The sequence below is a fragment of the Pseudonocardia sp. HH130630-07 genome, assembly GCF_001698125.1.
Taxonomy (GTDB): domain Bacteria; phylum Actinomycetota; class Actinomycetes; order Mycobacteriales; family Pseudonocardiaceae; genus Pseudonocardia.
This window is the reverse complement of the sequence record NZ_CP013855.1, coordinates 288357-345542: the sequence shown is the minus strand read 5'-3', so window position 1 is coordinate 345542 and position 57186 is coordinate 288357. Positions and strand designations below refer to the sequence as shown.

At 72.0% G+C, this 57186-nt stretch carries 54 protein-coding genes and 9 pseudogenes (2 of these 63 running past the window's edge); 42 read left to right on the top strand and 21 right to left on the bottom strand.

Annotated elements, in window-relative coordinates; translation table 11 throughout:
- Positions 1-313, bottom strand: partial view of an IS1380 family transposase gene (locus AFB00_RS30455; RefSeq protein ID WP_068795538.1) — the 5' portion only. The gene continues 1040 nt to the left of window position 1, outside the view; the window shows 313 of its 1353 coding nt (coding positions 1-313); its start codon is at positions 311-313; its stop codon lies off the left edge, out of view.
- 126 nt (positions 314-439) lie between these two features.
- Between AFB00_RS30455 and AFB00_RS30450 the strand changes: the two genes are divergently transcribed.
- The 10 genes and pseudogenes from AFB00_RS30450 (at position 440) to AFB00_RS36525 (ending at position 4493) form a co-directional block, all read left to right on the top strand.
- Entirely contained in the window at positions 440-724 is a 285-nt protein-coding gene (locus AFB00_RS30450) for an AbrB/MazE/SpoVT family DNA-binding domain-containing protein (RefSeq protein ID WP_068800949.1), read from the top strand.
- A 50-nt stretch (positions 725-774) separates the two neighbouring features.
- Positions 775-1173, top strand: coding sequence for a type II toxin-antitoxin system VapC family toxin (locus AFB00_RS30445; protein WP_068800982.1), 399 nt, complete (start codon positions 775-777; stop codon positions 1171-1173).
- 53 nt (positions 1174-1226) lie between these two features.
- Entirely contained in the window at positions 1227-1709 is a 483-nt protein-coding gene (locus AFB00_RS30440) for a hypothetical protein (RefSeq protein WP_068800948.1), read from the top strand.
- A gap of 372 nt (positions 1710-2081) precedes the next feature.
- Positions 2082-2309, top strand: coding sequence for a hypothetical protein (locus tag AFB00_RS30435; protein WP_060715123.1), 228 nt, complete (start codon positions 2082-2084; stop codon positions 2307-2309).
- Positions 2306-2683, top strand: a complete 378-nt coding sequence (locus AFB00_RS30430; RefSeq protein ID WP_060715124.1) for a type II toxin-antitoxin system death-on-curing family toxin — start codon at positions 2306-2308, stop codon at positions 2681-2683. Before AFB00_RS30435 ends, AFB00_RS30430 begins: the two co-directional genes overlap by 4 nt.
- Before the next feature lie 241 nt (positions 2684-2924).
- Positions 2925-3155, top strand: a complete 231-nt coding sequence (locus tag AFB00_RS34390; protein ID WP_068800947.1) for a hypothetical protein — start codon at positions 2925-2927, stop codon at positions 3153-3155.
- A pseudogene (locus tag AFB00_RS32720) lies at positions 3113-3277 on the top strand (transposase); the annotation flags it as partial. The gene AFB00_RS34390 and the pseudogene AFB00_RS32720, both read left to right, overlap by 43 nt.
- A gap of 153 nt (positions 3278-3430) precedes the next feature.
- A pseudogene (locus AFB00_RS36530) lies at positions 3431-3622 on the top strand (transposase); the annotation flags it as partial.
- 86 nt (positions 3623-3708) lie between these two features.
- The gene (locus AFB00_RS30420; protein ID WP_442965890.1) at positions 3709-4269 is read left to right on the top strand and encodes a transposase; all 561 of its coding nucleotides are present in this window, start codon (positions 3709-3711) and stop codon (positions 4267-4269) included.
- Entirely contained in the window at positions 4179-4493 is a 315-nt protein-coding gene (locus AFB00_RS36525) for a thioredoxin family protein (RefSeq protein ID WP_442965897.1), read from the top strand. Before AFB00_RS30420 ends, AFB00_RS36525 begins: the two co-directional genes overlap by 91 nt.
- Positions 4494-4546: 53 nt before the next feature.
- On the opposite strand, the pseudogene AFB00_RS30410 reads toward AFB00_RS36525, so the two are convergent.
- A pseudogene (locus AFB00_RS30410) lies at positions 4547-5407 on the bottom strand (IS1634 family transposase); the annotation flags it as partial.
- Positions 5408-5682: 275 nt separating this feature from the next.
- Here AFB00_RS30410 and AFB00_RS36520 point away from each other — a divergent pair.
- Positions 5683-6198, top strand: a pseudogene (locus tag AFB00_RS36520) (transposase family protein); the annotation flags it as partial.
- A gap of 339 nt (positions 6199-6537) precedes the next feature.
- On the opposite strand, the gene phnE reads toward AFB00_RS36520, so the two are convergent.
- The 3 genes from phnE to AFB00_RS30390 form a co-directional block, all read right to left on the bottom strand.
- Positions 6538-8175, bottom strand: coding sequence for a phosphonate ABC transporter, permease protein PhnE (gene phnE / locus AFB00_RS30400; RefSeq protein WP_442965896.1), 1638 nt, complete (start codon positions 8173-8175; stop codon positions 6538-6540).
- 77 nt (positions 8176-8252) lie between these two features.
- Entirely contained in the window at positions 8253-9077 is an 825-nt protein-coding gene (gene phnC, locus AFB00_RS30395) for a phosphonate ABC transporter ATP-binding protein (protein WP_442965892.1), read from the bottom strand.
- 6 nt (positions 9078-9083) lie between these two features.
- Complete coding sequence (locus AFB00_RS30390; protein WP_068800980.1) at positions 9084-10022, bottom strand: phosphate/phosphite/phosphonate ABC transporter substrate-binding protein; 939 nt, start codon at positions 10020-10022, stop codon at positions 9084-9086.
- Between the two features lie 500 nt (positions 10023-10522).
- Between AFB00_RS30390 and AFB00_RS32705 the strand changes: the two are divergent.
- The 5 genes and pseudogenes from AFB00_RS32705 to AFB00_RS30370 form a co-directional block, all read left to right on the top strand.
- Positions 10523-10978: pseudogene (locus AFB00_RS32705) on the top strand (transposase); the annotation flags it as partial.
- A gap of 31 nt (positions 10979-11009) precedes the next feature.
- Positions 11010-11417, top strand: a complete 408-nt coding sequence (locus AFB00_RS35550; RefSeq protein WP_068800942.1) for a transposase — start codon at positions 11010-11012, stop codon at positions 11415-11417.
- 36 nt (positions 11418-11453) lie between these two features.
- Positions 11454-11633 (top strand): hypothetical protein, encoded by a 180-nt coding sequence (locus tag AFB00_RS30380; RefSeq protein ID WP_083275492.1) that lies wholly within the window; start codon positions 11454-11456, stop codon positions 11631-11633.
- A 343-nt stretch (positions 11634-11976) separates the two neighbouring features.
- On the top strand, positions 11977-13236 hold the full coding sequence (locus AFB00_RS30375; protein WP_231974363.1) for a S1C family serine protease: 1260 nt from the start codon (positions 11977-11979) through the stop codon (positions 13234-13236).
- 71 nt (positions 13237-13307) lie between these two features.
- Complete coding sequence (locus tag AFB00_RS30370; RefSeq protein WP_068797470.1) at positions 13308-14459, top strand: DUF418 domain-containing protein; 1152 nt, start codon at positions 13308-13310, stop codon at positions 14457-14459.
- A 210-nt stretch (positions 14460-14669) separates the two neighbouring features.
- Here the strand turns inward: AFB00_RS30370 and AFB00_RS33725 are convergent, their stop codons facing one another.
- The 6 genes from AFB00_RS33725 to AFB00_RS30335 form a co-directional block, all read right to left on the bottom strand.
- Positions 14670-14822 (bottom strand): hypothetical protein, encoded by a 153-nt coding sequence (locus AFB00_RS33725; RefSeq protein ID WP_442965891.1) that lies wholly within the window; start codon positions 14820-14822, stop codon positions 14670-14672.
- A 204-nt stretch (positions 14823-15026) separates the two neighbouring features.
- The gene (locus AFB00_RS30360) at positions 15027-15914 is read right to left on the bottom strand and encodes an ISAs1 family transposase (RefSeq protein ID WP_068800940.1); all 888 of its coding nucleotides are present in this window, start codon (positions 15912-15914) and stop codon (positions 15027-15029) included.
- A 25-nt stretch (positions 15915-15939) separates the two neighbouring features.
- A protein-coding gene (locus AFB00_RS32695; RefSeq protein WP_156819510.1) for an IS5 family transposase occupies positions 15940-16837 on the bottom strand; the annotation gives its coding sequence in 2 pieces (ribosomal slippage) (positions 15940-16485 and positions 16487-16837; 897 coding nt in all).
- On the bottom strand, positions 16816-17703 hold the full coding sequence (locus AFB00_RS30345) for an oxidoreductase (RefSeq protein WP_068800939.1): 888 nt from the start codon (positions 17701-17703) through the stop codon (positions 16816-16818). Before AFB00_RS30345 ends, AFB00_RS32695 begins: the two co-directional genes overlap by 22 nt.
- On the bottom strand, positions 17700-18959 hold the full coding sequence (locus AFB00_RS30340; protein WP_068800938.1) for an acyltransferase domain-containing protein: 1260 nt from the start codon (positions 18957-18959) through the stop codon (positions 17700-17702). The genes AFB00_RS30345 and AFB00_RS30340 overlap by 4 nt, the downstream gene beginning before the upstream one ends.
- A gap of 14 nt (positions 18960-18973) precedes the next feature.
- On the bottom strand, positions 18974-20155 hold the full coding sequence (locus AFB00_RS30335) for an MFS transporter (protein WP_060715157.1): 1182 nt from the start codon (positions 20153-20155) through the stop codon (positions 18974-18976).
- 411 nt (positions 20156-20566) lie between these two features.
- Here AFB00_RS30335 and AFB00_RS30330 point away from each other — a divergent pair, with 411 nt between their 5' ends.
- From AFB00_RS30330 to AFB00_RS30295, 8 genes are read left to right on the top strand one after another with little or no spacing between them, the layout of a single operon-like run.
- Positions 20567-22210 (top strand): class I adenylate-forming enzyme family protein, encoded by a 1644-nt coding sequence (locus AFB00_RS30330; protein ID WP_068800937.1) that lies wholly within the window; start codon positions 20567-20569, stop codon positions 22208-22210.
- Between the two features lie 44 nt (positions 22211-22254).
- Positions 22255-22824 (top strand): cupin domain-containing protein, encoded by a 570-nt coding sequence (locus tag AFB00_RS30325; protein WP_060715155.1) that lies wholly within the window; start codon positions 22255-22257, stop codon positions 22822-22824.
- On the top strand, positions 22821-28070 hold the full coding sequence (locus AFB00_RS30320) for a type I polyketide synthase (RefSeq protein ID WP_231974557.1): 5250 nt from the start codon (positions 22821-22823) through the stop codon (positions 28068-28070). The genes AFB00_RS30325 and AFB00_RS30320 overlap by 4 nt, the downstream gene beginning before the upstream one ends.
- Positions 28067-29512: a hypothetical protein gene (locus tag AFB00_RS30315; RefSeq protein WP_060715154.1), complete on the top strand. Its 1446-nt coding sequence runs from the start codon at positions 28067-28069 to the stop codon at positions 29510-29512. The genes AFB00_RS30320 and AFB00_RS30315 overlap by 4 nt, the downstream gene beginning before the upstream one ends.
- Complete coding sequence (locus tag AFB00_RS30310; RefSeq protein ID WP_064485719.1) at positions 29509-30996, top strand: acyl-CoA reductase; 1488 nt, start codon at positions 29509-29511, stop codon at positions 30994-30996. Before AFB00_RS30315 ends, AFB00_RS30310 begins: the two co-directional genes overlap by 4 nt.
- Positions 30993-31997, top strand: a complete 1005-nt coding sequence (locus AFB00_RS30305) for a hypothetical protein (RefSeq protein WP_068800936.1) — start codon at positions 30993-30995, stop codon at positions 31995-31997. The genes AFB00_RS30310 and AFB00_RS30305 overlap by 4 nt, the downstream gene beginning before the upstream one ends.
- Positions 31994-33211, top strand: a complete 1218-nt coding sequence (locus tag AFB00_RS30300) for a cytochrome P450 (protein ID WP_060715152.1) — start codon at positions 31994-31996, stop codon at positions 33209-33211. Before AFB00_RS30305 ends, AFB00_RS30300 begins: the two co-directional genes overlap by 4 nt.
- The gene (locus AFB00_RS30295) at positions 33208-34488 is read left to right on the top strand and encodes an MFS transporter (protein ID WP_068800935.1); all 1281 of its coding nucleotides are present in this window, start codon (positions 33208-33210) and stop codon (positions 34486-34488) included. The genes AFB00_RS30300 and AFB00_RS30295 overlap by 4 nt, the downstream gene beginning before the upstream one ends.
- Positions 34489-34625: 137 nt before the next feature.
- On the opposite strand, the gene AFB00_RS30290 is transcribed toward AFB00_RS30295, so the two are convergent.
- The 8 genes from AFB00_RS30290 to AFB00_RS30255 all read right to left on the bottom strand — a co-directional run bounded on the left by AFB00_RS30290 (position 34626) and on the right by AFB00_RS30255 (position 39846).
- Positions 34626-34913, bottom strand: coding sequence for a muconolactone Delta-isomerase family protein (locus tag AFB00_RS30290; protein WP_231974555.1), 288 nt, complete (start codon positions 34911-34913; stop codon positions 34626-34628).
- The gene (locus tag AFB00_RS30285; RefSeq protein ID WP_068800934.1) at positions 34913-35680 is read right to left on the bottom strand and encodes a dioxygenase family protein; all 768 of its coding nucleotides are present in this window, start codon (positions 35678-35680) and stop codon (positions 34913-34915) included. Before AFB00_RS30285 ends, AFB00_RS30290 begins: the two co-directional genes overlap by 1 nt.
- Positions 35681-35712: 32 nt before the next feature.
- Positions 35713-36816 carry a mandelate racemase/muconate lactonizing enzyme family protein gene (locus AFB00_RS30280; protein ID WP_068800933.1) on the bottom strand — a complete coding sequence of 368 codons (1104 nt, stop codon included), beginning with the start codon at positions 36814-36816 and terminating at the stop codon, positions 35713-35715.
- Positions 36813-37748, bottom strand: coding sequence for a LysR substrate-binding domain-containing protein (locus AFB00_RS30275; protein ID WP_068800932.1), 936 nt, complete (start codon positions 37746-37748; stop codon positions 36813-36815). Before AFB00_RS30275 ends, AFB00_RS30280 begins: the two co-directional genes overlap by 4 nt.
- Positions 37749-37853: 105 nt before the next feature.
- Positions 37854-38276 (bottom strand): FAD-dependent oxidoreductase, encoded by a 423-nt coding sequence (locus AFB00_RS30270; RefSeq protein WP_068800931.1) that lies wholly within the window; start codon positions 38274-38276, stop codon positions 37854-37856.
- A 113-nt stretch (positions 38277-38389) separates the two neighbouring features.
- Positions 38390-38713 carry a hypothetical protein gene (locus AFB00_RS30265; protein ID WP_060715095.1) on the bottom strand — a complete coding sequence of 108 codons (324 nt, stop codon included), beginning with the start codon at positions 38711-38713 and terminating at the stop codon, positions 38390-38392.
- Entirely contained in the window at positions 38683-39057 is a 375-nt protein-coding gene (locus AFB00_RS30260; protein WP_068800930.1) for an FAD-dependent oxidoreductase, read from the bottom strand. The genes AFB00_RS30265 and AFB00_RS30260 overlap by 31 nt, the downstream gene beginning before the upstream one ends.
- 426 nt (positions 39058-39483) lie before the next feature.
- A complete protein-coding gene (locus tag AFB00_RS30255; protein ID WP_145981687.1) occupies positions 39484-39846 on the bottom strand; it encodes a hypothetical protein in 363 nt (120 codons plus the stop codon).
- A gap of 154 nt (positions 39847-40000) precedes the next feature.
- Between AFB00_RS30255 and AFB00_RS32690 the strand changes: the two are divergent.
- The 10 genes and pseudogenes from AFB00_RS32690 to AFB00_RS35335 form a co-directional block, all read left to right on the top strand.
- Positions 40001-40780 (top strand): annotated as a pseudogene (locus AFB00_RS32690) (transposase family protein); the annotation flags it as partial.
- Between the two features lie 61 nt (positions 40781-40841).
- Complete coding sequence (locus AFB00_RS34380; RefSeq protein ID WP_168169617.1) at positions 40842-41210, top strand: hypothetical protein; 369 nt, start codon at positions 40842-40844, stop codon at positions 41208-41210.
- A 37-nt stretch (positions 41211-41247) separates the two neighbouring features.
- The gene (locus AFB00_RS30240) at positions 41248-43590 is read left to right on the top strand and encodes a TOTE conflict system archaeo-eukaryotic primase domain-containing protein (RefSeq protein WP_335726593.1); all 2343 of its coding nucleotides are present in this window, start codon (positions 41248-41250) and stop codon (positions 43588-43590) included.
- A 76-nt stretch (positions 43591-43666) separates the two neighbouring features.
- A pseudogene (locus AFB00_RS36515) lies at positions 43667-43858 on the top strand (transposase); the annotation flags it as partial.
- Between the two features lie 86 nt (positions 43859-43944).
- Complete coding sequence (locus tag AFB00_RS30235; protein WP_442965890.1) at positions 43945-44505, top strand: transposase; 561 nt, start codon at positions 43945-43947, stop codon at positions 44503-44505.
- Positions 44506-44583: 78 nt separating this feature from the next.
- On the top strand, positions 44584-45354 hold the full coding sequence (locus tag AFB00_RS30230) for an IclR family transcriptional regulator (protein WP_060715132.1): 771 nt from the start codon (positions 44584-44586) through the stop codon (positions 45352-45354).
- A gap of 189 nt (positions 45355-45543) precedes the next feature.
- The gene (locus tag AFB00_RS30225) at positions 45544-47556 is read left to right on the top strand and encodes an MFS transporter (RefSeq protein ID WP_068800928.1); all 2013 of its coding nucleotides are present in this window, start codon (positions 45544-45546) and stop codon (positions 47554-47556) included.
- A gap of 14 nt (positions 47557-47570) precedes the next feature.
- Positions 47571-48542, top strand: coding sequence for an NADPH:quinone reductase (locus AFB00_RS30220; RefSeq protein ID WP_060715198.1), 972 nt, complete (start codon positions 47571-47573; stop codon positions 48540-48542).
- Positions 48543-48631: 89 nt separating this feature from the next.
- Positions 48632-50527 (top strand): FAD-dependent monooxygenase, encoded by a 1896-nt coding sequence (locus AFB00_RS30215; RefSeq protein WP_060715130.1) that lies wholly within the window; start codon positions 48632-48634, stop codon positions 50525-50527.
- A gap of 47 nt (positions 50528-50574) precedes the next feature.
- Positions 50575-51144, top strand: a pseudogene (locus AFB00_RS35335) (IS3 family transposase); the annotation flags it as partial.
- A 47-nt stretch (positions 51145-51191) separates the two neighbouring features.
- On the opposite strand, the pseudogene AFB00_RS35690 reads toward AFB00_RS35335, so the two are convergent.
- Positions 51192-51821 (bottom strand): annotated as a pseudogene (locus tag AFB00_RS35690) (helix-turn-helix domain-containing protein); the annotation flags it as partial.
- A 115-nt stretch (positions 51822-51936) separates the two neighbouring features.
- Between AFB00_RS35690 and AFB00_RS32685 the strand changes: the two are divergent.
- Positions 51937-52834, top strand: a protein-coding gene (locus AFB00_RS32685) for an IS5 family transposase (protein ID WP_442965889.1) whose coding sequence is annotated in 2 segments (ribosomal slippage) — positions 51937-52332 and positions 52334-52834 — 897 coding nt in all. Because the reading frame shifts where the segments join, the coding sequence is not laid out codon by codon here.
- 141 nt (positions 52835-52975) lie between these two features.
- Here AFB00_RS32685 and AFB00_RS30185 read toward each other — a convergent pair.
- Positions 52976-53602 (bottom strand): hypothetical protein, encoded by a 627-nt coding sequence (locus tag AFB00_RS30185; protein ID WP_068800925.1) that lies wholly within the window; start codon positions 53600-53602, stop codon positions 52976-52978.
- A 125-nt stretch (positions 53603-53727) separates the two neighbouring features.
- On the opposite strand from AFB00_RS30185, the gene AFB00_RS33720 reads away from it, so the two are divergent.
- The 7 genes from AFB00_RS33720 to AFB00_RS30155 form a co-directional block, all read left to right on the top strand.
- Positions 53728-53865: a hypothetical protein gene (locus tag AFB00_RS33720; RefSeq protein WP_156819915.1), complete on the top strand. Its 138-nt coding sequence runs from the start codon at positions 53728-53730 to the stop codon at positions 53863-53865.
- A 351-nt stretch (positions 53866-54216) separates the two neighbouring features.
- On the top strand, positions 54217-54765 hold the full coding sequence (locus AFB00_RS30175; RefSeq protein WP_068800923.1) for a hypothetical protein: 549 nt from the start codon (positions 54217-54219) through the stop codon (positions 54763-54765).
- A gap of 121 nt (positions 54766-54886) precedes the next feature.
- A complete protein-coding gene (locus AFB00_RS30170; protein WP_231974552.1) occupies positions 54887-55423 on the top strand; it encodes an alpha/beta fold hydrolase in 537 nt (178 codons plus the stop codon).
- A gap of 90 nt (positions 55424-55513) precedes the next feature.
- Positions 55514-55678 (top strand): hypothetical protein, encoded by a 165-nt coding sequence (locus AFB00_RS35325; protein ID WP_231974550.1) that lies wholly within the window; start codon positions 55514-55516, stop codon positions 55676-55678.
- Entirely contained in the window at positions 55669-56445 is a 777-nt protein-coding gene (locus AFB00_RS30165; RefSeq protein WP_156819914.1) for an MAB_1171c family putative transporter, read from the top strand. Before AFB00_RS35325 ends, AFB00_RS30165 begins: the two co-directional genes overlap by 10 nt.
- On the top strand, positions 56409-56786 hold the full coding sequence (locus AFB00_RS30160) for a DUF6545 domain-containing protein (RefSeq protein ID WP_068800920.1): 378 nt from the start codon (positions 56409-56411) through the stop codon (positions 56784-56786). The genes AFB00_RS30165 and AFB00_RS30160 overlap by 37 nt, the downstream gene beginning before the upstream one ends.
- 252 nt (positions 56787-57038) lie before the next feature.
- Positions 57039-57186 carry the 5' portion of a hypothetical protein gene (locus AFB00_RS30155; protein ID WP_068800919.1) on the top strand. 80 nt of this gene lie beyond the right edge of the window, so only the first 148 of its 228 coding nucleotides appear in the window; the start codon lies at positions 57039-57041; its stop codon lies off the right edge, out of view.

Below are 57186 nucleotides of genomic sequence, written 5' to 3'. Positions count from 1 at the left end.
GGCGATCTACCGTGCGGGAGACCGTCGGGTCTGAGGCCACCGGACCGAACAGAGCGGGCTCCGCACGCAACAGCGCGATGTCGGACAGGCAGTCCCCGCCGGCGGCCAGCGTCAACGCGAGATCGAGCAGGACCTTCGCCGGGTCGTGCACCGCCAACCGCGGCCGCCACGGTTCCAACGCCTGCGACAGAGCGTGGTCGAGCCCGACCTTGCCGATGGTCTCGGTCAGCAGCCTCGTCCCGGCATGCGACACCACCGCTGTCGCGGCCGTGTCGATGTCCGGGCACGAGTAGAACCCGATAGCCTTCTTCACCTGGAGGGTGCTCCTGATTCGCGCGGATACGGGACCTCAGCAATCCCCATCCTTGCTGGTCAGTGGCACCCTCCAGCCTTCTGACACGCCCCGCTCGGCGAACCGCGATGAAAGCCCCGGGCTAGTATGACAGAGCAGATCGGCGAGCCTGACCGGGTCGAGGTGGTTGTCAACCGGGACGGCCGGATCCTGATCCCGGCCCAGGTCCGTCGTGATCTGGGCCTGGCCGCCGGGTCGACGTTGCTGCTGTCGGTCGAGGACGGGCGGGTGGTGATGGAGTCCCGCGCCCAGCTGGTCGCGCGGATGCGCCGGGAGATCGCCGAGGCCTGGCAGGGCGACCCGGCGGTCTCGGTCACCGACGAGCTGCTCGCCGAGCGCCGCGCCGACGCGGCCGCCGAGGACGCCCGGTGAGCGCAGGCGACGAAGCGGGCTCCGCTGCCCCCGACCCGGCCCCCGGCTCGATCCCTGGCTCGGTCTCTGGCCCTGCGGTCCTGGATGCCTCCGCGGTGCTGGCCTGGCTGCGCGCCGAGCCCGGCGCCGAGGTCGTCGAGACCTACCTCGACGCGGCGGTGCTCTCGGCGGTGAACCTCTCGGAGGTCTACCAGAAGCTGGCCCAGCGCGGCGTCGACGCCGACCGCACCCTGCGCCAGCTGCGGACCCTGGGGATCCGCGCCGAACCGGTCACCGCCGCCGACGCCGTCACCGCGGCGACCCTGTGGCCGGCCACCCGCGCGGCCGGGCTGTCCCTGGGCGACCGATGCTGCCTGGCCCTGGCCACCCGCCTCGACGGCCCGGCGATCACCGCCGACACCGCCTGGACCGCCCTCGACGTCGGCGTGACTGTCGTACCCATCCGGTAGACCCCGGGCACCGGCACCGCACCCGTTCGCTCAACGAGGCAGGGAGCACGGACATGTCCACACCGCACGGATCGACCGTCTACCCCGCGCGCCCGGCGTCGCTTCCCGCCGACCTGAGCGAGCTGTGGGTGCACCGCCACCTGTTGCCCGCCGACGTCCTGCGGACCCTCGCTGATGTCTGGATCTGCGCCAGCGCGGTCCGGATGCCGGCCGTCGCCCCCGACCGGTTCTGGGACGACGACCCCGGCTTCTTCGCCCGCCACGACACCGCCACCTGCTCGCTGCGCACTACCCTGCCGGACCGGTCCGGTACCGCCGGGACCCCGCGGTCGCTCCGGCCCGATCCGCACACCGCGGTGGACGAGGTCTTCGCCCGCCGGCACCGGCTCACCGCGGGTGAGCTGTTCGCGGTCCAGCGCTGCTGGTGCTGTGCCTCGGCCGCGCAGTGGGGTGCCCCGCACGAGCGGTTCTGGACGCTCGACCTCGACGGCGCCGACCTGCTCTCCACCCACGACATCGCCGACTGCGAGTCCTGACCGTGGCCAGCGCACCGCGCCACGACCGGCCGGAGACCGTCCGGATCGGGATCCACCGGGCCCTGGACATCGTCACCCTCCTGCGCGAGCTGAAGGGCTGGATCTACTACACAGTCCTGGCCTGGGGCGCTGCTGGGGATACGCCTGTTCGGCGGCTACGACCGCTTCGACCACGCCTGGACGGCGGCGGCCGTCAACGGCGGCACCACTCTCGCGCTGATCATCGTGGTGGTGGGCGCGCTGCGGCTCCTGCTGCTCCGCCGGATCGTCGTCCGGGATCTGAACGACTGAGGTCTCGGCGGCCGCCGCCACGGCGCCTGAGCAGCAACGGCACGGCCCTCACCCAACAAACCGGGCTGGGGGGGTGTCGTCGTGCAGCTGTACTCTTTCCGCATGGCCCGGACCGACCGCACCCCCCGCGACGAGACAGCTGCGGCCAGCGAGCGCCAGGGATTCTTCCCTCAGCCCCGGCAGGACAGCGAGGACATCGCCGCCGACCAGGACGGCGGGCCCATCGGCGTGTCCGAGGATGACCAGGCCATCGCCGCGGACATGCTCCGCGAGTACGGCCCGGCGTTCCGGCGCCTCGCTGACCTGTGACCCGCTACCTGACGACGGAGCAGCTCCTCTACTACGGCCGCCTCGCCGTCGAGCACGGGCAGCTCCACGTCCGGGACTGGGGCCTCGTCGAGTCCGCCCTGTACCGGCCGCAGGCGTCCGCGTTCGGGCAGGACGCCTACCCCGACGTCTGGACGAAGGCCGCCGCACTACTCCAGTCCCTCGCCACCAACCACGCGTTCGTGGACGGCAACAAGCGGACCGCGCTCGCGGCGACCTACGCTTTCCTGCGGCTCAACAACGAGCGGCTCACGATCTACAACGACGACGCTGTGGGCTTGGTGCTCGCCGTGGCCACCGGGCAGCTCGCCGACATCGAGAAGATCGCGGAGGCGCTGCGCGCCGGAGCCGAGTAGACCCCGGCGGGGCGGACTCCCCGGCGCCGGCCCCGCAGCGCTGGATGCCTCCGCGGTGCTGGCCTGGCTGCGCGCCGAGCCCGGCGCCGACGTCGTCGAGACCTACCTCGACCGGCCCGGGTCATCGACCAGCGCAGTTCGAGCCCTTACTGAGGCGCCCGCCTCCGTGACGACGCCGGTACGGCGTCGCCACGGCGCGGGTCCCAGGTGGAGCCGGACCGGCCCGCTACCGTCACTGACCGTGTCCGATTGCCAGCCCCGCGAACTCACCGCCGCGGTCGCGGCGGGCGGGCTGGTACCCGTCACCGACCTCGACGGCGGGCCGCTCTCGGCCGAGGAGACCGCCTACGGCCAGGCCTCGAAGGCCCCGGCGACGACTGGCTGGCCGCGGTCGAGACCACCGACCTGCCCGAGCTACACCGGTTCACCACCGGGCTGCGCCGTGACTACGACGCCGTCCGCGCCGGTCTGACCCTCGAGCACAGCTCCGGCCGGGTCGAGGGCACCGTCAACAAGATCAAAATGCTGAAGCGGCAGATGTTCGGACGCGCCAACTTCGACCTCCTCCGCACCCGTGTCCTCCACGCGAACTGACCAGGACACCGCCGATCACGCAAAGTGCGCCAGAATCCATTTCGCAGAGCGCCAGCAACATCTGGCGCTTCGCAGTCCTCGCTGAGAGTGTGTTTGAGAAGGGTTGGCGTGTCTGCGTGACCACAGGCCCGTGGTGATCCACTGTGGGTGGTGATGACTCGACGTCGTAGGCGGTACCCGTCGGACACCAGTGACGAGCAGTGGGCGGTGGTCGAGCTTTTGTTGCCCGCGCCGGAGACCGGAGGGCGCCCGGAGAAGCATCCGCGTCGTGACGTGGTGGATGCGATCCTCTACGTGGTCCGGGCCGGATGCGCGTGGCGGGCGCTACCGGCGGACTTCCCGCCCTGGCAGAGGGTGTACTGGTACTTCAACCGGTGGGAGCGGCAGCGGGTCACCGAGAAGATCCTGCCCATCGTGCGCGGGCAGGTCGGGTGGCCGAAGGGCGTGATCCCGAGCCGAGCGCGGGGATCATCGACTCCCAGAGCGTCAAAGGGTCCGACACCGTCGGCACCCAGTCGCGCGGCTACGATGCCGGGAAGAAGGTCAACGGCCGGAAGCGGTTCATCGTCACCGACACACTCGGGTTGCTGCTGACGGTGATGGTCTGCTCGGCCGGGCGCCAGGACCGTGACGGCGCGAAGACCGCGCTGCTCGGCGCCTACCTGGCCACCGCGGTGCGGTTCATCTTCGCCGACGCCGGCTTCGCCGGACGCCTGGTCGACTGGGCACAGACCTTCCTGCGCACAACGATCGAGATCGTGCGTAAACCCGCAGGCCAGCGAGGTTTCGTGGTCATCCCGCGCCGGTGGGCGGTCGAACGCAGCCTGGCGTGGCTGACCGCCCACCGCCGGCTGGCCCGCGACTACGAACGCCACCCGGCCACCTCCGAAGCCATGATCCGCTGGGCCGCGATCAACACCATGACCCGCCGCCTCGCCCGCGGCGGACCCGCCACGCGGCAGCAACGACGCAGGTTCACGCCTACAACCTGATCTTCTCAAACACGCTCTCAGCGAACTGGTGCGGACCATGCCAGGCGTACAACCGGATCCTCGAGGAGGTCGCGGCCGAGAACAGCGAGAAGATCACCGTCGCCAAGCTCGACATCGACCAGAACCCGAACGCGCCCCGCTTCCTCCGGATCCAGTCGCTCCCGACACTGCTCCTGTTCGAGGACGGCGGGCTGAGCAAGCGGATCGTCGGCTTGAAGCCGTAAGCCGATCTGCTCGAAGACCTGCAGGACGTGCTCTGACCTGACTTGCACAGGTGTTAGTGCCCCGGCGCGGTGATCGGGGGTAGTCGGTCGAGAACTGCGCGGGCGTCGCCATTGATCTGTGGGACCGCGGTGATCGGGTGGCCGTTGACCTCGACGCGGACGGTTCGCAGAGGTCGAAGCGTCCGGACCAGCCTCTTGATCGACACACCGGTGGCGTCCTGCAAGTGGCGGCTGACAGCGAGGGCGGCGAACACGACGGTCAGGTGCGCCTCGATCGCCTCGCGCTGGTAGTGAAAGATCGGCCGTGCCCGCAGGTCGGTCTTGGCCATCCGGAAGCTGCTCTCGACCTGCCACAGATCGTGGTAAGCGGCGATCACCTCGGTTCCGTCCATCGTGGAGACGGGCAGGTTGGTGACGTAGCCCTTCAACCCGGCGAGCTGGCGGGCCCGTTCGACCAGGTCCCAGTCCACCCCCGCGTCAGCGCCGTCGAGGCGCACGAACCGGTCCTTCTTCAGTGGCCGCTTCCCGTCGGCGACCTTCTCGGCCCGGTCGACCATGGCGTTGATGGCCCGGTCGTCGCGCTTGTGGCGCTTGAACAGCCACTGGTAGACCACCCGCCGGCTACGGGCCGCTTTCCCTGCGCCCATGACGCGGGCCGATTCGAGGACCTGGCCGTTGGCGAACGCGTTGCCGTGGTGTTCGAAGTGCGCGGCCAGGTCGTAGGGGGCCTTGCTGATCCGCGACCCCACGATGAACGAGCACCCGGCGTCCTCGATCGCGTTCAGGTTCGCTGCCGAGAGCATCCCGGGGTCGGCGACCACGACCACGTCGGTGGCACCGTGACGTTCCTGGAACGCCTCGAGAACCGGGAGCAGGGTCCTGGTCTCGGCGGTGTTGCCTTCGAAGCAATGAGCCTTTTTCAACCTGCCGTTCCGGCAGCTCAGGGGCCTGGTTGTGTGGGTGCAGACGCCGAGCTGGCGAGCCGGTGACCTGTGCAGCTGTGGTCAGAGCAGTTGCGCTGCAACCTTCGCGATCTCCTGACGCAGAAGCTCGCTGGTCAGGTTGAAAAAGGCTCAGTGATCAAGGCTTCGACAACCTCATGATCACCAACAGGGTCGTGCCCGCACCCGCATCTCGGCCCGGCGTGTCGCCCCAGCTCAGTCGCTACCCACTACGACTTTGCCGCGGCCCTGATGCGGACCTGGCCTGCGGCTTCACGATCGGCACCTCGACCGTCTATCGCTACATCCGGGAGGCCCTCGACCTGCTCGCTGCCCAGGCGCCCACGCTCGAGCAGGCGATCGAGGTCGCCAAGCGCAAGGCGTTCGTCATCCTCGACGGCACCCTGCTGCGCATCGACCGAGTCGGCATGGCGTCCGGGTACGACCGCGCGTTCTACTCGGGCAAGCACAAAGCCCATGGGTTGAACGTGCAGGTCATCGCTGACCCCGTCGGCCGGCTGGTGTGGATCTCCCCGCCGTTGCCCGGGGCCCGGCACGACATGGGCGCCGCCCGCGAGCACGGGATCATCGACGCTCTCGCCGAGCACGAGATCCCCGCGGCGGCCGACACCGCCTACCAAGGCGCCGGACCCACGGTGGCGGTCCCGCAGCGGCGGCGTCGCAAGGATCCAGACACCGGCCGGTTCCGGAAGCTGTCGAGTTTCCAGAAGGATGTCAACAAAGCCCATGCCCGCCGCCACGCGGCAGCAACGACGCAGGTTCACGCCTACAACCGGATCTTCTCAAACACGCTCTTAGAGGCGCCGCACCAGCGATCGGCGTTCGAGCTCCTGCAGCGCGGCGCGGGCGGCCGCGCGACCGACGGCGAGTCAGCCGGGCGATGGCGTACTCCCCCAGCACCCGGCTGCCGGGCGGGGCCCCGACGAGCTCGGCCGCCAGCCCGTCTGCGATCTTCAGGTACTTGCCTGCCGTCACAGCTACGACGGTGCCGTCCGGTCTTGTCTGGACAACCGCGCGGCGGACGATACCGGGGAACATGCCGGTGAACGGCCGAGTCGGTTGTCGAGGTTCTGCTGCCGTGGTCAGGCGACTCGGCGGCGCAGCCATAGGGCGAGCAGCTCCACCAGCATGACCACCACGAAGATCATCAGCGTCACGGTGGTCACGACCCCGAACTCAAGGACGCGTGAGGCGTTGAGCAGGTAAAAGCCGATCCCGCCGGCGCCGACGATGCCGAGTAGCGTCGCGGAGCGGATGTTGACGTCGAGCTGGTAGAGCAGGTGCGCCACGAAAGCCGGCGCTGCCTGCGGCAGCGTGACAGCGGTGAACACTTGTACTCGGCTCGCGCCGGCCGCGCGGACTGCCTGCTGTACGTGCACGTCGGTTTCCTCCAGCGAGTCAGCCACGAGTTTGCCGAGCAGTCCGACCGCCCCGATCGAGAGTGCGAATGCGCCCGCGGCCGGCCCGAGTCCGGTGATCACGACGAACACGATCGCAAGCACGAGCTCGGGGAGCCCGCGGACCACGACGACGACGAATCGGAACGTCGCCGACATCCAGGGCGCCGGCGCGACGTTGCGGGCCGCGAGGCACCCGATGGGCAGCGCCAGCACGGCGCCGATCAGTGTGGCGGCGAGCGCGATCTGCACAGTGACCAGCAGTTCGGCGAGCAGGTCGGACAGTATCCCGCCGGCAGTCGGGGGCCAGAACAGGCCAAGCGTGTCGACGGTTCTCGTCAGTCCGGCGAATGCCTCCCACGGGGACAAGTCCGCGCCCCACACCGAGACCGCCACTACCGCAGCGGTCAGCACTGCGTATCCCGCGCCGCGTACCCGAGGAGCCGACCAAGGCGGGACCGTCGCACCTGGTGCGTGGGCTCCTGGCGTGGCCCGGCGCCCGGCGCCCGGCGCGCGATGCAGGTCCGCGCGGATCCGGCCCAGTCGGCGGCCGATCGGCCCGGGGCTGCGGGCTGTGCCGTCGCCGGTGCCGAGCAGTGCTCTACGGACCGCCCCAGACAGCAGTTCCGCGGCGATGCACAGCATCAGGACGATCAGCGCGAGCGCCATTCCGCGCTGGTAGTCAAGCCGGCGCAACGCTCCGGCGATCTCGAAGCCGAGCCCTCCGACCCCGACGAATCCGAGCAGCACCGAGATGCGCAGGTTGATGTCGAAGCGGTGCAGCGCGGTCGCCACCAGGGCCGGGAGGACCTGGGGCAGCACGCCGGATACCAGCTCCTGCAGGCCGCGGGCTCCGGTGGAGCGGACCGCGGTGCGCGGTCCCTCGTCGATCTGCTCGATCGCGTCGGCGTAGAGCTTGCCGACCATGCCGACCGAGTGCAGGCCCATCGCCAGCACGCCGGCCAGTCCGCCGAGGCCGAACACTCGGAAAAACACGATAGCCAGCACAACGTCGGGCACGGCGCGAGCCACGACGATCACCGCGCGGGCGCCGTAGCGGGCACTGCGACCCGGTGTCGTGTTGGCTGCGGCCAGCACCGCCACCGGCACGCTCAGCAACACCGCGAGCAGCGTCGCACTCACCACGACGGCCAAGGTCTCGGCGCTGAGCAGCACCACTTCACCCAGGGGTGGGAAGTCGAGCGGAATAGTGCGAGACAGGAAGTCCGCGGCATTGCCGACGCTGTCGACGAGTGTGGCGAGGTTCAGCCGGAGCTCGGCGGTCGCCCAGATTGCCGCGGCGAAAAGAGACAGCAGCACCAGGGTTACCGCGGTCCCGGAGCTGCCCGGGCGGGGAAGTGTCCTCGTGGAGCCGGCGCCCGGACGACCCTCGGTCACGCTCACCGGGCCGCTGTCGCCGAAGCGGGTGTGCGTTCGGCCGGCCCGCCGTAGACCGCCATCGCCTCGGATCGGTCCATCTCGGCCGCAGGCCGGTCCAGCACGACCCGGCCTGCGTGCAGGCCGACGATGCGGCCGCCGAACGACAGCGCCACCTCGATCTGGTGCAGGCTGCACAGCACGGTTAATCCGTCCTCTCGACTGATGTCGGCGATGAGGTGCATGATCTGCGCTGAGGACTCGGGATCGAGTGAGGCGACCGGCTCGTCGGCGAGCAGGATCCGGGGTCGCTGCAGCAGCGCTCTGGCCACTGCGACTCGCTGTTGCTGACCGCCGGAGAGCGTGTCGGCCCGTTGGAAGCGCTGGTCGGCCAGGCCGACCCGGTCGAGTTGTTCCAGGGCGGCCCGCCGGATCCGCCGCGGGTAGGTGATCAGCCCGAGCCGGGGCCCGCGCAGTTCGCCGAGTGCGCCGGTGCACACGTTCTCCAGCACCGAGACGCTGCCGACCAGGTGGAACTGTTGGAACACGAACCCGATACGGGTCCGCAACATCCGCAACGCGGCGGCACTGGCCGTGGCGACGTCGATGCCCAGAACTTGGACGGTCCCGGACGTGGGGCGGTGCAGGCCGTTGAGATGGCGCAGCAGCGTGGACTTGCCCGAACCCGAGAGTCCGAGCAGGACGACGTTCTCCCCGGGCCGCACGGTGATCGAGACGTCGTCGAGTGCGCGTACGCCGGGGGCGAAGTGTTTGGTGAGCCCCTTAAGCTCCAGCGCGGAAGCGTGGTCGTGGTGCACCGGTGCGGCGGTGTTCCTGGTGGTGGGCACCGGGGCTCAGCCCAGACTCGTGCAGGACTCGGCGCGGGTGATGTCGCAGACCCGTCGGACACCGTCGTAGAGGGTGTCGTCGACGGGCGCGTAACCCCAGCTGTCCGCCTCGCCGACCTCGCAGTCGTCCGCGGAGGCGCAGAATCCTTCCGCCGTAAGCCGGTCGACGTTGCCGCGCTCGACCAGCGCCCGGCCGATGCGGTCTCGCAGCTCGGGTGCCATGCCCGAGGCCAGTGCGATCGGCGAGCCCGCAATCGTCTCGGAGCGCCACACGGTCTGCACCTGCCCGGGGCGCAGCTGCCCGGATTCGACCAGCTGGGTGTCGATGATGGAGTCGAAGGCGAAGCCCGCGTCGCACTGGCCGCTGGCGACTGCCAGGGCGGAGGCGTCGTGTCCGCCTGCGAAGACCGGTGTCAGGCCGTCCTGCACGTCGACGCCCGCCTCGATCAACCCGGCGGTCGGGTACAGGTAACCCGAGGTCGAGTTCGGGTCTACAAAGCACACGGTGCGCCCGGCGAACCCGGCCAGATCGCTGATACCGGTCTCGGGCCGGGTGATCCCGTAGGAGACATAGCCCGGCTGGCCACCAGCCTCGTCGATCACGGCGGCGACCGCGGCGATCTCCGGATCCTGCTCCTTAGCGAGTACATAGGAGAACGGGCCGTACATAGCTATGTCGATCTGCCCAGCCCGCATGCCCTCGACGACGGCGGCGTAGTCGGTGGCGTTCTGAAACTCGATGGTCGTTCCGGTCTCCTGCTCAAGCATGGAGATGATCGGTGCAAAGCTCTGCTGCAGGCTCGTCGACTCCTCCGAGGGCACCGCGGCGAACACCAGCGTGTCGCCGGCGGCCGAGTTGTCGGCAGCGCTCTGTCCGCAGGCCGCCAGGCCCAGCAGCGCGACGCCGATCAAAGCGACGACGCCACGACGATGAAACGACCTCATGATCACCCTTTCGGTCCGCCGCGCACGGTCTGCACGCTCGGGCGGACGTTCGAAGACTCTCGGGTCGGCATGCCCCGTCCCGGGCAGTGCGGTTACCGAAGGGCAAACATGAGGGGACATTCCGCGCGATCGGGACGGACAACAGCGGCCGGCGGCTGTATCGGCCGAGCGTGGGTGGAGGCGGCGGGCTCGCCCGGGCCGCGCCTGCAGAAACGGTGACGGGGTGTGCCGCGGTCCCGGCACCGTGATCGGCGGTAGCGACGCAGTGATGAGCGCGGTCTCGATCGGTGTCGGTGGTCGCCGGTCGGGATCCACATCGCCGCTCACGACAGGCCGAAGACCGGTCTAGTACTCCAGCCGCAGTTCGTGATATCTCTAGCCCGGACTCTTCACGGGTTGTGCCGGTGATCTCCGACCCCAACTGAAGAAAGTGCCTCGTGACCAGGTAAGACAGCGGGTGTCGAAGCCCTGTCCGCCATGGTCGAGGAGGCACTTTCCGAGTGCAGACTACAAGCACGCGCCCACCGGTCATCGTGACCGCCGACGGCGCTGGGGTGGTGTCGCACGTCGGGTCGCGTCTGCTGGCCGATGTCGCCGACCGGACCACGTTGGCCAGTGAACTCTCGACCGCGCTCGCACCGCTGCGACGAGCTCGGGCGCGTCATGATCCGGGGCGGGTGCTGGTCGATCTGGCCGTCGCGGTCGCCGACGGGGCCACGAGGATCTGCGAGATCGCGGTCCTGGCCGATCAGGGCGCGGTGTTCGGGTCGGTGGCATCGGACTCGACCTGCTGGCGACTGCTCGACAAGCTCGACGAGCGCCGGTTGTCCTCGATCGCGGCGGGGCGGGCGCGGGCCCGGGAGGTGGTCTGGGCCCAGCACGCCCCGGCTGCGCCGTCAACTCGCGGGGCTGCCCTGGCGCGGGAGCGAGCCAGACCACCGCAGCGTCGAGACCTCGCACGGCCGTCGCGAGATCCGAACCACCCGCGTGGTCACGATCGCGGCCGGGATCGAGTTCCCGCATGCCCGCCAAGCCTTGCAGATCACCCGCAAGACCCAGCCCGCGAGCGCGCGGTCGGGACGGCGCGGGCGGTGGCACACCGAGACCGTCTACGCGATCACCGACCTGGGCCCGCATCAGGCCCGCCCCGACGAGCTCGCCGCATGGATCCGCGGCCACTGGCAGATCGAGAACGCGCTGCACTGGGTCCGCGACGTCACCTTCGCCGAGGACCACTCCACCATCCGAACCGTTGCCGGACCCCAGGTCATGGCCTCGCTCCGGAACCTGGTGATCAGCCTGCACCGCCTCGCCGGAGCCACCAACATCGCCGCCGCAGTACGACATCACAGCCGCGACGCGCTGCGCCCCCTCCGACTACTCAAGATCATCTGACTTTGCCGACCCCCTGGACTGCACTGGGTCCGCGACGTGTCCTTCGACGAGGACCGCTCGGCAGTGCGAACAGCGGCCGGGCCGCAGATCATGGCCGCGCTGCGGAACCCGGCCATCACCGCGCTACGGCTGGCCGGGGTCACCAACGTCGCCGCCGCGCTACGCCAGCACGCCCGCGACGCCCTCCGTACCCTGACCAGTTACAGGATCACGTGACTTTGCCGGGACCCTGGGTGTCCGGCGGGTCCTCGGGAGATTTCTGGTGTGGTCACAGGTTTGTTTCAGGGTCATGTCGCACAGTCAGACTATGAACCGAGTATGGGCTGGGCTCTGGAGACGAGCTGACGGACGGACCTCTACCAGGGATGAAGCTGTGGCTTCTGATCGGTCTGGTCCGAGGGTGCCCGGGGATTGTTCTGTGCATGGCGATGGTGGCGAGCTGGGGGTGACATCTGGAGTCGATACCGGCTGCGAGACGTTTTCAGATCAGCCACCGCGGCGCGAAGTTTCTGCGAGTCCTGCGGGCTCGACACAGAACTTGGGCAGCCCGCCGAACTCGGTGTATCCGCTTTCCCCGACGCCAGTACCGGCCTTCAAGCTGCCCCGCCGTTTCGGCGCCGGGCTGGTCGCAGTGATGGTGGCTGCCGGTCTGATCGGTGGGGGTGCCGGTTTCGGTGGTGCCTATGCCGCCCTCGGTACGACAGGGTCGGCACCGCTGTCGAGCGTCGCCAACTCCGGCGCTTCAGCCCAGGTTGGGAATGGCACAATCGCTGGCGCAGCCGCCGCGATCGCTCCCAGCACCGTCGACATCAGAGTCCGCGCGGCTCAGGGCACGATCGAGGGATCGGGGGTGGTCCTCACCAGTGACGGCGCGGTCCTCACCAACAACCACCTCCTTACCCGCGCCGGCAGCGAGATCAGCGTGTCGACCGCCGACGGCACCCGCTACCGTGCAAAGGTCGTCGGTACCTCCCCGAGCTACGACCTGGCTGTTATCCGTCTTTTAGGAGCGTCGAACCTGAAGGCCGCCACGTTCGGTGAGGCCAGCAGTGTCCAGGTCGGCCAGCAGGTTGTTGCCACCGGCTCGCCGCAGGGTCTGTCCGGTACCGTCACCGCGGGCATCGTGTCGGCCTTGAACCGGACTGTCACCGCAGGTGATGGCGGCGGTACTCGGGTCGTCTATAATGGGCTGCAGACCGATGCCCCAATCAACCGGGGTAACTCGGGCGGCCCGCTGGTGAACCTTGCCGGCCAAGTCATCGGGATCAACTCCGCGATAGCCACAACAGGGCGTAGCCCCGGCTCGATCGGGCTCGGCTTCGCGGTGCCGGTGAACACCGCCAAGCGGGTCGCTCAGGAACTCATGTCTAGCGGGGTCGCGACCAAGCCTCAACTGGGAGTTCAAGGCACAGCGTCGCCCGCCCGCCACGCCGAGAACAGCACCAGCAACAAAGCTGAAACGAGCAGTGAAGCTGGCGGCGCACGAGTCGACACGGTCCAGTCCGGGACCCCGGCTGCGACCGCGGGCGTGAAGACCGGCGACGTTATCACCAAGATCGACAACTATCCGGTCGCCGACTTTGAGGATTTGATCGCGCGGGTCGGGAACTTCACCCCTGGCCAGCAAGTCACACTGACCATCGGTAGCAACGCCCGCCAGGTCCCGGTAAAGCTCGGCAACGTCCAGGACACCGAGACCGCGAATGTGCAGACAGGACCCAGGACCACACCTGAAAACCCCGGTTGGGGCATCCCAGACCACCCGAGAGGGCCCGGCCTGTTCGGTGTCGACCCCTTCCGCACGAGGAGCTACCTGTGAGGAGTCCGACTCCCGTGGCCCTTGAGCCGCGGGGACCCCATATTGCCCGACTACCGCGCCAGTGATTCGGTATGCCCAACGTGTCTAGTGACGACCGGATCGAGACCCTGGATGTGCTGCGTGGGATCGCGATTGTCGGTACCCTTGCCAGCAATATCTGGATCTTTACGATCAACGTCGGCTCTGCAGCCACCCCTCTCCTCCCAGACTGGATCGGCGAGGTTTCCCAGTGGCTGCCAAACGGCAAGTTCCTCGGCCTGCTGACGATCATGTTCGGGATCGGGCTGGAGATCCAGCGCCAGTCCGCTCTCCGGGGCGGACGGACCTGGCCAGGGACCTACCCAGTCCGCGCCGGGCTGCTCTTCCTCGACGGACTCATCAACTACGTCTTTGTGGTCCAATTCGATGTCCTACGGGCCTACGCGGTCACTGGCCTACTCGTCGCGTTCCTGCTCCTGACTAGCGATCGAGTGCAATGGTGGCTGATCAGTGTGTTCTTCGCACTGCACCTGACCGTGCTCGTCCTCACATCCTCGCTCACGGTGCCCCCCAGGGGCGAGGCGCTATCGCTCCCGGAGCTGTCCCGGGCCGCCCGCGTCCCCACCGAAGACGGCGGCTACTGGTCGCTGGTCAACTCAAACATCCGCAATATCGGCAACGCTTTCACAATATACTCTGAGTTCTCCACGATCCTGCTGATGGGGATTCCGCTGTTCCTGCTCGGCGGGAAGCTCTACCGGGCCGGGATCTTCAGGACGGAGGGCGTTCAGCTGCGCCGATGGCTCATCGTCATCGGACTGGTGGTCGCACTGCCGGTGGACTTCGTACTCGGCACTTATGACGGCGGCACCCTTAGTAGCTACTCCCGCTACGGTACCGCCCCGCTGGTCGCTCTCGGTATCCTGGCGGCGGTCGCCCAATTCTATCAGCACCGAGCTCCCGGCCGATTCGCCCACGCACTCGGCCGAGTCGGGACGATGGCACTCAGCTGTTACCTACTCCAGAACGTCCTCGGCGTCGTGCTCGAACGAACCATTTTCCAGAGCAATGTAGTGCGTACTGTGGACCCGGTACTCGGTACCTATGCCGTGTTCGCGGCAATCTCGGGAATTCTACTGGCGTTCGCCGCGCTGTGGCTTCGCTGGCGTCGTCGCGGCCCGATCGAGTACCTCTGGGTGGCCTCGTTCAAATTACTCGTGCGTGAGCGTCGGGCAGATTCGTAACCATCCAGGTCAGCAGGTCACGGGTGCTGTCCAGAGCAGAGGGTTGGCAAAGCCAGGCCTGACTCGGGACAACTGGTCAGTAACTTAGCGGGGGTGTGTCGCTGCCCTGTAGGTCTCTGGCTGGTTGCCGGGTCGCCTGGTCACTGAGGTGTTCTCAGAGCGTGTTTGAGAAGATCAGGTTGTAGGCGTGAACCCAGGGTCCCGGCAAAGTCACGTGATCTTGTAGGTGTGCAGGGCCCGGGAGGCGTCGCGGGCGTGGTGGCGCAGTGCGGCGGCGATGTTGGTGACCCCGTCCAGGCGTAGCGCGGTGATGGCCAGGTTCCGCAGCGCGGCCATGGTCTGTGGCCCGGCGCCGGTACGCACTGCTGATCGGTCCTCGTCGAAGGAGACATCGCGGACCCAGTGAGCCTTTTTCAACCTGCCGTTCCGGCAGCTCAGGGGCCTGGTTGTGTGGGTGCAGACGCCGAGCTGGCGAGCCGGTGACCTGTGCAGCTGTGGTCAGAGCAGTTGCGCTGCAACCTTCGCGATCTCCTGACGCAGAAGCTCGCTGGTCAGGTTGAAAAAGGCTCAGTGCAGCCGGTTCTCGATGCCCCAGTGCCCGCGGATCCAGCCGGCGAGCAGCGCCGGATCAGCGTCCGCGCCGCCCAGGCTGGTGATCGCGTAGACGGTGACCACCCTCCAGCGCCCGCCGGGTCGCAGCGGGCGGCGCCGACGGATCACTCTGATCGCCTGAGCGGCGTGCGGGAAGAACTCGCCCCCGCCGTCCGGACACGGATCCAGGGCGACCACGCTGATCGTGCGGGTCTCGATCCGGCCGTGTCCACGAGCGCGTTGTTGCGTGCACGGTCCGACCGCCGACCACGGGATCCGGCGCAGCCGGGCGAGCAGACCGGGCTGGTTGGCCTTGACCGTCATGACGTAGTGCCCGCCACGTTCATACAGGTAATCGGCGTGCGTGCGCTGAGTGTGCAGGGCATCTGCGGTCACGACGACGCCATGCAGGTCCAGTCCGGACAGCACGGTCACGGCGGCAGTCAGCTCCGCAGCCTTGGCCGGGACCTGGGTCTGGGCCAGCACGACGCCGCTGGCCTGATCGATCACCGACACCAGATGTGGGAGTCCGTCGGGGGTGCGGGCGCCGCGCACGGTCTTGCCGTCCAGTGCCCAGACCGGTCGCTGTTCTCGACGGGGCCGATCGACACCGGTCGGTCGTGTACCCAGCTGCGCGCTGGTCCAGGACCCCCGGGCTGCTTCCAGCGCGGCGGGATCGAGCTGCTGGAGCAGCCGGCGGATCGTCGACTCGTGTGGTACCACCAGCGCCGCGTGTTCCGGGTCGATGGCGAGCCGGTCGGCGAGTTCGACCAGCACGCCGGCGCCGACGTCACGGGCGTGTTCGGCGATCGCGGTGAACGAGCGGGCACCGGCCAGCACCGCGCACGCAGCCAGCACCAGCACCGGCAACAGGGCATGACGGACTCCGCTAGGGTGTGTCTCCCAATGCGCGGAGCCAGGTGACGATTGCCTTCAGGACGGCGCCGCCGCGGAAGGTCAGGGCGAGCTTGTCGTAACGGGTGGCCAGCCCGCGCCACTGCTTGACGTGGCAGAACCCGCGCTCGACGACGTTGCGGTTTCGGTAGTCGACCGGATCGAATGCGGGCGGTCGGCCGCCGCGTGAGCCGCGTCGTTTGCGGTGTCCCTGCTGGTCAGAGGGCTCCGGAATGACAGCGATGATCCGGCGCTCGCGCAGGTGCCGGCGGATCGCGCGTGAGGAGTAGGCCTTGTCCGCGCGCACGCGTTCGGGCCGGGTCCGGGGTCGTCCCGGGCCCGGTCGGGCGATGCTCAGGCGCGCCATCAGGTGCGGAAACATTGGCGAGTCGCCGCCCTGGCCGGGGCCGAGGAGGACCACCAGCGGGCGGCCGTGCCCGTCAACGAGCTGGTGGATCTTCGTCGACAGCCCTCCGCGGGACCGTCCCAGCGCGTGATCTGCTGGTTCGGCGAGCAGATTCGTGTAGTTCGATCCGGCCCCCTGTGTCGCGCTTGAGGGTCGCGGCGTGCTGGTGGGCACGGATGATCGTGGAGTCCACGCTGACCGCCCACCCGAGCACCTCGGCGGCGTCGGCCTCGATCAGAAGAGCAGCCAGGATGTGGTCCCAGGTGCCGTCGCCGCTGTAGCGGCGGTGCCGCTTCCACAACGTCTGCCACGGCCCGAACTCGGCTGGGACGTCGCGCCAGGGAAGCCCGCACCGATACCGGTAGATGATCCCCTCGAGCACCCGGCGGTCATCGCGGAACGGGCGCCCGCGACGACCCTCGGAGGAGGGCAACAGCGGCGCCAGACGGGCCCACTGGGCATCAGTCAGGACAGCGGTACGCGGCACCGATCAAGCATCGCGCACCCCGGTCCGCCTATCTGGGAGACACGCCCTAGTTCCCCCGCGGCGAGGTTGTCCCGCAAGTGGGCCGGGTTCGAGGTCCCCGGGATCGGCAGCATGGTCGGCGATCGCTGCAGCAGCCATGCCAGAGCCGCCTGTCGCACCCCGACACCCAGTTCGGACGCTCTGTCCCGCAATTGTTCGGCCCCCTGGCCGTCGAGACCGGCAAGCGGGAAGAACGGCACGTAGGCGATCCCGGTGGCGGCACAGCGGTCGACAAGCGCATCGTCGCCACGGTGTGCGGGGCCGTAGGCGTTCTGCACGCAGACCACCGGGGCGATAGTCTGGGCTTCGTTGAGCTGGTCTTTGGTTACGTTGCTGACCCCGAGGTGGCGGACCAGACCTTGCTCGCGCAGAGCGGCGAGTGCGGTGAACGCCGCGGTCACCGACTGGCTGGGTCGCACGGCGGTGGCGTCGCCGGCCCGCAGGTTGACGATGTCGAGGGTGTCGACACCGAGGCGACGTAGGTTGTCGTGGACATCGGCGACGATCTGAGCGGGCTCGGAGGCGGGCAGCCAGGCGCGGTCGGGGCCTCGCCGGAATCCGACTTTCGTGACGATCCGCAAGTCGGAAGGATACGGGTGCAGAGCGCGCCGAATCAGCTCGGTCACCGTGTGCGGACCATAGAAGTCGGCGGTGTCGAGGTGGGTGACGCCCGCATCGACAGCGTCGCGCAGTACCTGGGCCGCCACGTCGGGATCGCGCGGCGGTCCCCAGACGCCGGGACCGGCGAGCTGCATGGTGCCGAGCCCAATGCGGGACAGAATCATATCGGGGGCGAGCATCAGCTCACCCCCGGGGCGGGTGGTCATCGGATACCTCGCACTGAGTCGGCGGTCGGGGCGAGCACGTCGAGCAGGGCTGACCAGTCGACCGCGTGGCCGCGGACGTCGAGTGCGGCCAACGCGGTGAGCAGGGCCGTGACCTCGTCGGGTTCGGGGCCGGTAGCGGCGAGGACAACCTGGTCACGAACCACCGGGGGCAAGTTGGGGGTGGCGAGCCGCCCTAGCGCGGCGCCGGGGCCGATCTCCAGGTACGTGGTGACCCCCCGGGTTATAAGCGTGCGCATCACTTCAGCCCAGCGGACCGTGGCCCGGCAGTGCCTCACCCAGTGCGCCGGGTTGGCGGTCGCGGCGGTGTCGACAACGGCGCCGTCGGCGTTGCCCACCAGGGGGACCGTGAGCGGCCCCGCGGGCAGCCGCGCGAGCATGGCGCGCAGCGGCTCCAAGACCGGGTCGACCGCTGCGGAGTGGTACGCGCCACCTACCGCGAGCCTTGTCGTACGTACTCCGCGAGAGGCCAGGATGTCGGTGACGGCGTGGACAGCTGCTACCGGCCCGGCCAGGACCACCGAAGTCGGAGTGTGGACCGCGGATAGCTCGACACCGGTACCCGCCAGCAGGGGAGTGATCTCGTCTTCGCCTGCCTCAACAGCTGTCATCGCACCACCCTGCGGTAGGGCACCCAGGAGCCGACCGCGCTCGACGGCGACGGTGGTGGCGTCCGCTCGGTCCCACACACCGCCGCAGGCGGCTGCCGCGACCTCGCCGAACGAGTGCCCACACACAAGATCGGGGAAGATCCCGGCGGCGGCGAGCAGGTCGGTCAAGCCCAGCGCCAGGGCTAGCAGGGCGGGCTGGGTGTGTGTGGTGACGTCAATGCGGCGCAGTCCGTCCGGGCCGTGTTCACCCTCTTCGGCGAGCACCGTGTCGAGCGGCGGGTCCAGCCGGCGGCCGGCGTAGCGGGCGACATCAGCGATAGCCCCGGCCACCAGCGAGCAGTGGGAGGCCAGCTGCAGGCCTTGCCGGGGGCGCTGGCTGCTCTGCCCGGAGTAGAGGAAGGCGAGCCGGCCGGGCTCGGGCACCGGGACCGGGTGCGGCCCGGGCGCGGTGAGGTCCGCCGCCGACCCGGCCAGCACCACGCGGCGGAACCGGTGGCGGGGGTCGGCGCCGGCGGCAAGCTCGCGGGCCAGACCGGGCAGGGTCGTGGTGCCCCCGGCCCGCGCGGCGGCCCCGGCGGCGGCACGGGCCAGGCCGTCCGCGGTGGGCGCGGTCAGGACCAGCGGCACCGGTGGGGTCGGGGTCATGGGGTCGCTCCTGCCCGGGCGCGGGGCCCGAGGGGTACGAGGGCGAGTGCGGCGAGGGACAGCCCCCCGGCGACGGTCCAGAGCAGCCCAGCTCCCGGACCGGCGACGACCGCTGCTCCGGCGAGCGCGCCGACCCCGGTCCCGAGGTGGATGGCCGAGGAGTTCAGTGACAGTGCGAGCGGGGCCAGGTCCCCGGTGGCACCGACGATCCGGCTCTGCTGGGCCGGGACGGTGGCCCAGCCGGACAGGCCCCACAGCACGGCGTAGCCGAGGCCGAGGGCGAACGAACCGGCGACCACCGACAGCGCCAGGTGGTCGAGCGCGAACACCGCGACGACCACCGCGACCGTGCGGCCGGCGCCCCACCGGTCGGCGGCTCGGCCCCCGGCCCACGTCCCGGCGACGGCGCCGAGCCCGAAGGCGAGCACCAGCGCGGCGACACCGGTGGGGCCGGCGTCGGGGAACAGGACACCGAGGTAGGGGTAGACGGTGAACGCGGCCGCGTTGGCCAGCAGGGTCACCGCGAGCACCGCGAGCACGTCCGGGCGGCGCAGGACCGTCACCCGCGCCGCGAGGCCGGGCACCGGCGGGCGTGCGGACCCGCCCGCGCGGGCGGCGACGCCGGCCGTCGCGACCGCGCCGAGGACGGCGACCAGGACGAAGGCGGCCCGCCAGGAGCTCTCCCGGGCGACCAGCGTGCCGATCGGGGCGCCGGCCACCAGGGCCAGCGACGCGCCCCCGACCACCACGGCGGTGGCCCGGCCGTGGCGCTCCGGCCCGCCGAGCGTCGCGGCGGTGGCGATCGCGCACGGCACGAACACCCCCGCCCCCAGACCGGCCACGACCCGGGCGGCCCCGAGGGCGGCGACGCCGGGCGCGGCGGCCGCGGCGAGGTTGGCGGCCACGAACACGCCGAGGGCCGCGAGCAGCACCCGGCGGACCGGCAGGTGGGCGGTCACCGCCACCAGCATCGGGCCGCCGAGGGCGTAGGCGAGGGCGAACAGCGCGACCGTCACGCCGACGGCGGCGGGGCCGGTGTAGAGGTCGGCGGCCACCTCGGGTAGCACCCCGGCGATGAGGAACGAGTCGGTCCCGGTGGCGAAGGTCCCGGTCGCCAGGACGCCCAGCAGGAACGCCGGGGAATGGGGCGCGGATTGTGCCGGGGATCGTCCGGGCATCGCTCTCCGGGGTCCGAGGGAACAGCGTCGGGCGTTTCACGGTAACCCGGAGATCACCGCTCCTCGACACCCGTGACACGAATTTCGATACGTAACGGCAACTGGTGTTAACTTGAGGCATTATACGGACATGCAGCACGGAACACCACCACCTGTCGCGGTGATTTTCGTCATCTGAAGCTCTGACCAGCGATGATCGTTCCGAGATCGGGCCGATATCGGCGCGAGGTGCCCGGCGCATTCCGCCGCTTGTTACCTTCGAACACGAAACGCGACCGGCTCGAACCTCCTCCGCAGCACCTCGTCCACGCATTCCTCCTCATTTCGAGGGAAGTCGACGGAGGAGCGGCCGGTCCGGTCACGCCGCCGCGTTCACCCACTGGGACGGATGCCGACGACGGGAGTCACGCCGTGTCCCACCCCGCCCCCGCGCCCACCGCGACCACCGCGACCGGCTGCGCCGTCCCCTCGGCCCCGCGCGAGCCCGCGCTGCCCGCGCTGCCGGCCGCCGCCCGCGTCGTGCTGGTGCTGCCCAGCGGCCCCGAGCTCGCCGCGCTGCTGCTCGAGTGCCTCGGCCGCGGCCTGGTGGCGGTGCCCCTCGGCCCGCGCACCGAACCGGCCCGGGTGCAGGAGATCGTCGACCGGGTCGGCGCCGCCGTCGTCGTCACGCCGGACGGGGTCACCGCCACCGGCCGGCACGCCGACCGCCCGGACGCCGACGGGCTCGCGCTGATCATGTTCACGTCCGGGTCGACCGGCACGCCGAAGGGCGTGATGCTCCCCCGCACCGCGGTGCTGGCCAACGCCCGGCACACCGCCGCCCTGCACGGCCTCACCCCCGACCGGCCGCACGCCACCTGCCTGCCGCTGTTCCACTGCAACGCGCTGGTGATGTCGCTGGTCGGCACCCACCTGACCGGCACCCCCCTGCTGCTCGCGCCGCGGTTCGACCCGGCCACCTGGTTCGCCGACCTCGACCGGAACGCCGTGCGCACGGCCTCGATGGTCCCGGCGCTGCTGCCCGACCTGCTCGACGCGGCCCCGCCGTGGCCCGGGCGGCTCGACTACGTGATCACCGCGGCCGCCCCGCTCACCAGGGACCTGGCCCGCCGCTTCCACGACGTCTACGGCCCGCGCCTGCGGCAGGGCTACGGGCTGACCGAGCTGGTCAACTTCTCCTTCACCTCGCCGCAGCCGGAACCCGCCCACTGGCGCGCGCACTACCTCGACGCGCACCCGCCGGTCGGGGAGGCCCTGCCCGGGACCGAGCTGCGGCTCGTCGACGGCGGGCGGGACGCCGACGCCGGCGAGGTGTGGATCCGCTCCCCCGACCGGATGCGCGGCTACTGGGACGACCCGGACACCACCGCGGCCACGCTCACCGACGACGGCTGGCTGCGCACCGGCGACCTCGGCCGGGTCCGCGACGGGCTACTCGTCCTCGACGGGCGCCGCAGCGAGCGCATCGACCGCGGCGGGGAGAAGGTCTACCCGCTCGACGTCGAGCGGAGCTGGCGCGACGCCGGCCTGCCCGGCACCGCTGCCGCCGTACCGGTCCCCGACGACGTGCTGGGCCACGAGATCGGGATGGTCTGCGCGGGCACCTCCCCCGAGGTCCGCGACGCGGCGCGGCGGATCCTCGCCGCGGGCCCGCAGCGGCCCGGCACGGTCGCGTTCGGCACGTTCGCCGCGACGAGCACCGGCAAGCCGCAGCGCTCCGCGATGGGCCGCGGTCTGGTCGCCGGTCGGGTCGGCGCCGCAGCCGCCGCCGACCCCGGCGGACCGGCCCGGCTCGCCGCCCGCGTCGGCGCCATACTCCCCGACGGGTGCCGGGCCCGGCACGTCGACCTGACCGGCGCCCCGGCCCCCACCGGGGGCGGGACACCGGACCTCCCCGGTGCGCCCGGCCCACCCGTCGTGGTCGCCCACGGGCCCGGGACCTGCCCCTGGGTTCTGCTCGACCGCCTGCTCGACGACGCCGGGCACACCGCCGCGGGGGTGGTCCCGCTGCGCGCCGGGGGCCGCGACCTGGGTGGCGTCGTCTGGGCCCGCTGACCGCCCCACCGCATCCGACCCCTCCCGACCGAAGGGCTGCACCCGTGACCCACGCCTCCACCCGGCCTGACACCGGCACCGACCTCGAGATCGTGACCTGGGCCGACGCGGGCGTCGGCGACCACCGCACCGAGCTGACCGTCGACCACGGGCCGCTGCCCGTCGGGCTGCACGGCACCGCCGACGCGTCGGGCCGCGAGCTGGCGACGATCGGCTCCATCGGCGCCGACCTCATCCGGCTCCCCGCGGGCAGCGGGTTCCAGCCGCACACCCACCCGGGCCACCACGTGCTGACCGTCGTCGCCGGGATCGGGACGATCACCTACGGCGGGCGGGTCCACGAGACCCGCGCCGGGCAGACGTTCCTCGTCGAGGGCGAGGTCCCGCACGCCGTCGGGTCGATCACCGACCACGTCATCCTCGCCGTCGGGTCCCCGCACAAGCAGATCGACGCCGAGGACCGGATGGCGCCGGTCCCGTTCGAGGAGATCCTCGCCCCGGACGGCGACCTGACCTGCATGATCTGCGCGATCGCGGCCGAGATGCCGGCGCGGCTGCACGAGCGCGGCTGCCCGCACTGCCCGTGTGCCACCTGTTCCGGGATGGCCGGGTGAACCCGGCCGCCGGGACACCGGGCACGGCGCCGGCCGCCGTCGTCGGGATCGGCGCCCGCTACGCCGGCGGGGTCGGCTCCGCCGACGACCTGTGGGCGCTGCTCACCGCGGGCCGCACCACAGTCGGCGAGGTCCCCGACGACCGCTGGCGCCCCTACCGCGAGCACTCCCGCGAGCACGCCGCCGCGCTCGACGGCGTGCTCGCCCGCGGCTCGTTCCTCGACGACGACGTGCACGGCTTCGACGCCGCCTTCTTCGGCGTCCCGGGCCGCGAGGCCGAGCAGCTCGACCCGCAGCAGCGGATCGCGCTGGAGGTCGCCTGGGAGGCGCTCGAGGACGCGCGCATCGACCCGTCGTCGCTGGCCGGGACCGACACCGCCGTGCACCTGGGCGTCGGTACCGACGACTACGGCCGCCGCCTCGTCGAGGACCTCCCCCGGGTGCGCGCCTGGACGGGCATCGGTGCCTCGCTGTGCGGGGTGCCGAACCGGATCTCGCACGCCCTGGACCTGCGCGGACCCAGCGTCGCGGTGGACACCGCGTGCTCGTCGTCGCTGGTCGCGATCCACCAGGCCTGCGCCGCGCTGGGCGCCGGGGAGACCCGGCTCGCGCTCGCCGGTGGCGTGATGGTCATGTCCGGTCCCGGGCTGACGGCCGTCCTCGGGCAGGCCGGCGCGCTCGGCCCGGACGGGCGCAGCACCCCGTTCGACGCCGGCGCCGACGGCTACGGCCGCGGCGAGGGCTGCGGCGTCGTCGTCCTCAAACGGCTCGACGACGCCCGCGCCGACGGCGACGAGGTCCTCGCCGTGATCCGCGGCGGCGCGGTCCGCCAGGACGGGCGCACCGAGGGGATCATGGCCCCGAGCGGTGCCTCGCAGGCCGACCTGTTGCGCGTCGCGTACCGGGCGGCCGGGGTCGACCCGGCCACGGTCGGCTACGTCGAGGCGCACGGCACCGGCACCCCCACCGGCGACCCGGTCGAGGCCGGCGCGCTGTGCGCGGTGCTGGGCCGGGGCACCGACCTGCCCGGCTGCCGGGTCGGGTCGGTGAAGGCGAACGTCGGCCACACCGAGGCCGCGGCGGGCGTCGCCGGGCTGATCGCCGCCGTCCAGGTGCTGCGGCACGCCCACGTCCCGGCGCTGCCCGGCCCGGTCGTCCCGCGCGACGACGTCGGCTGGGCCGCCGCCGGGCTCACCCCCGCCACCGCGCCGGCCGACTGGCCCGCACCCTCCGGGCACCCGCGCCGCGCCGGGGTCGCCAGCTACGGCTACGGCGGCACCATCGCCCACCTCGTCCTCGAGGAGGCCCCCGCGCAGGCCCCCGGGGCACCCGGCGCCCCGCCCGCCGGGGTCGCCGTCGACACCGCGTTCCCGCTGTCCGCGGCCTCGCCCGAGGCGCTGGCCGAGCAGGCCCGGCGGCTCGCGGTCGCCGTCGCCGCGACGCCCGGACCGGACCTCGGCGACGTCGCCCGCACCCTGCACCACGGCCGCGCCGCCCTGCGCCACCGGGCCGTCGTCACCGCGGGCGACCGCGACGGCCTGCTGACCGGGCTGCGCGCGCTCGCCGGCGGCACCGCCGACCCGTCCCTGGCCACCAGCGTCGCCGGGCCCCGCCCCGACGCGGTATGGGTGTTCTCCGGGCACGGCCAGCAGTGGGCCGGGATGGGCCGCGGGCTGCTCGACACCGACCCGGACTTCACCACCGTCGTCGACCGGCTCGCGCCCGTCTACCGCGACGAGCTGGGCGTGACCCCGCGCGAGGTGATCGAGGCCGACGACCTCGGCGGCGTCGACCGCATCCAGGCGACGCTGTGCGCGGTCCAGCTCGGGCTGGCCGCGTCGTGGCGCGCCCGCGGGCTGCGCCCGGCCGCCGTCCTCGGGCACTCCGTCGGCGAGATCGCCGCCGCGGCCACCGCCGGGGTGCTGACCGAGCCCGAGGCGGCACGGCTGGTGTGCCGCCGCTCCGCGCTGCTCACCCGGGCCGCCGGGCACGGCGCGATGGTGCTGGTCGACCTGGCCTTCGACGACTGCGCCGCCGACCTGGCCGCCCACCCCGGCGCCGAGGCCGCGATCGCCGCCTCGCCCGCCTCCACCGTCATCGCGGGGGACCCCGGCGCCGTCGCCGCGGCCGCCGCCCGCTGGGAGGGGGCCGGGCGCACCGTGCGCCGCGTCGACTCCGACGTAGCCTTCCACACCGCGCAGATGGCCCCCCTGGCCGCCGAGCTCGCCGGGGCCGTCGCCGACCTCGCACCGCGCGCCCCCGCCGTCACCCGCTACACCACCGCGCTGGACGACCCGCGCGGCGACCACCCCCAGGACGCCGCCTACTGGGCCGAGAACCTGCGCAACCCGGTCCGGTTCGCCGACGCCGTCACCGCCGCCGCCGAGGACGGGCACCGGGTGTTCCTGGAGGTCTCCGCGCACCCGGTCGTCGCGCACTCGGCCGCCGAGACCCTCGCCGCGGCCGGGGTCGAGGACGGCACCGTCGTCGCGAGCTTGCGCCGCCACCGGCCCGAGGTCGCGGCGCTGGCCGCCGCCGCGGCGACCCTGTGGTGCCGCGGTGTCCGCACCGGCCCACGGGTCCCCGACGGGCGGCGGGCCCGGCTGCCCGGTGTCGCGTGGCGGCACCGCCCGTACCGGGTCGAGCACCCGCCCGTCGCGCCGCCGGCCCCGGCGCATACGCTGCTCGGCGCGCCCGTCGAGGTGCCCGGCACCGGCGTCACCGTGCACGCCACCACCCTCGACGAGCGCACCCGCCCCTACCCGGGCCGCCACCCCGTGCTCGGGGTGGAGATCGTCCCGGCCGCGGTGACCCTGCTCAGCCACCTGCACGCCGCCGGCACCGCCGCGCTGACCGGGGTCGCGCTGCACTGGCCCGTCGTCGTGCCGGCGGAGGACGGGCCGCGGCGCGCGCTGCAGGTCGTCCGCGACGGCGACGCGCTGCGGCTGCTGTCCCGCGAACCCGGGGGCCGCTGGTCGCTGCACTCGGAGTCGCGCGCGGACCGCGGGCCCGCGACGCCCGCGCGGCTCGACGCCGACGCCGCGGCCGAGCCCGCTGACCCGGGCGCGGTCGTCGAGCGGCTCGCCGAGCTGGGCGTGGCCGCCATGGGCTTCCCGTGGCGGGTGGAGAAGCTGCGCCGCGGCGACGGCGTGCTGGTCGCCGACGTCGCCGCCGACCCCGACGGCGTCCTGCGCCGCCGCGGCCCGGCCGCGCTGCTCGACGCCGCCCTGTCCGCCGCGTCGGTGGTGTTCGACGGGCCCGCGGCGCTGCGCATGCCCGCCGCGCTGGACCGGGTGGAGCTCGACGTCGACGCCGCGACCCGCGCCGACCGGGCCCGGGTCGTGGCCGCCCTCGACCCGGACCGCCCGCTGACCGTCGACGTGGAGCTGCGCGGCGACGGCGACGCCCTGCTCGGGCGCCTGGACGGGATCCGCTACGCCGAGCCGCGGGGAGCCGGCCGCCCGGAGCTCGCCGAGACCGCGTTCGGCGTGCGCTGGACCGACCTGGAGCCGGCCGACACCCCGACCCCCGGCGGTCCCCCGACCCCCGGCGGTGCCGCCGGCGGCGGTCGTGCGGCGGGTGCGCCCGCGTCCGGGCCGCGCGTCGCCGTCGCCGACGGGCCCGGCGCCGCGGAGCTCGCCGCGCTGCTCGGCCTGGAGGTCGACGGGAGCGCGCCGCAGCTGCTGGTCGCGGCCCCGGACGACCCCGCGGCTGCGGTCACCACCGTGCGCGACGTGCTCCACCGCGCGGTCCGCAGCGGCGGCCCCACCGGCGCCGACGGGGGCGTCGCGGTCACCCTGCACCTCGTCACCCGGGGCCTGCACGACGCGCCCGGGCCGAGCACGGCGGCGGCCGCCGGGGTCGCCCGCGTCCTCGCGACCGAGCACCCCGACGTCGTCGGCGGACTGCTAGACCTCCCGGCCGACGACGACGGGGCCCGCGCCGCCGCCCCCGCGCTGCGCCACCTGCTCACCACCCGCCACGACGCCGCCGCCGGAGCCGACGGCGGCCACGCCGGCGAGCCCGTGCTCGCGGTCACCCCCGGCGGCCTGCGCGCCCCGCGCGCCGTCCCGGCCCCGCGCGCCGACGACCCGGCACCGGCACTGCGCCCGGACGGGACCTACCTGGTCACCGGCGGCACCGGCGCGGTCGGGGCCGTGGTCGCTGAGCACCTCGCCGAACGCGGCGCGCGCCGGATCGTGCTGCTCGGCCGGACCGCGCTGCCCCCGCGCGGGGCCTGGGACCCGGCCGATCCGCGGGTCCGCGCCGTCCTGGACGTCGAGGCCGCCGGGGCCGCGGTGTTCCCGGTCGCCGCCGACGTCACCGATGACACCGCCGTGCGCGACGCGCTCGACGCGCTCGCCCTGCCCCCGGTCCGCGGCGTCGTGCACGCCGCAGGCGCCGTGCGCAGCGCCCCGGCCCTGGACCTCACCGACGACGACGTGCGCACCACCGTGCACGCCAAGGTCGCCGGGGCCGCGGCGCTGGACGCGCTGTTCCCGCCCGGGGAGCTGGACTTCCTGGTGCTGTTCTCCTCGGCCGGCCCGCTGCTCGGGCTGCCCGGCCAGGCCGCCTACGCCGCCGCGAACGGGGCGCTCGACGGGCTGGCCGCCCGCCGCCGCGGCGCCGGGGACCGGGGCTGCGCCAGCATCGCGTGGACGTCGTGGCGGGGGCTCGGCATGGCCCGCTCGGCGGCCGCCACCGACGTCGAGCTCGACGCGCGGGGCTCCGCCGACCTCACGCCGGAGCGGGCGCTGGCCGTCCTCGACCGGGTCCTCGACGACCGCGCCGCCCTCGGCCCCGGGCCGGTGCTCGCGCTGCCGGTGCGCACCGACCACACCGGACCGCGGCCGTCGCTGCTCGACGGGCTCGCCCCGCCACCCGACGACGACGCCGGCGGCGGCGACGCCGACTGGGCCGCGCTGAGCGGCCCGGAGCTGCGGCGGGCCCTGCGCGACACCGTCCGCGACACAGCCGCGGCCGTACTGGGCGCCGACGCGGTGCCCGGCGACGCCGCCCTCGGCGAGCTCGGCGTCGACTCGCTCATGGGCTCGATGCTGCGGCTGCGCCTGGAACGCGCCACCGGGCTCGCGCTCGCGCCGACGCTGCTGTGGAACCACCCGACGGCCGACGCGGTCGCCGCCCACCTCGCCGGGCGGCTCGCCGTCGACAGCACCGCCGACGGCACTCCCGCCGACACCGACGAGGCCGCGACCGCCACGGCCGAAGCCGGAGGACCCGCATGACCGCCACGACACCCACCGGGACGGCACCGACCGGGACCGCACCGGCCCCCACCTCGGCGCGCCGGTTCGCCGACCACCCGCTCGACTGGGCCGGCGGCGACTACACCGCGCTGCACCGGTTCGACCCGGGCGAGCTGGCCGACCTGCAGCTCGCCGCGCTGCGGGAGCGGTTCGCCGCCCTGCACGGCCGCCTCGACGTGCTCACCGCGATGGTCGAGGAGACCGGCGTCGACGACCTGCCCGACCTCGACGCCGCGGTCCCGCTGCTGTTCTCCCCGGAGGTCTATAAGTCCTACCCGGCCGCGCTGCTGCACCGGAAGCGCTTCGACCACCTCACCCGCTGGCTGGGCCGGCTCACGACCGTCGACCTCGCCGGCGCCGACCCGGCCGTCGCCGGGAACGTGGACGATTGGCTCTCCGACCTCGACGACCGCACCGACCTGCGGGTCCAGCACTCGTCGGTGACCTCGGGGACGATGTCGTTCGTCCCGCACACCCACGCCGAGGTCGACGCGATGTTCGCCGTCGTCGGCGCCCGGGTCCGCCGCGCCGACGGCCACGACGGCGCCCCGGTCCCCGTGGTGTGGCCCATGGTCCGCCACGGCCGCAGCGGCATCATGCGCTGCGTCGACGCCCTCGCCGACCACGTCGCCGGCGGCGAGGACGGCGTGTACGCGATGCACCCGGGCCGGATGAGCGCCGACGTCATGCTGCTCGCCGGCCGCCTCGCCGCCGCCCGCGCCCGCGGCGAGACCCCCGACGACGCGCTCACCGACCCGGACCTGCTCGCCCGCCGCGACGAGTTCGAGCAGCTGCGCCGCGAGTCCGACGCCGCGCTGCCCGGGTTCACCGCCCGCCTCGCCGACGAGCTGCGCGGCCGCCGCGTCTACCTCATGAACACCTGGAACACCCTGCACGGGCTGGCCACGGCCGGCCTCGACCGGGGCCTGACCGGGGTGTTCGCGCCCGACTCCGCCGTCGAGCCCGGCGGCGGGACCAAGGGTGCGCACATGCCCGACGACTGGCAGGACCACGTCCGCCGCTTCACCGGCGCCGACCGCCTGCGCCACATCTACGCGATGACCGAGACCACCGCGCTGCACCCGATGTGCGCCGAGGGCCGCTACCACCTCGAACCGTGGACGGTCGCCTACGTCCTCGACCCGGTCACCGACGAGCCCGCCCCGCGGCGCGGCACCCACACCGGGCGCGGCGCGTTCGTCGACCTGCTCGCCCGCACCCACTGGGGCGGGTTCCGCTCCGAGGACCGGGTCACCGTCACCTACGACCGGTGCGCCTGCGGGCGCGGCACCCCGCAGGTGCACGACGGCATCGTCCGGCTCACCGAGGCCGGTGACCCCGACAAGATCAACTGCGCGGCGACCGACCGGGCCCACCGCGGCGCGCTGGAACACCTCACCGCGCGGGGTGGGGACCGGTGAGCGCGCTGCGGCTCCCGGCCGTGGTGGGCGGCGAGGTCGTCGAGGGGCCCTGGGTGACCGCCGACGGCCGCGCCGGTACCGGATTCGCCACCACCGACCCGTACGCGGTGCTGCCCGACCTGGCCCGCCGCGACGCCCGCCTGTCCGCCGACCTCGACGCGCTGGACCTCGACGACGTCGTCGAGCACCTCGTCGCGTTCGGACGGCGGCTGGACCCGGACGACAACCCGCTGCTGCGCGACGTCGTCCGGCACTCCGCGGGGCTCGCCGACGTGCCGCCCGAGCTGGTGCGGTCCAACCTGCGGCTGCTACCCGCGCTGTTCACCCGCGAGGCCCTCACCGAGGTCGTCGACGCCGTCGGGCGCGAGCACCTCACCGGCTGGCCGGAGACCCGCTGCGCCGACGGCCGGGTCGGGGCCGTGCACGCCTTCGGCGTCCGGGCCGTCCACGTGATCGCCGGCAACAGCCCGCTGATCGCCGCGATGACCGTCGCCCGCACCGGGCTGACCCGCGGCGAGGCCGTGGTCAAGACCCCGTCGAACGACCCGCTGACCATGGTCGCGCTGGCCCGCACGATGATCGAGCTCGACCCGGACCACCCGCTGGCCCGCGCGGTGTCGGTCGCCTACTGGAAGGGCGGCGACGCCGGGGTGGAGGCCCGGCTGTACGACCCGGCCGTCGCCGACCGGATCGTCGCCTGGGGCGGCACCGGCTCGGTGCGCCACGCGCTGGGCTACCTCGGGCCGGGGCTGGAGCTGGTCACCTTCGACCCGAAGAACAGCGCGACCGTGCTAGGGCCGGAGTCGTTCGACCCGGCCGTCGTCGACGACGTCGCGCACCGCCTCGCCCTCGACGTCGGCGCGTTCAACCAGGTCGGCTGCGTCAACGCCCGGGTCGTCTACGCCGCCTGCGGCACCGGCCCCGACGGCGTCGCCGCCGCCGAGGACCTCGGCCGCCGCGTGCACGCCGCCCTGCAGACCCTGCCCCCGCAGGTGTCCACCGCCGCCGCGCGGCCCGACCCGCAGCTGCGCGCCCGGCTGCGGGCGCTGCGCACCGGCGGCGGCTTCCACACCGTGATCGGCGACGGCGACGGGACCGGCGCGGTGATCGTCTCCCACCTCGACGAACCGGTGGAGTTCGCCGACACCCTCACCGGCCGCGTCGCGAACATCGTCCCGGTCGACTCCCCCGCCGACGCCGTCCGGTTCCTCGACGCCGGTACCCAGACCGTCGGCGTCCACCCGCCGTCGCTGCGCCGCGCGCTGCGCGCGGTGCTGCCCCGCGCCGGGGTGCAGCGCACCGTCGACCTCGGCGCCGCCGTCAGCGTCCACCCGGCCCTGCCCCAGGACGGGTTCGAACCCGTCCGCCGGCTCGTCCGCTGGGCCGTCGACGAGCACCTCCCCGACGGCACCGACCCCCTCGACCTGGTCTTCCCGCCGCACCGCACCGACCGCCCCACCGACCGGCAGGAGGCCCCGGCATGATCGCCGTCCGCGCGGTCGGCACCTGGCTGCCCGACACCCGCGAGACCCTCGCCGACGCGCTGGCCGACGGCCGGATCGGCGAGGCCGAGGCGCAGCGCTCCGGTTACGTCTCGGTCCCCGTCGCCGGACCCGAGCTGCCCGGCCCGGTCCTGGCTGCGCACGCCGCCCGCCGGGTCCTCGACGCGGCCGGGGCCGACCCGGCCCGGATCGGGACGCTGCTGCACGCCTGGACCACCTACCAGGGCCACGACCTCTGGTCGCCGCCGCACTTCGTCGCCGACCGGGTCGGCGCCCGGGCCGCGCTGCCGGTCGGCGTCCGGCAGCTGTCCAACGGCGGTGCGGCCGCGCTGGAGCTGGCCGCGGGCCGGCTCGCGCTCGACCCCGGCTCGACGGTGCTCGTCACCACCGGCGACCGGTTCTGCCCGCCCGGGTTCGACCGGTGGCGGTCGGACCGCGGGCTCGTCCACGCCGACGCCGGCACCGCGATGCTCCTCGCCGCGGACCCGGCTCCGGGCGATGCGTGGCTGGTCCGCGGCGTCGCGAGCGCCTCGGCCCCCGAGCTGGAGGGCATGCACCGCGGCGACGACCCGTTCGGCACCGCCCGCCAGGAGCAGGGCCCGACGATCGACCTCGCCCGCACCAAGAAGGCGTTCTTCGCCCGGCACTCCCGCGAGGCGTTCACCGCGACCGCCTCCGACCGGGCGCGCGAGGTCGTCACCACCGCGCTGCGCCGCGCCGGCGTCGACCCCGCACGGGTGCGGTACCTCGCACTGCCCCGGGTCGGCCGGCTCGCGTTCGAGATCTACCAGCCCGTCTTCGCCGGTATCACCCCCGCCGAGGTCGTCGACCTGGGCGGCCGCACCGGCCACCTCGGTGCCGGGGACCTGCTCGCGAACCTCGCCGACCTGCACCCGATGCTCGCCCCCGGCGAGGTCGCCGCGGTCTTCAACGGCGGCGGCGGGTACTCCTGGACCGCCGTCGTCGCGGAGCGGACCGCATGAGCGCGGGGAGCACCGCGACCGGCACGACCGGCACCGACGACGACGGCGTCGTCGCCCGCCTCACCGACCGGTTCGACCACCACGACCCCGCGTTCACCCCGGACGTCGCCCGCGCGGTGCACGACCGGCTGCGCGCCGCCGGTGGGCCGGTCCGCACCGCGGCCCACGGCGGCATGTGGGTGCTGGCCCGCTACCCGCACGTCCTCGACGCGCTGCGCGACCACGAGACGTTCTCCTCCGCCCACGGCGTGTTCTTCCCCCGGGCCACCGACCAGCCGCGGTTCGCGCCGCTGGAGTACGACCCGCCCGAGCACACCGCGTTCCGCGCGCTCATGCGCCCGGCGCTCGCGGCCTCCGCGGTCCGCGCCGTCGCACCGCGGATCGCCGGGCTCGCGGCGGACACGGTCCGGCCGCTGGTCGCCCGCGGTGGCGCCGACCTCGTCGCGGAGCTGACCACGACCCTGCCGCTGGCGGTGCTGGCCGAGACCATCGGGTTCTCCGCCCGGGCCCGCGCCGACATCCTGCAGCTCACCCGCACCACCTGGGCGACGATGGCCCGCGGCGGCGGGTTCTGGCCCGCGTTCGCCGCCCTGCTCGACGGCGAGATCGCCCGCGCACGCCGCGACGACGACGGCAGCTACCTCGCCGCCCTGGTCCGCGAGCGCGTCGACGGCCACCCCCTGCCCGACGAGGACCTCCGGGTCATGCTGGTCGCGTTCGCCATCGCCGGGCACGAGACGACGATGAACACCGCCGGGCACCTGCTGCTGCGCCTGGCCCGCGACCACGACCTGCACGCCCGGCTCGCCGCGGACCCGGCGCTGCGCGGGGCCGCCGTCGACGAGACGCTGCGCCTGGACACCCCGGTCGACCACGGCAGCCGGGTCACCACCCGCGCCGTCGACGTGGCCGGGGTCGAGCTGCCCGCCGGGGCGCGGGTGGTGCTCGCCGTCGGCGCCGCCAACCGCGACCCCGACCGGTTCATCGAGCCCGACCGGTTCCGGCTCGACCGCGGCGCGGCGGCGCACCTGTCGCTCGGCCAGGGCATCCACTACTGCCTGGGCGCCCAGCTGGGCCGCCGCCAGCTCGTCGCCGTCCTCGACGAGATCGTCGCGGCCCCGCCGATGACGCTCACCGGGCCGGTCGACCGGTTCTACGCCAACGGCCGCCACCTCAACCTGGGCGCGCTGCCCGTCCGCTTCGGGGCGGCGTGAGCGCGCGGCGCGCCGGGCCCGGGTGGACGCTCGCGCTCGGCACCACCGGTCTGGTGTTCGACGGCTACGACCTCGTCGTCTACGGCGCGCTCGTGCCGGTGCTCCTACGCTCCGGTGAGCTGGGCCCGCTCGACCCGGCCGGCGCGGGTGCCGTCGCCGCGTGGTCGCTGACCGGGGTGCTCGTCGGGGCGCTCGCCGCCGGCGCGGCGGCCGACCGCTGGGGACGGCGCCCGGTGCTGCTCGCCGGGTACGCCTGGTTCTCCATCGGGATGGCGGTGACGGCGACGACATCGACGGTGGCCTCGTTCGGGACCTGGCGGCTCGTCACCGGGATCGGGATCGGCATCGTCGTCGCCGTCACCGGGGCGCTGGTCGCGGAGACCACGCCACCCGGGCGCCGCCAGCTGCACACGACGCTGGCCTACTGCGGCATCCCGCTGGGCAGCGTCGCCGGCACCCTCGCGACGCTCGTGCTGCTGGAGCACCTCGGCTGGCGCGGCCTGTTCGCGATCGGGGCGCTGCCGCTGGTCACTCTGCTGCCGCTGGCCGTGGCCCGGCTGCCCGAGTCCCCGGTGTGGCGGGCGGCCCGCGACGGAGGGTCCCCACCCGGTGCCGACGCCGCGGACGGGGACGGCACCCCGGCCGGGGGGACGGGGTTCACCGGGCTGTTCGGCGGGGGCGCCGCCGCGGCGGCCGTGCTGCTCGGCCTGGTCAGCGCGACCGGCCTGCTGCTGATCTTCGCGCTGGGGACGTGGCTGCCCGCGCTGCTGGGCCGGGCCGGGTTCGACGACCGGGCCGCGCTGCTGTCGCTGCTGCTGCTCAACGGCGGCGCGATCGCGGGTGCGCTCGGCGCCGCGCCGCTGGCGGAACGGTACGGCCCGCGCCGCGTCGTCGCGGCCGGCTTCGCGGTGGGGGCACTCGCGCTGGCCGTCGTGGGGCTGCAGCCCGACGCCCCGGTGCTGCTGCCCCTGGTCGCGGTGGTCGGGCTCGGGACCACCGGCACCCAGATCCTGGTGATCGGGCTGGCGGCGGCGACGTTCCCGGCCCGGGTGCGCAGCGCGGGCACCGCCTGGTGCACCGGCGTCGGGCGCGTCGGTACCATCGCCGGGCCGGCCGCCGTCGGGCTGCTCGTGGCCGCCGGTCTCGGGACCGCGACGCTGTTCGGGGTACTCGCCGCGGCGGCCGTCGCCGGGGCCGCCCTCGCCCTCGCCATCCGCCCGGCCAGTGCGGGGACCCCCGAGCCCGCCCGGGCCAGAGGCTCGGGAGCGTCCCGGTAGAACGGATCTGGCTACGCATCGACGCCGAGGCCATAGGCCTCGCCAGGCGCTGCGCGGCTCGCGCTACCGCAACCTGGTCGATCTCCACCGCAGTCCCGCCGCTACAGCCGACTACTTTGCCCCTGGTGACACGTTCCTTACCGGCACCCAAGGTCGGACGGGTGCGTCGCCAGCGGCGTCACCGTGATCGTCATGTACGGGAACAGCGGCAGCCCCCACAGGATCTCGTGGAGCTGCTCGTTGTCCCGGACGTCGAAGATCGAGAGGTTGGCGTACTCCCCGACGCAGCGCCAGATGCTTAGCCACTCCCCGGAGCGCTGCCACTGCTGCGACCATGCCTTCTCCCGGGCGAGTAGGTCGGCGCGGGCGTCGGCGTCTATGCCGGGGGGGAGGTCGACCTCCATCCGGACGGCGAAGCGGGCCATCAGGCGGGATCCAGCGCGAAGTCGTAAGTGACCTCGTCGCCGGAGCCGTCGGTGACCGGCGTGGGACGTAGGACGAGCTCGGGCTTGACGGCCTGCGCGACGTCGTCGGCGACATAGTCACCGCCGTCGAAGTAGAGCTGCGTGGTGACCGAGGCCTTCCCCAGTGCGCTGACCTTGAGGTGCAGGTGGGCGGGCTGCACGGTGTGGAAGGCGAAGTGGCCGTCGGCGCCGGTGGTGACGACCGCACGCAGGTTCCACTCGGGGATGCCGTGGGCGAACTGGGGGTAGTAGCCGGCGTCGTCGGCGTGCCAGAGGTCCACCTTCGCGCCGGCGACCGGGCCGCCGTCGAGGTCGGTGACGGTGCCCTGGAACAGCAGCGGTGTGCCTCTCTCGTCCTCCCGCATCGACATCGTGGTCTCGCCGTGGGACTCGGGGGCGCCCGGCACGTAGTAGGGGCCCTCGATGGTGCCGACGGCGCCCTTGCGGTCGGCGTGGGCGACCTCCTCGACGACGTGCTCAACGAACACGTCGAGGAACATTGGCCACTCGCCGTCGGCGCCGACCGGGATCATCCATGCTTTGAGGGCGTCGTACTCGGCGTAGCCGACTTCGTGCCGGCGGATGACCTCATGCAGCGCGGCGAGGGCGTCGGTGGCGATCGCGGACACCCGGGCCGGGTCGACGGTGCCGGTGGTCCGTTCCTTCTTCGCGAAGGTGGCGTTGGCGCCGGAACCGGCGGCCGTGGCAGTCTCGGTAACGGTGGCCATCGGCGTCTCCCAGGTGTGGTGGTAGGTGGTGTTCAGGTATCGGTGCGGTAATGGGCGAGTTTGTCCGAGTCGACGCTGACGCCGAGGCCGGGCCCGGTGGGTGTGCGCAGCTCGCCGCTGGTGATGCGCAGCGGCTCGGTGAGCAGGTCGTCGGCCATGTCGAGGTAATTCGACAGCTCCCCGGCGCGGCTGCTGGTGTGGCGGTGCGCGGCGCCGAAGATGACGGTGCAGGCAGTGCCGAGCTGGCCGTCTATCTGGTTGCCCATCACGACCTCGGTGCCCAGCCCCTCGCACAGGTGCAGGACGCGCTGGGAGCCGGTGAACCCGGTGCGCGCAGTCTTGATGCTGATCATGGTGGCGGCACCGTCGAGGAGCTCGCGGGTGATCTCACCGGGGCGGGTGGCGGACTCGTCGGCCACCGTGGGGATTCGGGTGCGGGCGGTGAGCCAGCGCCGTCCGAGGACCTGGTCGGCCGGAACGAGCTCCTCGGACAGGGTCAGGCCGAGGTCGGCCATCTCGTCGAGTGCGCTGGCGGCCTCGGCAGGGGTCCAGCCGCGGTTGCCGTCGACGTAGAGCTCGACTTCCGGGCCCAGCGCGGTGCGCAGGGCCCGGCAGGCGCCGGTGTCCAACTCGATCGGGCGGCGGCCGACCTTGACCTTGAAGGTGGTGATGCCGTGCAGCTCGCGCATCCGCTGGGCCTCGGCGACCATCACCTCGTCGGGGGCGAAGCCGACCATGTGCGACACCCGCATCCGGTCGGTGAACCCGCCCAGCAGGTCCCCGACGCCGACGCCGAGCCTGCGTCCGGTGACATCCCAGACGGCCATGTCGATCGCGGCCTTCGCGGTCGGGTTGCCCACCGTGCGGTCGAGCACCGCGTGGATGCGTTCGCGTTCGAACACGCTGAGCCCGACCAGCTCCGGGGCGAACACGGTGTCGACCACCGCACGGATCGACGCCTGAGTCTCGCCATAGGTGTAGGGACGGGGCGGAGCCTCGGCGACCCCGACCAGGCCGTCCTCGGCGTGCACCCGGACCAGGACGTGGTCGGCGGTGTGCACCTCGCCCGAGGCGAACCGCAACGGCTTGCGGTACGGCACGGCGAACGGGATCGCCTCGACGGCGACGATCTTCACAGCGGCGCTCCGGATACGACGGCGGGACGGGAGGCAGACGGGCCGGATTCGAGTTCCCGGCTGTGCGCGGCCAGGACGTCGAGCATCCGGGCCAGCGCGGGGGAGCCGTCGTGGCTGCGCCAGGCCAGGGCGAGGTCGACTCGCAGCTCCCGGTCGAGGTCGGCGTAGACGACACTCTCGGTGCCGAGTGCGCGGACCGACTCCGGCAGCAGCGCGACCCCGGCGCCGGCGGCGACGTAAGTGAGCAGGACCGGCGTGTCCCGGGCCTCGGCCCGGCGCCGGGGCAGGAACCCGGCGTCCAGACAGCCTTGGGTGGCGACCGAGTCGACGACTGAACCCGGTGCACCGTAGGCGACGAAGTCCTCGGACCGCAGGTCGGACAGGGCGACGGCGCCGTGCCCGGCCAGCCGGTGCCCGGCGGGCAGCGCCGCGATCAGCCGTTCCTGCGCGACGGTGCGGGTCGACACCTCCGGGCGGACGACCGGGGGCCGGAGAACCGCGAGGTCGATGCGTCGCTTGTCGAGCGCGTCCTCTTGGGCGGCGGTCAGCAGCCCGGGGACGAAGCGCAGCGTCACCCCCGGCATGTGGCGGGCGAGCACGCGGGCCATCCGCGGCAGCAGCCGGTAGGCGGCGAGGTCGGTTGCGCCGACCGTGAGTACCCCTTCGGTTCCGGCGGCGACCTGCTCGACGCGGCGCCGGGCGTCGTCGACGTTCGCCAGGATCCGGCGGGCGTCCTCCAGCAATGAGGCCCCCGCCGCGGTCAGCTCGACGCGACGGGTGGTGCGGTCGAACAGGGTCGCGCCGACCTGGCTCTCCAGCTGGCGGATGGCCTGGGACAGCGGCGACTGCGCCATGTGCAGCCCCTCGGCAGCGCGGCCGAAGTGACGTGTCTCGGCGACCGCGACGAAGTAGCGGAGCTGCCGCAGATCCATGCCGTCACCTCTCTTGGCCGGTGGTGCGGTTCCCACGGTAGGGCTACGAACCTTGTAGGTCCAAAGACCCACCCGCACCGGACTGAGATGACTCGCGTCTGGATCTCAGGCGGGTACCGGACGGGTCCCGGCCCGGGCATCGACGCCGTGAATCCAGCTCAGCCACGGGTCGAGCCCGGCCAGTCCAGCGTCGCGTTCGTCGGCGGCCCGCCCGTCGGGCAGGTGCAGCAACCCGGAGGTGACCAGCGAGCTGCGCTGCACTTGCCGGGCGCGGCAGCGGTGCAGTCGTCCGTACCGGGCGAACGCCTCGTAGTGGTCGCCGTCTAGGATACCAGGAGCGACCAGCAGGTCGGCGAGCACGGCGGCGTCCTCGACAGACTGGTTCGCGCCCTGACCGTGGTGCAGCAGCATCGCGTGCACGGCGTCGCCGTGCTCCCACTGGGCGGGCCCCTCGAGGACTGCGAGGAAGTTGACGGTCTCGGCGTGCGCGCCGATCGCGTAGTGCAGCAGGTGTGCGTCCGGGCCCATCCAGAACTGGATCGCCTGCGGGTCTCACAGCCTTTTTCAACCTGACCAGCGAGCTTCTGCGTCAGGAGATCGCGAAGGTTGCAGCGCAACTGCTCTGACCACAGCTGCACAGGTCACCGGCTCGCCAGCTCGGCGTCTGCACCCACACAACCAGGCCCCTGAGCTGCCGGAACGGCAGGTTGGAAAGGGCTCAGTGAGGGTAGGTCGGCGATGGCCGCCAGGCCGTGGAAACCCGACGTGCCGGTGTAGACGGATGCGGCGCCCGGTTCGACCAGCGCGCGCAGCCGGGAGTGCGCCCCGTCGGCGCCGACGACGACCGACACCGTCGCGGTGCTGCCGTCAGCCAGCCCGACGGTGACGTGGCCACCGTGGTCAGTCACGGTGATGACCTCGCTTCCGAGCCGGATCATGCCAGCCGGGCAGGCCTCGGCGAGCACCCGCGGGAACTCGGCGCGGTGGATGCCCAGGTAGAGGGCGCGGAACCGGTCCCGGTAGGACCCGTTCGAGCCGACCGGGAACCCCGCGACCCGGCGGTGAACCCCGCGACCCGGCGGTCGTCGCGCCAGCCCCAGTACACCAGCTCGGTCGGCTGGATCCCGACCGCCTCCAGCTCCCCGAGCAGGTCCAGCTCCTCCAACAGCCGCAACCCGTTGGCCGAGAGCGCCACCGCGGCGCCGACCTCCCGCAGCTCGTCCGCTCGCTCGAAGACGGTGACCTGCACGCCGCGGGCGTGCAACGAGAGGGCCAGCGAAAGGCCCCCGATTCCGGCACCGACGATCACCAAGTGACCGACTGCACGCACTGTGGTCACGCCGCCTGCACACCGCGTTCCCCCCGGGAACACGGCAGAAGGACGTCGACCGGCCCATCGAGCGCCTCCACACCCTCCGGAACCGGGCGACGCACCACGAGAACCTCCTCGCCGCTGACCTGCAGGCCCGCTACCGCGACATCCTCACCATCGCCGCGAAGCGTCCGGCCAGGTAACCGATTACCGCCCGGCGATCATGATCCGCGTCCCCTCCGGGCCACCACACCGCCATCACACACATGTTCGGCGGGCACGATAGCCCGGTGACCTGGACCACAACAAGGCCTCCTCGAAGGTCTCCGCCTGCCAACGCCACACGCCGGCGGATCGGCGCTACCGTGGAGATCGGTTCGGGACTGTCCGTCCGCCACGACCCGCCCGCGGATAGTCTGCAGATCAGCGTGGTGGGTTTTCTGGGTTGTCGTCGCCCCGCTGGCCGATGAGTGTAGTCAGCAGTCCGGTGATGCTCTCCAGGCCGGCGGCCGTGCCGTCCAGCTGGCCTCGTATTTGAGCAAACCCCCCGTCAACCTTAGTCTCCAGCTGATCGAACCGCTCGCGGGTCTGCTCGCCGAGCGCGTTGATCGCCGAGCGGTTCGCGTCAATCTTCACCATCAAGTCCGCGATATCGCGGTCCCGCGCTGCTGCGAGGTGTCGGGCCGCAGTGGCGTCCTCGCGTGCGGCCTGTGCGTCGGCGGCCAGCTCACTGATGCGCGTCTCCAAGGCGGCCACACGGGCTTCGAGGTCGGGCGGCTGGATCATGCACAAGAGCTTACCCTGGATCCACCACTGAGCCTTTGCCAACCTGGCGATCATGAGGTCGGGCGGGCCACGGCGTGGTGCCGCTGAAGTAGGTGAAGCTCCTGGTAGATGGGTGATTGCTGAGATCAACCCGCGCCAACCAGGAGCTTCACCGGTGCTTGTCTACCCGTCATCGATGCCCGTGTCCAACCGCGCCCTGCAGACCCTCGCCGACGCACTACGCCGGCACCGCAAGGACCTCGGCAGCAGGTGGCGCCGACTCCCGCCCGGACAACAGGCGCTGCTGGTGCTGGCGTACCTGAACAAGGGCGAGACCTACACCGCGCTGGCCGGCGGGTTCGGGATTGGCACCACGACGGTGTTCCGCTACGTCCGCGAGGGCGTCGACGTCCTCGCCGCGGTCGCACCGGGCCTGGACGAGGCGCTCGACGTGGCCCGGCGTAAGGCGTTCGTGATCCTCGACGGCACGCTGCTGGCGATCGACCGGGTCGGCATGAGATCGGGCTATGACCGGGCGTTCTTCTCCGGGAAACACAAGCGCCACGGAGTGAATGTGCAGGTTCTCGCTGACCCGGCCGGTCGGCTGGTGTGGGCCTCTCCCGCGCTGCCCGGGGCCCGCCACGACATGGGCGCCGCCCGCGAACACGGCCTGATCGAGAAGCTCAACGACGCCGAGATCCAGGTCATCGCCGACACCGCCTACCAAGGCGGCGGCCCGACGGTCCGAGTCCCGCAGCGCCGTCGCCACCTCGACCCGGACACCGGCCGCTACCGGCGGCTGTCGGTGGCGCAGAAGCAGGTCAACGCCGCACACGCCCGTCAACGCGGCCCAGGAGAACGAGCGAACGCCCAGCTCAAGTCGTGGCAGGTGCCCCGCAAGATCCGCAACTGCCCCGGCCGGGCAACGGCCCTGGTCCAGGCGGTGATGGTGCTGATCCAGACCGGCGGAGATCAAGTTGGAAAGGGTTGTGGGCGGGCCGCGCCCACGTCGGATGGTGGCCGAGCTGCTGGATGCCGCTCACCTGGTCCGGCAGGAGAAGCATCGGCGTGCCGAGATCGTGCGCGCGGAGGCAGAAGCGGAGCAGGAACGCCAGCGCGCGGCGGCGCGGGAACGGCGCCTCGCGGCGCTGTCCGCGGACGTGCAGGGTGGCTGGTCCCGGGTCGAAGCGATGATCGCTACCAGGAAGCCGGCCGAGTACGACGCTGCGGTCGCGCTGCTCGAGGACCTACAGGTCGTCGCCGAGCGGACAGGCCAGCCGGGTGGGTTCGGTGTTCGGTTCGCTGAGCTGCGTGCTCGCCATCAGCGCAAGTCGAGTTTCGTCGCGCGGATCGACCAGGCTGAGCTCGTGGCCGGGTCCTGCTGATCGCCGGTTTCCGCGTAGCCGTGGCATCGTGAGGTCCGTGGCGACCGGGGACCTCGAGCGTGAGCTTGCTCGGCTGCGCGCAGAGAACGCGCGGCTGCTGCGTCTGCTGGGGCTGACGTCAGAGCAGGCCCGCACCCCGGTTCCGTCCCAGTCGGGGTTGTTCCTGGAGCGCCCCGGCATGGTGACGGCGTCGTCGACACCGCAGCAGAAGGTGGCTTTCTTCAGGGCGATGTTCGCGGCACGCGAGGACGTCTATGCGATCCGCTGGGAGAACGAGAGATCGGGGAAGTCGGGCTGGGTTCCGGCGGTCACCGGTGGGTGGCGCAGGGGCACGGACCGTCCGCGCCTGCGTCTTGGCGACGACGTCATCGCAGCACACCTGTCGGGTCGCGACCACATCGGGCTGTACCCGTTGATGCCGGGAGACACCTGTCGGTGGCTTGCGGTGGACTTCGACGGTCCCGCGGCGATGCTCGACGCGTTGGCGTATCTCAAGGCGGCCAGGGCGGCCGGTGTGCCTGCGGCTCTGGAGGTGTCCCGGTCTGGGATCGGTGCGCATGTGTGGATCTTTTTCTCCGGTGCGGTCTCGGCAGCGGCGGCCAGAGTTCTGGGCATGGGGCTGCTCCGGGAGACGATCGCTGTCCGCGGACGGATGGATTTGCGCAGCTACGACCGTCTGTTCCCCTCCCAGGACGTCCTGCCGTCCTCCGGAGGCATCGGGAACCTGATCGCGGCCCCGCTCCACGGCCGGGCGCGCAAGGACGGCGCGACGGTGTTCCTCGACCTGGGCACTCTCGAGCCGCACGAGGATCAGTGGGCGTACCTGTCCGGAGTGCACCGACTGTCCCCTGCTGAGGTCACCCGTCTCGCCGGTCGGGTCGGGGCGGTGAAGGTGGGTGGGGCAGTCGAGAACTTGGCCCCCGCCATGTCGACGCGGACAAGGCCGAGATCAGCGGCTGTAGTCGGGCTACGGCTGGAGGCTGGTTGTGAGGTGGCCGTGTCGGAGCTGACTCCGGCAGCACTGGGGACGCTCAAGCACGCGGCGTCGATGAGCAATCCGTTGTTCGGTGAGCGGCAGCGGCGACGGCTGTCGACGTGGAACGTGCCCCGGTTCCTGTTGAGCTACGACGAGACCGTGGACGGTCGCCTCGTCCTGCCCCGCGGCCTCGGTGAGCGGATCGTCTCGGTGCTGAAGGAGGCGGGGAGCTGCGTCGAGATCGCCGACGAGCGCACCGACGGCGAGAGCCATAGCTTCGAGCTGTCGGTGACGCTGCGCGAGGACCAGGCTGCCGCCGTCTCGGACCTCGCTGCTCACGACCTCGGTGTGCTCGTCGCAGAGCCGGGTGCGGGGAAGACCGTCATGGGATGTGCGTTGATCGCGGAGCACGGTGTGGCCACGCTGATCCTGGTGGATCGCAAGGCGTTGGCGGATCAGTGGCGGAGCCGCGTCAGAGAGTTCTTGGGTGTTCGGGCGGGCCAGCTGGGCGCTGGACGGTCCTCGCTGCGGGGCGTCGTCGATGTCGTCACTCTGCAGACACTGGCCCGCCGTCAGGACGTCGCGGAGCTGACCGCGGGATACGGGCTCGTCCTCGTGGACGAGTGTCATCACCTGCCCGCCGCCGCGTTCGAGAACGCGGCCCGGCAGATCCGGGTGAAGCGATGGGTCGGCTTGACCGCGACCCCGTACCGACGCGACGGCCTCGATGAGCTCATCCACCACCAGCTCGGTCCGATCCGGCACACGGTGACACCCCCGCCGGCGGGCACGCTGGGGGCCGCCGACGCCCCTGAGCGGCAGCTGGTTGTGCATCCGACCTCGTACGAGTACCTCGGTGACGCGGATCCGTCGAAGCCGGGCGGGATGGCGGCGATCTACCGAGACCTCGCCGCCGACGAGACGCGCACGGACCAGGTCGTCGGTGACGTTCTCGAGGCGTTGGGACGCGGGAGGAACTGCCTCGTCCTGACCCAGTGGAAGAGCCACGTCGAGACGCTGGCGGCGAAGCTGCGAGAGGAGGGCCGGGATCCGGTGGTCCTGCGTGGCGGGATGGGCGTCCGGGAACGCAAGGCCGCTCTGGCCCGTCTTGAACCAGGGCCGGCGCCGCTGCTCGTCGTGGCGACCGGGCCCTACGTGGGGGAAGGCTTCGACTGTCCCGCTCTCGACGCCCTCTTTCTCGCAGCGCCGATCGCCTTCAAGGGGCGCCTCGTACAGTTCGCCGGCCGCGTGCTCAGACCGCACCCCGGCAAGACAACGGCCGAGGTGCACGACTACCACGACGATCTGACCGCTGTGCTCGCCTCGTCGTTGGCCAAGCGGGCGCCGGGGTACAAGTCCCTCGGCTTCCCCAACCCCCGCGAGGCGACCCTGGCTCCGCACTGATCTGGTTATGAGGCGGCGGAGAAGGGTTGGCGTGTCTGCGTGACCACAGGCCCGTGGTGATCCACTGTGGGTGGTGATGACTCGACGTCGTAGGCGGTACCCGTCGGACACCAGTGACGAGCAGTGGGCGGTGGTCGAGCTTTTGTTGCCCGCGCCGGAGACCGGAGGGCGCCCGGAGAAGCATCCGCGTCGTGACGTGGTGGATGCGATCCTCTACGTGGTCCGGGCCGGATGCGCGTGGCGGGCGCTACCGGCGGACTTCCCGCCCTGGCAGAGGGTGTACTGGTACTTCAACCGGTGGGAGCGGCAGCGGGTCACCGAGAAGATCCTGCCCATCGTGCGCGGGCAGGTCGGGTGGCCGAAGGGCGTGATCCCGAGCCGAGCGCGGGGATCATCGACTCCCAGAGCGTCAAAGGGTCCGACACCGTCGGCACCCAGTCGCGCGGCTACGATGCCGGGAAGAAGGTCAACGGCCGGAAGCGGTTCATCGTCACCGACACACTCGGGTTGCTGCTGACGGTGATGGTCTGCTCGGCCGGGCGCCAGGACCGTGACGGCGCGAAGACCGCGCTGCTCGGCGCCTACCTGGCCACCGCGGTGCGGTTCATCTTCGCCGACGCCGGCTTCGCCGGACGCCTGGTCGACTGGGCACAGACCTTCCTGCGCACAACGATCGAGATCGTGCGTAAACCCGCAGGCCAGCGAGGTTTCGTGGTCATCCCGCGCCGGTGGGCGGTCGAACGCAGCCTGGCGTGGCTGACCGCCCACCGCCGGCTGGCCCGCGACTACGAACGCCACCCGGCCACCTCCGAAGCCATGATCCGCTGGGCCGCGATCAACACCATGACCCGCCGCCTCGCCCGCGGCGGACCCGCCACGCGGCAGCAACGACGCAGGTTCACGCCTACAACCTGATCTTCTCAAACACGCTCTGAGGCGGATGCGGGGCCGGGGTCCTTCTCAGCGACCACATTACGGCTGTATTATTCTGCTGTGAAGAACAAGCCGGCGTATGGGATCGAGTCGGTGGACCACGCCCTGCGCCTCGCCACGATCCTGCAGCAGGAGGGTCCACTGCGAGTCACGGATGCGGCGGAGCGGATCGGCGTCGCCCGTTCGACCGCACACCGCCTGCTCTCGATGCTGGTGTACCGGGACTTCGCCGAGCAGAACGAGGACCGGCGTTACGTTTCCGGGCCGGTGCTGAGTGCACATCCCGTCACCGAGCCGCTCGCCGAACTCCGCAGGATCGCGCTCCCGCGCCTGGAGGGCCTCACCGCGAGGACTTCGGAGACCAGCAACCTCCTCGTCGTCACTGCCGACCAGGCGCGGTTCGTCGCCAGCGTGGAGTGTGACCAGGCCCTGCGAGTGGGAGATCGGGAGGGACGAGTCCTCCCCGCCCATCTCGCCTCCGGAGGACGTGCGGTTCTCGCCACGATGGCGCCGGACGCACTGCGTGCCCTGTACGAGTCCGCCGACTCCGGAGTCGACGACGTGGAGGCGCTGCTCCGTGGCATCCGCCGGATCCGCAGGCAGGGTTTCGCGTTGAACGATGGGCTCACCGAGACGGGCTTGACAGCGATCGGCTGTCTAGTCACGGTCTCGGCGGGGTCGATGCCCATCGCGATCTCGTTGGCCATGCCGACCGCTCGGTACCGCAAGGACCTGCTGTCGGACTGGGTGCAGGAGATCAGGGCGACGGCCGACGGCATCGCTCGTGATCTCGAGGCCGCCGCGGCCACCCGTGAGGTGACGACGACATAGGTGATCTGGCGGCGAAGACCGGATGCCCGCCCTGCCTACGACGATTTTGGAACGAAGCATGTATTCTTCACAGCGGAATACTGTGTACGCCGTGGCGCTCGTTGTCTCTACTGGGATCGCTCTCGACGAGCGCGCCGGTGTAGCCGGCGCCGCTCCACGAACCTTCCCTCTCAGACCGGAGTGGCCCCAATGGCGGAGTCCCCCTCGCCCAGCCCGGCTCGCGATCCCGGACAGGCCCGGAAGGCCCGACTCGGGGCCCAGGTCGGACTGTCCGCCGGCATATCCGAGTCGACGACCCGGATCATCACTGCGGCGATCTTCGTCGCCACGCTGCTCGGTCGCCCGCTGGGCGCGCTCGTCTTCGGCCACCTCGCTGATCGGCACGGCCGTCGGCGGGTCACGATCATCTCGCTCTACGGGTTCGGGCTGTGCACGCTCGCGATCGCCCTGCTCCCCGGCTACGGCACTCTCGGGGTGAGCGCGGTCGTCCTGCTGGTGGCCCTCCGGTTCATCGACGGGATCTACCTGGGTGGGCAGTACACGGTGGCCACGCCGCTGGCGTTGGAGCAGAGCCCACGCGACCGGCGGGGCATCAACGGCGCGGTCATCATGACCGGCTTCCCGCTGGCGTACTGCGCCATCGCCCTGTTGACCCTCGGGATCCTGCTGGTCATCCCCGCGTGCGGGCCGGACTCGCCGTACGTCCTGTGGGGCTGGCGGATCCCCTTCGTCATCGGCGCCCTGCTCGCCGTGGGCCGGGCGGTCTGGTACGCGCGCAACGTCGACGAGTCCGATGCGTGGACGCAGGAGAAGGGCAAGCGCCCGGAGCGTTCGCCACTCGCCGAACTGATGAGCGGCCGCAACCTGCGCGGCTTCCTTCAGGTCTTCGTCCTGATGTCCGGTGTATGGCTCGTGTTCAACATGATCGGCGCGGTCCTTCCCGGCGTCCTGCGCTCGGCGGCCGGGCTCACCAGCGTTCAGTCCACTCTGGTCCTCGTCGTCGCCTATGCGGTGCTTGCTGCGGGTTACGTAGGTGCGGGAGCACTCTCGCAGCGCATCGGCCGTAAGCCCTTCCTGCTGACCAGCGGGTTCTCGATCGCGGCGGCGTCCCCTCTGCTGTTCTGGCTGATCGCGAGTGGCCAGATTCGCGGAGTCGGCGCGGTGGGTGTCGTGGTGGTGGTGCTCCTCGTCCTCGTCGTGGTCTCGATCTACGCGGTGGTGAGCACCTACATCATCGAGCGCTTCCACGTCGGCGTCCGGTCCAGCGCCTACGGGCTCGGCTACACCACCGAGGTGATCATCCCGTCATTCTACCAGGCCGGCCTCTCGTCGGTCATGCCCTACGGGTTTGACCCCTGGTGTTCCTGGCGCTCGGCGGCCTTATGGTGGTCGCGGGTGCCGCGCTCGGCCCCGAGACCAAAGACGCCGACCTCGGCGGCCATGCGGCGCCTGGCCCCGACACGGCGGACGCCCTGGGCAACGACGACGGCGCCGTTAGTACTGCAACGGCACTCGACGAGACGCCGAGTGGCTCTCAGTCCTGGGAGCTCGCCGATCACCTGCTCATCGAGCTGGGCTGGGCACTTCGAGCACTCGCCACCGCTACGTCCCACGAGTCGTTGGCCTGCGGAAACGAGCGAGTGCCGTTGCAGTACTAGACCGCGGTCACTCGCGCCACTGATGAAGGAGAGAACCATGGCAATTATCGATCAGGACATGCGGAACGTCGTCGCGCGAGCGTGGCTCGCCTTCGCCGCCACGGTCTGCGAGGACGGGTCCCCAAACCTCTCGCCGAAGGGCTCGTTGCGTGTCTACGACGACGAGCACCTCGTCTTCATGGACATCGGCTCCCCGACCACCGTGGCGAACCTGCGCCGTGACCCTCGGATCGAGATCAACGTCCTCGACGTGTTCAGCCGCCGCGGGTATCGCTTCAAGGGCGAGGCGAGCTTTGCCGGTCCGGGCTCGCCCGAGTACGACTGGCTCAACGCCTGGCTGCTCGACCTCAATGGACCCGGCTATCCGGCGAACGAGGTGGTGCTGGTAAAGGTGGATCGGGTTCGTCCCATCCTGTCCCCGGCCTATACCTCGGGCAACGCCGAGCAGAGCGCCCTCACCGCCGGATGGGAGGAGCGCTACCGGACGACCCTCGCCGAGGTTCCGCTCGGGCCACCGCCGGCAGCGAAGGCGACGGACCGGTGACGATCCCCAAGAGCATGCGAGCCGCCTTCATCACAGCGACGGGTGGGGCGGAGCGCATTGAGATCGGGAGGCTCCCGGTGGCTCGGCCCGGCCCGACGGACGTCGTGATCGAGGCGGCGGCCAGCACCGTCAACCACGTCGACCTCTTCGTGCGCTCCGGCGCCTACCGGACGCGCACCCCGTTCCCCTTCGTCATCGGACGAGACGTCGTCGGGACGGTGGTCGACGCGGGCGACGCCGTGTCGACCTTCGCCGTCGGTGATCGGGTCTGGTGCAACAGCGCGGGGTACGACGGTCGCCAGGGGACCTACTCCGAGTACGTCACGGTCACCGTCGACCGGGTCTATCCTGTCCCGGACGGGGTGTCGCCCGACGATGTCGCGCCGGTCGTCCACGCCGGGGCGACGGCGGCGATCGGCTTGTTCCGCGAGGCCGCCCTCGGGGCTGGGGAGACAGTGTTCGTGGCGGGCGCCGGCGGAGCGGTCGGCGGAGCGGTCGTCCAGCTCGCGGTCGCCGCGGGTGCCCGGGTGGTGGCGACCGCGGCCCGGGAGGACGAGGACTGGTGCACGGCGCTGGGCGCGGACGCTGTCCTCCCGTACGACGCCGACGACCTCACCGATCGTCTCCTCGCGGCCGCGCCCGGCGGATTCGACGTGTGGTGGGACAACAGCGGGCAGAACGACTTCGCGCTGTCCCTGCCGCTCCTGCGACTCCGCGGGCGAGTCGTCGTGATGTCGGGTCTGCGCGCCACACCCACCATTCCCATCGGACAGCTCTACCTCCGAGACACGAGCCTGCGGGGATTCGCGATCAGCAACGCCTCGGTCCCCGATCTCGCGGACGCGGCGGCGCGGATCAACGCCGCACTCGCAGCCGACTCGCTGCGGAGCCGGATCGGCGCGACGTTCACCCTCGCGGACGCGGCAAAGGCCCACACCGTCATGGAGGAGGGCTCGGTGCGCGGCCGGATCCTCGTCCGGCTGTAAGACCTGCGTCCCCACCCAGCGGAGCAGACAGTCGCATCGAGCAGACCGACACCCGTCCGCGACGCCGGACGATCACCTCAGGAGCAGTGATGGCCCAGTTCTACATCGACGGCTACCGACCGGGGGACCCGTTCGTAGAGACTGCGCACCCCGCAGCCTCTACCCGTCCGTCGACACCGCCCACCTCGACCGACGTGCTGGTCGTCGGCGCTGGGCCCGCGGGTCTCGTGCTGGCGGCCCAGCTGGCCGCGTTCGCCGAGATCGACACGGTTGTCGTCGATCGTAGGGATGGCCCCATCGAGGTCGGCCAGGCTGACGGGGTCGCCTGCCGCACGGTGGAGATGTTCGAGGCGTTCGGGATCGCCGACCGGCTCATTGGCGAAGGCTACCAGGTCAACGAGGTCGCGTTCTGGCGCCCGTCCCCCGACGAACCCGGACGGATCGTCCGTACCGGGCGCATCCCGGACGTCGAGGAGGGGCTGTCCGAGATGCCACACATGGTCGTCAATCAGGCGCGGTTGCTCGCCTACCTGCGGGATTATCTGGCGCGCTCGGCTCGACGGACCGAACCCTACTACGGACTCCACCTGTCCACGGTCGAGGTGGACGACGACCCGGAGCACCCCGTCGTGGCGACCCTCGCCCACGTCGTCGACGGAGTCGAGACGGGCGAGATCTCGACGATCCACGCGCGCTACGTCGTGGGGTGCGACGGCTCGCGCAGCAGCACGCGTTCCGCGCTAGGCCTGAGCCTGGAGGGTGACACGACCGACACCTCGTGGGGGGTGATGGACGTGCTGGTCGACACTAACTTCCCCGACATCAGGCTCAAGTGTGCGGTGCAGTCCGCGGACGAGGGGAGCATCCTCGTCATCCCCCGTGAGGGCGGCCACCTCGTGCGGCTCTACATCGAGCTGGACAACGAGCGGGACCGGGACATGCTGCGCGACCGCACCGTCACCCCGGAAAAGCTGGCGGCCGTGGCCAACCGGATCCTGCACCCGTACGCGGTGACGGTGCACGACGTCGGCTGGTGGTCAGTCTACGAGATCGGGCAGCGGTTGTGTTCCCGCTTCGACAACGTGCCGAAGGCCGAGCCGGAGTCGCTGCCCCGAGTGTTCATCGCGGGGGACGCGTGTCACACCCACAGTGCTAAGGCGGGGCAGGGCATGAACGTGTCGATGGCCGACGCGTGGAACCTCGGCTGGAAGCTGGGTGCGGTTCTCCGCGGGCGTGCGCGACCGGAGCTGCTCCGGACCTACTCGGCGGAACGGCAGGGGGTTGCCCAGCAGCTGATCGACTTCGACCGGGAGTTCGCCACCCTGTTCAGCACGGCGCCCGACGCCGACCCGGAGAAGTTTCAGCGCTACTTCCGCGAGCAGGGCCGCTACACCGCGGGTATGGGGGTCCGCTACGCGCCGTCGATGATCACCGCCGCGACCCCCGCACAGCACCTTGCCACCGGATTCGAGGTCGGCACCCGGTTCCACTCGGCACCCGTGGTTCGTCTAGCCGACGCGAAACCCGTGCACCTCGGGCACATCGCCCGGGCGGACGGGGCATGGCGGCTGTACGTGTTCGCCGACCGCGCGGGCGTGGCGCCGGGCGGAGCCTTCGCCGCGTTCGGGGTCCGGGTGGAGGAGCTCGTGCGGCGGTTCACTCCGCGCGGTGCCGCGCCGGACTCCATGCTCGATGTGCGGGGTGTCCTCCAGCAGCACCACCACGACGTCGAGACCGATGAGCTGCCGCCGTTCCTGCGTCCGCGGAAGGGGCGGTGGGGCCTCCTCGACCACGAGAAGGCGTTCTGCCCCGATCCCGTCCGAGGGGACGTGTTCGACCTTCGCGGCGTCGACCGGGATGCCGGGTGTGCCGTACTCGTGCGCCCGGACCAGTACATCGCGCACGTCGTACCGCTCGACGCCCCGAACGCGCTCGATGACTTCTTCGACAGCGCGCTCCAGGAGGCTGGCGAGGTATTCGGGTAGGCGGAGTCGAGGAGGACACCAGAAAATCGCTCGGCCTGACCGACGACGACGATCTGGGCGTCGAGCGCACCACCCTCGCGTTGTGGCTGGACAACCTGGGCACCCGCACCGCCCCGGACGGCACCCGCACCCGTAGCCCGCGGTCGGCCCGTCCGCCGCGGGAGAGGCCCGGCGCGGCTCCCGGTTGCCGATGAGACGTCCGAACAGCGCCTGGCCCGTCTGGAGGCGGAGAACAAGGCGTTGCGGACGGAGAAGACCAAGCTCGAGACCGAACGCGAGATCCTGCGCCAGGCGGCCAAGTATTTCGCCGGCGAGACGAACTGGTGACCCGCTTCCAGTTCGTCGCCGACCACCACGACACGACCTCCAGCCCGCGCCCGGGCTGGACGGTGAAGCGGTTGTGCGCACTACTCGACGTGCGACGTTCCTCCTTCTACGCCTGGCAGAAGGCGGCCCCTGGCCGGGCCGCCCGCGCCGCCGCCGACGCCGCTCTCGCGGCCAGGATCCGGGTCGTGCACGACGGCGACCGCACGTGTGGGCGTCCGCGGATCACCGCAGAGCTCAACAACCAGCCTGGCGCCGAGCGGGTCAACCACAAGCGGGTCGGGCGGGTCATGGGGTATCGGTAAGAACCGTGAGATGAGGTGCCACCGACCCGGCGGCATCACAAGGTGAGGTACTCGCGGATCTTGCCGCGCAGGTGCGGGCGCGCTTGGCCGAGCATGATCCCGAGGGTGGGGAGCTGCCGGGTGATCTGCAGGTCGGTCAAGGGTGGGCCGACGGGGACGTCGGCGTAGTCGCGGTCGTCGGCGTCCCACGCGGCAGGATCCGGGTGGACAGCGCGGACGCGGGCGACGGTGCCGTCGACGACGTAGACGATCGCCTTGAGCCGGGCCCGGCGGGCGGGGGCGATCGGGAACCACTTGCGGTCGGCGTCGAGCTGGGCGCGTTCGCCGACGCCGGTCTCGCCGTAGCGGCGGTTGGTGTGGTCGATCTTCGGGCGGGCGTTGCGGTAGACGACCAGCGCGCAGTCCCGGCCGTCGCCGTAGGCGTACAGGGCCCGGTAGAGAGTGCTGCGCCCGACCCGGAAGGTGTCGGCGATCTCTTCGACGGTGTGCTGGCCGGTGTCGTACATCTGCTGGGCGGTGTCGAGCTGGCGCTGCGACAGCGCCGCCGGCCGTCCGCCGACGCGGCCGCGGGCCCGTGCGGCGGCGAGCCCGTCGAGGGTACCGTCGACAATCATCTCGCGGTCGTACTCGGCCAGGGCCGCCAGGAAGTGGAACACCAGCCGCCCACCAGGGGTGTCTCATCCTTGGCTGAACCCACAAGGTCCGATGCCATCACTCACAGATGCTTCTACTAGGGCGTGTCTCCCAGATAGGCGGACCGGGGTGCGCGATGCTTGATCGGTGCCGCGTACCGCTGTCCTGACTGATGCCCAGTGGGCCCGTCTGGCGCCGCTGTTGCCCTCCTCCGAGGGTCGTCGCGGGTGCCCGTTCCGCGATGACCGCCGGGTGATCGAGGGGATCATCTACCGGTATCGGTGCGGGCTTCCCTGGCGCGACGTCCCAGCCGAGTTCGGGCCGTGGCAGACGTTGTGGAAGCGGCACCGCCGCTACAGCGGCGACGGCACCTGGGACCACATCCTGGCTGCTCTTCTGGTCGAGGCCGACGCCGCCGAGGTGCTCGGGTGGGCGGTCAGCGTGGACTCCACGATCATCCGTGCCCACCAGCACGCCGCGACCCTCAAGCGCGACACAGGGGGCCGGATCGAACTACACGAATCTGCTCGCCGAACCAGCAGATCACGCGCTGGGACGGTCCCGCGGAGGGCTGTCGACGAAGATCCACCAGCTCGTTGACGGGCACGGCCGCCCGCTGGTGGTCCTCCTCGGCCCCGGCCAGGGCGGCGACTCGCCAATGTTTCCGCACCTGATGGCGCGCCTGAGCATCGCCCGACCGGGCCCGGGACGACCCCGGACCCGGCCTGAACGCGTGCGCGCGGACAAGGCCTACTCCTCACGCGCGATCCGCCGGCACCTGCGCGAGCGCCGGATCATCGCTGTCATTCCGGAGCCCTCTGACCAGCAGGGACACCGCAAACGACGGGGCTCACGCGGTGGCCGACCGCCCGCATTCGATCCGGTCGACTACCGAAACCGCAACGTCGTCGAGCGCGGGTTCTGCCACGTCAAGCAGTGGCGCGGGCTGGCCACCCGTTACGACAAGCTCGCCCTGACCTTCCGCGGCGGCGCCGTCCTGAAGGCAATCGTCACCTGGCTCCGCGCATTGGGAGACACACCCTAGGTCGCGGGCGTTATACGTGCCGTCCCAGCCCAGGTGACGTGAGTCGTCCATCGCTGGGTGACGTCCGACCTCGTGGACCTGTTCCCTCTCGCGACAGGCCGGGCTCGCGGGGAGTAGCGCGTGCAGGACGTCAGGTCGTCGTCATCGCAGGTCGTTCACGGTGACTCTCAGCAGCTCACCGAGGTGCCTCGTGCCTGAGTGGATGCTCGGCGCGTCGGCCCCACCGATGGCCCGCACCGCCTCGCACGGCGTGAAGCGCACAGCTGTACCCGTCGTGCCGTCACCGGCGACTTCGACCAGGTCTCCGACGGGTAGTCCGTCGCGATACGTCTGCGACCATGCGCCGTCGCAGCGACGGTTCACGTGGACCAGGGACGTACTCAACGCTGCCACCACCGAGATGCCCCGGCGGGCGTGACCGTCACCGAGCAGCGGAGGGGCGTCGGCGTCGAAGAACCGGAGGTCACGTGTAGCCATGATCGGCTTGCGGACCACAGCCCCTGCTGTGTCGAGTCGGGTGTCGGTGCCTCGCCCGTCGTCCGCGACCAGGACGGACCCGTCGGGATGCAGCCGGACGAGGCATCGCCCACGACGGCCCAGCGACTCGGCCTCGTCGGCCGCGTAGGCGACGACCTCCAGGACGAGGTGCAGGACACCCGTTGCGGCATGACGCCGTGGGTGGCGACGGATCTCCTGCAGGTGATCGGCATCGACATCACGACTCCAGTCGTGCGTCGTTGCGGCCCAGGGGCGGTCCCGGTGCGTCACCCGCCCACGGTCCCACGAGAGTCCCTGAGCTCCGCCCGCCCACGAGACCGCGCCCGGTAGCGGAGCTCCGCCGGCCCGACCGCCTGTATGCGCTGGCGCTGCTGGTCGAGGCGTGTGCTGTCGAGTTGGACGCCCTCCCACCTCAGACCGGGCGGGCCGCGCTCGGGGTGGTGCGCGAGCTGCTCGACGACGACCCGGCCAAGCCGGGCCCGGTCGAGCCGATCACTCGTCGCGAACCTCGATCCACCCTCGAGCCGCAGTAGGCGACGCCCTCTCGACGGCGCCCACGCACGGCTCGACACCCGGGCCGATCCAGAGCTGCGCCGCGGCGGTCGCCGACCTACCCGGACGACCAGTCCGATCCCGCCCCGGGGCCCCGGCACCGCCCCCGCGCCGGTGGCACCGCGCAGCCCGCTGTGCGGTGTCCGGGGCGGGCGAGGACGGGCGGCCGGTCGCTGTCGGGGCCGCGTGCGACGCTGCGCCCACTGCTTACCTCCACCCCGATACCGTCAGGAGCAGCGCATTTCCACCATCAGCACCTCCGCCGGTCCCGATCGGCGCGGGGCGGGCGCCGGGCGCCTCGGCCGAGTTCCGCGCCCCGGCCGGGTGAGCCGATGACAGACGACACCGCCGGGCACTGGATCTCGCGCACCGTGCTTGCCGATGCGGCCACGATCACCGTTTGCACCGGGGCGAGCGTCGCCCAGGTCCTCGACGGGTTCGGCGCCCACCACATCCCCGAGCCGATCGACCGGATTCTCGACTCCCCGCACGCGGTGTCCTGGGTACGGGTGCGCGACCTCGGCGGCGGGATCGTGCTGGCGTGTGAGGACAACGACTTCCAGGGCTCCACCGAGCCGGTGCTGCGCCACGTCTCGACCGGTGGACGGGCCGCGTCGGAGTACTGGAACGCCGGCGGCATGCACTGCCTGTCGTTCGCCGAACACGGCACCGTGCTGTCGGCGACCCTGGACTACGCCTGGACCCCGATCCTCACCAACTCCGCCGCGGTCAACAGCGCGATCGCCGGCCTGGACTTCCTCACCGCCGGCACCGGCGCCGCGCTGACCGCGATCGGCCGGTTCACCGGACACCACCTGCAGCCCGAACAGATGCACGCGCTGCTCGACACCGACCAGGCCCACCGGATGACACCGGCCTGATAGGGCCCGCTCCTGCTCCGCCTGGCTGGGTCTCGCCCGGTCCGCGGCGCCGGATCTCGGTCACGGCGTCGGCCCGCGGTGTCGGGAGAGAGATCGAGGCTCGGACGGGAGTGTGGATCAGATGACGACCGCGGCCGGGGCAGGTGCGGGGTCAAGGGTTCGGCGCGTCGTCGCCGACGATGGAACCGGACTGCACTGCGAGGTCTTCGGCGCGGGCCGCGACGACGCGCCGCCGCTGCTGTTGGTGCAGGGTGGGGTCTCCGAGGCGGGAGCGACCAGGCAGCTCGCTGATCGGCTGGCTCAGCGGTTCCGGGTCATCTCCTACGATCGGCGAGGTCTCTCGCGTAGCGATGCGCGCGTACCCCCGGCAGGGATCAGCCTGTGGCGCCACGCCGCGGATGCCGCTGCGGTCGTCACGGCGGTGGCCGCTCGCCCTGCTGTCGTCCTCGGATCGAGCATCGGCGCGTTGATCGGGCTGCATCTCGCCGTCGCGCATCCGGATGTCGTGTCCACCGTCATCGCACACGAGCCACCGATGAGCACCGTGATCGGTGACCCCGAGCGGGAGGCGGGGCTCGATCGGGTGGCGGCCGCGGCACGTCACGATGTGTTCGCGGCGGTCGCCGAAATGGGTGCCCTGATCGGGGGGGACCGGTGAGCGCGAACCCGGGGCGCGTCCGGCAGCACCAGCCGGTGACGTCGGCGCCAACCTCGCCTGGTTCTTCCGCCACGATTTCCCGGCGGTGCGGTGGGCTACAGCTCGGCGATCGAGCGGGAAGCCGAGATGGTCGCGACGGTCATCCGCCAGTGGTGCCTGCTGCTGGAGAACCTCGCCGTGACCGTGCCCGCTGATGAGGATCATGCCCAGAGCCGGCTGCGCGCCGCGTTCGACGATCACCAGGCATGGCTGTGACACCGGTCGAGATCGCCGAGATCGTCATGTGGGCGGCCTCGATCGCCGCGGCGGGCTGGAAGATCAGCCAGCTCGTCCGGGCTCCACACGATCGAGGTCTGCGTGCGGTCACCGGTGCCACCGTGCTGGTCGCGGTCGCACTGAGCGCCCAGCTCGCCGCGCAGATCGCCCCGCCGACCAGCACGCTGGGCCAGTCCCCGAAGCTCGCGCAGAACGTTCTGCTCACCGCGTTCTTCTCCTTGCTGCTGTCGCTGCTTGCCTCCGTCCGCCGCGCCACCGTCGTCGGCGAGGTCCGTCGCCGCGGCAGCGGCTATCGGGAACCGTTGGCGGCCGGGGCCACTGCCGCAGCTCTGCTCGTCGCGTTCCTGGCCACCGACCCCAGCGAGCGCGGAGCGGGCTACGGCACCTCGAGCTCCCCGGCCGTGCTGGCGTTCTACCTGGTCGGGAACGTCTTCATGCTCTACGCGACCTGCCGCGGTGCCTACCTGACCTGGTCGGTCGCGCGGGGCCTGCACTCCACGTCGGTGCGGGTGAGCTTGCGCGTGGCCGGTGGCGGCTTGGTGGTCTGCGCGCTGGGATGCCACCTGCCCCGCAGCGTGGACACCGCCCGCTCTGGCAACGGGGATCGTTGTGTTCTTCGCCGGACTGCTCTACCCGGGCCTGCGCTCGCGGTCTACTGCAGCTCCGTCTACACCTGCGCCGGCGCCACGAGTACCACCGCCTGGCACCGTTGTGGGAACTCGTCGCCGCCACCTTCCCGGTACTGATCCTGCTCCCTCCGGCCAACCGGGTCGCTCTCGCGCTCCGCGGGCCGTCTGCGCTGCGCTACTACCGGCGCATCCTCGAGTGCCGCGACGGCCTCACCGAGATCGCGTCCTGGCTCACCGGACCCGTGCCCGACGGCGCCACCCCCAGCGAGCAGGCCCAGTTGATCCGGGCCGCGGTCGCCCGCCACCAGCACCAGGGTGCCGCGCCGTTCCCGACCCCGGCCGCTGTCCTCGCCGCCCCCACCGGCGACGGAACCATCGCTGACACCGCGGCGCTGCTCGCCGTGGCCGACGCGCTCCAGCCAGGCCCGGTAACCGAGCACGCCACCAGGCCCCGGTGACCCCAGCACGTCTCGACCATCCCTCAGCGCCCGTACCGGCGCCCAGCCGATACCCCGAGTCGGCCGGGAACTGTCGGTGTCGTGTGCCACCGTGGGGCCTGTGAGCTGGACCCAGCGGCAGTACCACGCTCTGACCTGCACCGACCGGTGCTGCGACCCGAGCTGCCCGATCGCCGACCCCGCCCAGCAGGGCGGGCGGTTGCCCCCGCGCGTCGCCACCGGAACCCCAGTTCCGCGGGTCACACTGGCGCGATGAGCACTGCTGCCGAGGACCCGCAGGTCGTCGCCCGCTCACTGTCCGCGGGCCGCCCCGTCCTGACCCGCCTGCGCCAGCACGGCCTGACCGAGGACCTCACCTGGGTCCTCCCCCTGGACTTGGCCCCTGACCTTGATGAGCTCG

Excerpts from the sequence above, each read along its gene's own strand:
- AFB00_RS30450 (WP_068800949.1), top strand. The coding sequence starts at position 440 with ATGACAGAGCAGATCGGCGAGCCTGACCGGGTCGAGGTGGTTGTCAAC.
- AFB00_RS30440 (WP_068800948.1), top strand. The coding sequence starts at position 1,227 with ATGTCCACACCGCACGGATCGACCGTCTACCCCGCGCGCCCGGCGTCG.
- AFB00_RS30390 (WP_068800980.1), bottom strand. The coding sequence starts at position 10,022 with ATGAGGTCGTTTCATCGTCGTGGCGTCGTCGCTTTGATCGGCGTCGCG.
- AFB00_RS30370 (WP_068797470.1), top strand. The coding sequence starts at position 13,308 with ATGCCCAACGTGTCTAGTGACGACCGGATCGAGACCCTGGATGTGCTG.
- AFB00_RS30345 (WP_068800939.1), bottom strand. The coding sequence starts at position 17,703 with ATGACCACCCGCCCCGGGGGTGAGCTGATGCTCGCCCCCGATATGATT.
- AFB00_RS30335 (WP_060715157.1), bottom strand. The coding sequence starts at position 20,155 with ATGCCCGGACGATCCCCGGCACAATCCGCGCCCCATTCCCCGGCGTTC.
- AFB00_RS30315 (WP_060715154.1), top strand. The coding sequence starts at position 28,067 with ATGACCGCCACGACACCCACCGGGACGGCACCGACCGGGACCGCACCG.
- AFB00_RS30305 (WP_068800936.1), top strand. The coding sequence starts at position 30,993 with ATGATCGCCGTCCGCGCGGTCGGCACCTGGCTGCCCGACACCCGCGAG.
- AFB00_RS30300 (WP_060715152.1), top strand. The coding sequence starts at position 31,994 with ATGAGCGCGGGGAGCACCGCGACCGGCACGACCGGCACCGACGACGAC.
- AFB00_RS30290 (WP_231974555.1), bottom strand. The coding sequence starts at position 34,913 with ATGGCCCGCTTCGCCGTCCGGATGGAGGTCGACCTCCCCCCCGGCATA.
- AFB00_RS30285 (WP_068800934.1), bottom strand. The coding sequence starts at position 35,680 with ATGGCCACCGTTACCGAGACTGCCACGGCCGCCGGTTCCGGCGCCAAC.
- AFB00_RS30275 (WP_068800932.1), bottom strand. The coding sequence starts at position 37,748 with ATGGATCTGCGGCAGCTCCGCTACTTCGTCGCGGTCGCCGAGACACGT.
- AFB00_RS30270 (WP_068800931.1), bottom strand. The coding sequence starts at position 38,276 with ATGGGCCCGGACGCACACCTGCTGCACTACGCGATCGGCGCGCACGCC.
- AFB00_RS30255 (WP_145981687.1), bottom strand. The coding sequence starts at position 39,846 with ATGATCCAGCCGCCCGACCTCGAAGCCCGTGTGGCCGCCTTGGAGACG.
- AFB00_RS30225 (WP_068800928.1), top strand. The coding sequence starts at position 45,544 with ATGGCGGAGTCCCCCTCGCCCAGCCCGGCTCGCGATCCCGGACAGGCC.
- AFB00_RS30220 (WP_060715198.1), top strand. The coding sequence starts at position 47,571 with ATGCGAGCCGCCTTCATCACAGCGACGGGTGGGGCGGAGCGCATTGAG.
- AFB00_RS30215 (WP_060715130.1), top strand. The coding sequence starts at position 48,632 with ATGGCCCAGTTCTACATCGACGGCTACCGACCGGGGGACCCGTTCGTA.
- AFB00_RS30175 (WP_068800923.1), top strand. The coding sequence starts at position 54,217 with ATGACAGACGACACCGCCGGGCACTGGATCTCGCGCACCGTGCTTGCC.
- AFB00_RS30170 (WP_231974552.1), top strand. The coding sequence starts at position 54,887 with ATGACGACCGCGGCCGGGGCAGGTGCGGGGTCAAGGGTTCGGCGCGTC.
- AFB00_RS30165 (WP_156819914.1), top strand. The coding sequence starts at position 55,669 with ATGGCTGTGACACCGGTCGAGATCGCCGAGATCGTCATGTGGGCGGCC.